Genomic DNA, 57,671 nt, shown 5'->3' with positions numbered 1-57,671 from the left:
TCGATTGCATCTTGGCCGAGTATTGCTTCCACAGCTCGTAAGATGCGCGGTTACAGGCCATCTGCATCATGTGCATCGAGGTCGCTTCCCACGCGTGGGTCTCACCCGATTTGCGCGCCTTGTAGAAACCACCGATGGGAAGCACGTCCAGACCGCTGTCCCAGCCCTTGGCATGGATTTCCTCGGCCTTGGTCTGAATACCGGTCACACCGATACCGGAAATCCGGCTGGTCATGCCGGGGAAATACTCCGCCACCATGGCACGGCTAAGGCCCACGGCCTCAAAGTTCAAACCGCCGCGATAGGAGGAGATCACCGAAATACCCATCTTGGCCATGATCTTCAGCAGGCCTTGGTCGATTGCCTCCCGATAACGCGCGACGTTTTCGGTCAGCGTGCCATCCAGCAAGCCGCGATCAATCCGGTCGGCCAGCGAATCCTCAGCCAGATAAGCGTTTACGACGGTCGCGCCGCAGCCAATCAGAACCGCAAAATAATGCGGATCAACGCATTCGGCCGAGCGCACGTTCAGCGAACAGAAGGTCCGCAACCCCTGACGGGTCAGATGCGAGTGCACCGCGCTGGTCGCGAGAATCATCGGCATCGCCACGCGACCTGCGCCCGAACCCATGTCGGACAGCACCAGATGCCCCGCGCCCGAGCGCACGGCCTCTTCTGCCTCGGCTCTAACACGGGCCAAAGCGGCGCTTAACGCGCCCCGACCGGGTTCAAAGCTACAATCTATTTCCGCTAGCGGCGAACCGAGATTTTCTACCAGCTTGTCCCATTGGGTGTTGCCGACAAAGGGGCTGTCCAGCGTGATGATCTCCGTCTGGCTGCTGTCTTCGTCCAGCACGTTTTTCAGGTTACCGAACCGGGTTTTCAGCGACATGACGCGGTATTCGCGCAGACTGTCGATCGGCGGGTTAGTCACCTGGCTAAAGTTCTGGCGGAAGAAATGGCTGAGCGGGCGGTATTGCTTGGACAAAACCGCCGATGGCGTGTCATCGCCCATCGAGGCCAGGGACTCTTTGCCGTCTTCAGCCATGGGGGCAAGGATTTGCTCCAGCTCTTCAACAGAATAACCGGCTGCGATCTGTCGCTTGCGCAGTTCCTCTCCGCTGAACTTCGCGGTTTCGGTCACGCCTGACAGGCTTTCATTCAGATCGTTGATCTTGCCAACCCATTCGCCAAAGGGCAGGGCACGGGCCAGTTTGTCCTTGATCTGCGTGTCGCGGTACAGCTTGCCACGCTTCATATCCACGGCCAGCATCTGACCCGGACCCAGCGCGCCTTTTTCCGTCACCGATGCCTCATCAATCGGCACCATCCCGGCCTCTGACCCGGCGATAACCAATCCATCACCCGTCACAACGTAGCGCATCGGGCGCAAACCATTCCGGTCGAGCCCGGCGCAGACCCAGCGACCATCGGTCATGGCCAGGGCGGCGGGGCCATCCCATGGCTCCATCACCGAGTTGCAGTAGGAATACATGTCGCGCCACGCCTGCGGCAGCTCGACCGCCTGTTTGGACCAGCTTTCCGGCACCAGCATGGTTTTCGCCATTGGAGCAGACCGGCCCGCACGCACCAGAACCTCGAAAACCGAGTCTAATGCGGCCGAATCCGACGATCCGCCTGCGATGATCGGCTTGATATCTTCGGCATAGTCCCCAAAGGTCGAGGACGCCATGCGGATTTCATGGCTTTTCATCCAGTTGACGTTGCCTTTCAGCGTGTTGATCTCGCCGTTATGGGCCAACATGCGGAAGGGCTGGGCCAGCCACCATTGCGGGAAGGTGTTGGTCGAATAGCGCTGGTGATAGATCGCAAAGGCGGATTCGAAACGCTCGTCCATCAAGTCGGGATAGAAAACCGCGACCTGCTCGGCCAGCATCATTCCTTTATAGATGATCGAGCGGCAGGACAGCGACGCCAGATACAGGCCGGAAATTCCTGCCGCCAACGCCGCCTTTTCGATCCGGCGACGGATCACGTAGAGCTCGCGCTCAAAGGTGTCTTCGTCCACACCTTTGGAGTTCGAGATCAGGATCTGCTCAATCTCGGGCCGGGTCGCATTGGCCTTTTCACCCAGGCAGGTCACATCGACCGGCACGTGACGCCAGCCATAGATGTAGTAACCCATGCGCAGCACTTCGGTTTCCACGATGGTTCGGCACTGTTCCTGCGCACCAAAGTCCGTACGGGGCAAGAAGACCTGACCGACCGCGATCAGCTCATCCAGATTGGGTTCGTGGCCGGTGCGGCGGATCTGATCATAGAAGAAAGGAACAGGGATCTGCACATGGATACCCGCGCCATCGCCGGTCTTGCCATCGGCATCCACAGCGCCCCGGTGCCAGATCGCCTTGAGCGCATCAATCCCCGCGTCGACCACCTTACGCGACGGCCTACCGTCGACAGACACGACAAGGCCGACACCGCAGGATGAATGTTCTTCCTCCTCGGAATAGAGACCGTTTTCAGCCATCCACTGACGTTTGGCTCCTTCGGCGCGCACCCAATCGGCATCATATTTGGTCATTGGCTGTCTCCTTCTTCCGAGGGGGCGTACATGGCCTCGACCTCGGCTTTGGTCATTTGCTTGCGTTCACCTGCGAACGCGTATCCTTCGGGCTTTTTGTCGAAGTAAAGTTCAAGTTTCAGCGTGTGGCCTGTATCCTGAAACAGGCCTGCCGCGATTTGCGTGTGTCCGTGCATTTCACCTGGAAGCGTGATCCGGTACCACAGCGCCGAGCCGCAGTCAGCGCAGAAGGCGCGCTCGGCCCAATCGGACGAGGTGAAGGTCTTGACCGGCCCAAGCGCGGCGTAGCCTTCTTCGGCCTGAAAAGTAACCAGCATCGAACTTGTCCAGCGTCGGCATTGGTCGCAATGGCACGCGCCCAGCGCATCGCGCGCGGGCGTAGCGGTCACCGTGACCGCGCCACACATGCATTGGCCTTGCAACTCGGGCATTTCGAGGCTCCTGATCGCTGGGTTTATTCGGCTGCAACCGCAGCCTTGGTGTTGAACCGGTCAATGATTGCATCGGCGCAATCGCGCCCGTCGCGGATCGCCCACACGACCAGAGAGGCCCCACGCACGATGTCACCGATGGCATAGACGCCGTCCATCTCGGTCTCGCCGGTCTGGAAGGCCGCCTTGACGGTACCCCAGCGTGTCACGGGCAGGTCGGGCTGGCCGAATAGGCTGGGCAGGTCTTCGGGCTCAAATCCCAGCGCCTTGATCACCAGATCGGCGTCTTCGACATAGTCCGCGCCTTCGATCACCTCGGGGGCCTGACGGCCGGTTGCGTCGGGCTGGCCCAAGCGCATCTTCTGCACCATCACACCTGTGACGTTGTCGTCGCCGGTAAAGCCCTTGGGCGCGCTGAGCCACTCAAACACCACGCCTTCTTCTTCGGCGTTCTGAGTCTCGCGCTGCGAACCAGGCATGTTCGCGCGGTCGCGGCGATACAGGCATTTGACCGATGTCGCCCCTTGACGGATCGAGGTTCGCACACAGTCCATCGCGGTGTCGCCGCCGCCGATTACGACAACCTTTTTGCCAGCCGCGTTCAGGCGACCATTGTCGAAGTCTTCAACCGCGTCGCCGAAGCTTTTGCGGTTCGAGGCCGTCAGGAAGTCAATCGCCTTCTCGATCCCGGCCAAACCGCTGCCCGGCATGGACAGGTCGCGCGACTTGTAAACGCCAGTGGCGATGATCACTGCGTCGTGCTTCCCACGAATTTCTTCGAATTTCGTGGCGTCGACGTCACAATTCAGTTCAAATGTCACGCCACCATCTGCCAGCAGATCGTTGCGACGCTGCACGATGTCCTTTTCCAGTTTGAAACCCGGAATACCGTACATCAACAAACCACCGGCGCGGTCATAGCGGTCATAGACCGTCACCTGAATACCGGCGCGGCGCAGCATGTCGGCAGCCGCCAGACCACCAGGACCCGCACCGATGATGCCGACGCTTTCGCTGCGCTCGGTGCCCGGAACAACGGGCTTAACCCAACCTTTGTCCCATGCGGTATCGGTGATGTATTTTTCGATCGTGCCAATGGTCACGGTGCCATGGCCGGACTGTTCAATCACGCAATTGCCTTCACACAAACGGTCCTGCGGGCAGATACGGCCACAGATCTCGGGGAAGGTGTTGGTAGCCTGACTGGTCTGATAGGCCTCTTCCAAGCGCCCGGTTGCAGTCAGGCGCAGCCAATCGGGGATGTTGTTGTGCAGCGGGCAGTGGGACTGACAATAAGGCACACCACATTGGCTGCAGCGGCTGGCCTGCTCTTCCGCCTTGGCCGAGGCGAATTCGGCGTAAATCTCGTCAAAGTCTTCCTTGCGCGTGTCTGCGGCACGCTTTTCGGGCATGGCGCGATCGACTTGCACAAATTTCAGCATCGGTTGCTTGGCCACGGGTCAGACTCCATGAATTGGCTTGGTCGAGCTTCCATAAAAGATGCAAGATCAGATGAAAAGTCATAAAAGCTGACCTATTTAGTAATTTCCAAAGCAAAATTTCCAATGATGTCCAAAAACTTTGAAAAAATAGATCCGATTCGGACCTATAAGTGTCCTTTCCTTTTCAACGCAGCACTTATACCCATGAATCGCATAAAACACGTGGCAATGGCACGGGCAGGTTCATGAGTCTTTTTCAGCTGATTCTTGTGGCAATCATTCAGGGCGTCACCGAATTCCTGCCGATCTCATCCTCGGGCCACCTGATTCTTCTGCCCAGCCTGACCGGCCTGCAAGATCAGGGTTTGGCCATAGACGTAGCGGTTCATGTGGGAACTTTGGGTGCCGTGGTCCTGTATTTCTGGCCCGACGTAAAGTCCGCGGCGGCGGGGCTGCCCCGCGCGCTGCGCGGTAAAACGGACACTGAACAAGCGCGACTGGCCTTGGGGCTGATCGTTTCGACCATCCCGACGGTAATCCTTGGGGCGGTCCTGTTTCAAAGCGGACTCAGCCAATCCCTGCGCTCGATGGCGATAATCGGATGGACCATGCTGGGCTTTGGGCTGTTGCTTTATTGGATGGATCAGAAAGGCCCGCAGACAAAAGAAGTCAAGGACTGGGGACTGAAAGATGCAGCCATCATGGGGCTGTGGCAGATGCTGGCGCTGATCCCCGGCACGTCGCGGTCCGGCATCACAATCACCGGCGCACGGCATCTTGGGTATACGCGAGAAGAGGGCGCACGGATCGCAATGCTGATGTCGATCCCAACGATCCTGGCATCGGGCATCCTGCTGTCGGTCGATGTGATCAAAGAGGCCGACCTGCGGCTGGCCATCGACGGCGCCATCGCCGCCCTTTTTGCCTTTGCCGCCGCCTTGCTGGCGCTATCCCTGATGATGCGCCTGCTGCGCAGTGTCAGCTTTACGCCTTACGTGATCTACCGCGTTTGTCTGGGCGTGATCCTGCTGATCATCGCCTACAGCTAATCAGGTGCGCAGATTGTTGGCCGATCTCTGGATCTCGTCATACTGACCCGAGGGGCGGAACTTCCACAGATAGTCCGGAAGAACCGATTCCAGCGTGGCGGGTTCAATCCCCAGATCGGCAAAACCTTTGACCCTATCCGAGACCACATTGTCGCGCCGAAGGTTCTTTAGCTGATCGCGGGTCAGGATGTTGTTGGGGAACAATTGGAAACTGACGAACTTCACAATATCCAGAACGCCGGCCATTATCCGGGCCACAAAGAATGGCATCCCGAGAATGATGCGGCGGCGATGGATCACATCAAGCATCTGCTGCATGAGCGCGCGGAAGGATTTCACCTCGGGCCCGCCCAGCTCATAGGTGCCAGACTTGGCTTGTCCCAGAACGCCCTGCACAGCGGCTTTGGCCACATCATCCACATACACCGGCTGGAATTTCGTCTCAGCGCCCACCAGCGGCAGGAATGGCCCCATGCGGGTCATCCCGGCAAAGCGGTTGAAGAACTGATCCTCGGTCCCGAAAATGACCGAGGGGCGCAAGATCACGGCACCGGGCATATGTTCCAGTACGCCGGCTTCACCCTGTGCCTTTGTCTGCGCATATTCGCTGTCCGAGTCCGCATCCGCGCCGATGGCCGAGATATGGACTATCGTCGCGATCCCCTGCTTGGCCGCAATCCGTGCGATCCGTTCGGCACCTTCGGCCTGAACGGCGTCAAACGCGTTCTTGCCCAGCTCGTTCAGCACACCTACGCAGTTCACCACCGCATCCGCGCCCTGCATAGCCGCTGCGACCGAGGCATCGTCGCGGATATTGCAAAGAATAGGTTCGACCTGCCCGACCACGCCATAGGGTTTGACAAACATCGCCTCGTTCGGACGGCGCACCGCTACCCGAACACGCCACCCTTCGCCTGCCATGCGCCGCGCGACATACCGGCCGACAAACCCAGATCCGCCATAAATCGTGACCAGTTTTGACATAGAAGGGCTCCTGTTTTTAGGTCCAGATCCGATCTACCGCCCAAAAGGTCGCGGAACAAGGCGCAATAACGCCGCGTGCAAGGGAAAAACCCCACCATTCTCAGGGGTGTTCCGTATGCGGTCAAAAAACTTTCAAAAAACTTCCCGAATCCGGTTGACGCCCCTCGCCAGTGGGCTTAAACGCCCCTCCACGACACCTGCCCAGGTGGCGGAATTGGTAGACGCGCTAGCTTCAGGTGCTAGTGTCCGTATGGACGTGGAGGTTCGAGTCCTCTCCTGGGCACCAATCCAACAAGCCTAAATTATTGAAATAAGTTGGCTTTTCCGGATTGCTGGCCTAGTGAGGTCCACAATCAGGTCCACAAAGCCAATGACAAGAACACTCGTGGTAAAACACCTCAGAATCGAAAAGAACGGTACGTATAAGTATCGCAGAAGGGTTCCAGACAGGCTTCAAGCAGTCCTCGGAAAAAGCGAAATTGTCAGGGTTTTGGGTAAGTCTGAAACTGAGGCAATGCGGAACTACCCTTCGATTCACGATCACGTCGATCTTCTATTCAAATCAACGAGTTCGACCTCTTCAACTGCCGAAACTTGGGCGATCAAATCAGCTATAGAGGCTCAATTTCTTGAAGCTGGTATCGACCCTTATTCGAGAGGGCGTTCAGACGACGAAGAGCTTTCTCGCTCAGAACGAGCTGAGTCAATTCTATCCAAGTACCCAACTAACCCAGAGACCGGACAACCCGACCAAGAAGACCTGTCGGTCAAAGACTCTGCGATGATCACCGCTCTACTGCACGGTGTTCAAAACATCGATGCAGAGCTTACCATAAAACAAGCATTCGCCTTCTACCTGGACGAGAGGCAAGAACCGGACGCGTTCAAGCGGAAGAAACAGGTTCAGAGAATCGCTCGTGCCGAACGCAATCTCCTCAGCGTTACCAAGCAGGATATTGCTCTAAAACACGTCACTCGTGCACATGCTAGAGCGCTCAGAGACAACCTTCTTAAGAAAATGTCACCAGCTTCCGTAAAACGGAACATCAACGACGTTAAGGCGGTTTTTTCATTGGCAATTGAAGAACATGACCTCAACACCAACAACCCCTTCAACAAGCTGAAGTATCCCAAACCAGATGATGCATCAGTGGATTTGAGGCACCCTTTACCAGCTATCGTGATCCAAGACATGTATCGGGAGTTGGAAAACAACCGGACATTGCAGGATATCTGGACCCTGATTCATCATTCAGGGGCACAAAACGCCGAGGTATTGGGTCTGACTAGTGATGACTTGTTCCTGGATGAGCCCATACCGTATTTCGAAATCAAGCCACATGGTTTGAGGTCCGTGAAAGATCGATCACGTATCAGGAAAGTCCCTCTGGTCGGCAGAGCGCTTCATGTAGCGCGTCGTTTGAAAGCAAACACACCTGACTCAGGCGCTCTTTTTCCGAGCTATGCTGATAGCAGCAGCCACGACAATTTCAGCCAAGCCACTCGAAAACGGCTTAGGAAGTTCACAGACAATCCGAAGCACGTTGTCTACAGCCTACGCCACAACATGAAAGACGCGCTGAGAGCAGCCAAGGTTGGTGTAAGGGTCGAGCTTGCTCTCCTTGGGCACTCCAGTGAGAAGTCTTCTTCTGCCCAGTATGGCAGTGGGGTTAGCCTTGACGAACTGAGAGATGCGCTTCTCAGGATCAACTTCGACGTTCCCGATGTAACCTGAGACCATTTGCCACTTCGATACTAACCTTCAGTAAAAAATGGAGCCGCCAAGCTAATGGGTGACTACGATCGTGACGCACTAAACAACGCTAGAATGGCGACCTTCGATCGCTCCCCTAGTTCGGACGCTGCGAAGGCATGGATAGGTGCAATTCAGGCTCTAACATTGGCTTATGAGGCAAAAAAGCACCCGAGGAAACGTGCTCGAAGGCGAGCTGATCATCTCTCTTTCAGTGAAGCCGTTGGTGCTTTTGCGGCAGACCTCCTTCGACACAGCGCAAATGAGGAGTCTCGTGGCTTCATGCACAGGTCAGCTGACCGAGAAGAACTGACTTCAACCCTTGTCAGCAGCGATAACTTCGAGAAGCTGGTGAAGTATTGGACCGAGCTCAGTTTGATGGAAATGACTGGCTACATCGATGCTCGTGATGATTTCGAAGGAGCAAGAGTTCCATTCTATAGAAGGGCGCGTCGCTTCAGAGCGACTCGTTTCTTTCTCGATTTAGCTACCGATCATGGCGTTGAGCCACAGACCGTCAAAAACCACTTCGAAGTCAGTCAGCGTCACGCCAATGTCGTACAGGTTCGGGCTGCCAAAGGTGCAGATCAATCAAATGCCGGTAGGGGCAAGCTCATAAAGCAGAATGTAGACCGATATAGAGGCGAATGTGATCGGGTGAGACACCTCAACCAATTGATAGCCAATCACGAGTACAATCTGTCTGATACCCCCATCGTCCGACGCGTATTCAATTGTGGCGATCGCCGAGGCTTTGACTTCAATCTTGGCGGCAGGTTCTACGGTGCCTCAGACGATAATTGGATGGACATGCCCAAGGCGCAGCGAGCACGTATCAGAATTGATGGAGAAGAAACGACTGAGATTGATGTACGCGCAAGCCATCTTTCAATCCTGTACTCGATATTGGGAAAATCTCCTGACCGGACGACTGACCCCTACTCCATTGAGGGCATCCATAGAGAAGTAGTCAAAAAGGTAATCGTAACGGCTATCGGTAGTGGCAAGTTACCATCCCGATGGCCTAAAGGCTTTAAGGAAGAGTTTGAAGTACAACACGGCTGGGCACCGCAAAAGCGACATAAAATGAAGGACATCACCGAGGCGATCTTAAAGAAGCACCCTGTCTTGTTGGAGTTAAAAAAGGGCGAGCTTGACTGGGCCAATCTTCAGTTCGAAGAGGCTGAATGCTTTTTCACTGCAATGATGAGCATGCACAATGAGGATCAAGTACCCTCTCTACCTATCCACGACAGCTTGATCGTTCGAGTGCGCGACGCTGGATACGCAGCCAATTGTCTCAGAGATGCCTACGAGAAGCGCCTTGGGTTTAGACCTCACGTTGACATCCCGGGCGTGGAGTTTGCCTATTTGGTAGCCTAAGTATCCTTGGATCTTACTTTAGGCGTACCCAGTAGCAGTAGTAATTATTCTACTTCTAAGAAGTTGGCCCAATAGTCCCCGAGACACACTATGAGATCGATACGAATTACCATGAGGCGTAAGAGATGATCACTTAAATTCACCGTTGATCTGGGTAGATCAATTTGCAACTCGGCCCACTGGTGATCGATTTAAAGTGAGGGAAACGCTGTTCTTACTGGCGAGTTTGTAATTGACCCACAAAGATGCAGCTCACTGTTGGTTTTGAGCCATAACTTAATGCGACGTGCGCAATTCTTGCAACGAGGGGTGGTCAAAGAAGTCTCTCTGTAAGACCTTAAGACCAACGAAAACCAAACTAATACGGGTTCCTACGTTGCCGCACTCTGGCTTGAATAAACTCTTTTGTCTGTTTTTAGCATTGTTTTTCTGGCTGGAAGCACCGAACAAAGCGTACTCTCAAGACTTCGAAGTTCTCTTTAGGGATTTTGACGCCAGCGACCTGACATACCAAGACAAGCGCTTTCTTCAAACCGCATTAGCCTTTGAGGGAAAGTATCAAGGCTTGTTAGACGGGGCATGGGGGCGGATTAGCGACCGGGCATTACGCAGATACTCTCAAAGCGAGTTTGGCACTGCACCTGAAGACTGGCACATGGCAATGCTTGCTTGGTCGCTCTTTGAGCGACTGTCTGACAATGGGTGGGAGTTCAACTATTTTTCAGGCATGGGTTTGTCGCTCTTGTGGCCCGAAAAGGCAATCGTTCGTGAGGCCGACACTGAATACTTTGTGAATTATCGCCATTCAAGAAGCAGCCTTGCGATTTCGATGGGTATTCACAGTAAGGACATTACGCAGAACTTACATGACTTCACTTTGAGAACTCACAAGAGTGCATCGCAACCCTATTCTGTTCGAAAGTCGAACCTAGCTGTTTCATCCGCCACAGAACGAGATGGCTCTATTCTCTACACACGTTCCGACTTTATTAACGGGTCTTGGTCGACTGTGATGCTCTCATCAAATGAACGAGACTCAGCCGTCTTGGGTACAGTTGCTTCTAGTATCTCGCCAAATCGGGTGCAGCCATTATCCTTCACGACAGGTGGTAAACTTGACTACGTCGTAAAAAGAACAATCGACGTGCTCGAACAAACAGAGGAAGACCAAACGCAGTCAGCCAACGCTCCACCCCCTAACGAGGAAAGCCTCTCAGGAAGTTCAGGGAGCGGATTCGTCGTTTCTGAAGCTGGACATGTTTTAACTAATGCGCACGTCATCGAGGGATGCAAAGCAATATCCGTGGACGGGCAAAACGCTCAAATGATCGCCGTTTCTGATGAATTTGATTTGGCGCTTCTACAGTCAGAAGCCGTTCAAAACAAAGCAGTCGCTGTATTCTCAGCAAGTTCGGCAAAACTCAATTCAGATGTTACCGCTGCTGGATACCCATATGCTGGAATGCTTGGTGGCCTAAACATAACAAGAGGATCGGTTTCGTCACTGAAGGGCTTAGGAGGAGACTCAGTTACGATGCAGATTACGAGTCCAATCCAAAGTGGTAACTCGGGCGGTCCTCTGCTTGCTTCTGACGGTGAGGTTGTGGGCGTTGTTGTGTCAAAACTTAATGAGCTCAAAGTAGCTGACGCATTGGGAGACGTTCCTCAAAACGTCAACTTTGCCATTCGGGGAGAGATAGCAAGACTGTTCCTCGCCCAAAATGGCGTTGAGCCCAGACTGAGTTTGGATGATCAGCGCTTAGAGCCAGAAGAAATTGCTGAAAAGGCTACAAGTTTCACGACTTTTGTTGAGTGCCAATGATAAAGTGCTCATCGGCTGGGCCTGAGGGTGAAAGCTCCAGGTGCTGCAACATCATCGGACACAACTGTTAACCCTAAGAGTCTTCCCTGAAGCTGCTAGAGTGTAGATCTAGTCTGGTGTGCTTGAATCAAACTCAAAAGACCTTTTTGGCTCTGCACGCAAGTGATTCTCAATTCAGTTTTACCTGTGCTGACGATGCTCTTTAGCGACAATAATACCTGCTTTCGCCAAGATCACAGTAAATAGACCACCCACCCAACCAACAACCGGGGCGTAAAGTGCAACTGCTGTACCCATCAGAGCTAACCCCATATTGCCAACCAAAACGGTCACAGCGATTGCACAAAGAATCGGGAAGATAAGAAGTATTTGGATGAACAAAGAGCGGCGACGAAACCAAGTCCATATCTCGTAACTAAAAGCTTTGATTCTTTTAAACATTTTTCCTCCGAAGCCTTCGGACTGACTTGGAAGCGAAAGTAATGAAAATATCAACCCAAGAAGATCAAAACTCGACGTGAAACCGGAAAACCATCGCACCCATGCATTAAGCAGATTCGAAAGTCGACCAAGCTGCCGAGCTCCAATCACACCGCGACGAGAATAAACGCGCTTTCCAGGTTCCTTTGAACTCATACGGCTTACGTTCCCTCAGGCTAGTATGTTCGAAATGCTTGGTAGACCCTTCCCCGGTCACTCAACGACAATAACTTGCCCGCCGGAGCCGTGACTTGGCCGCTGGTGTCTCCAGATGCCTGTAGCGTCCGCCCGAATACCTGGCACAGTCCAATGCGTGTCCAGCGGCGATTACAGCGGCTCCCACGTCCTCGCCATCTGCGAAACATACGCCTACCCATCGGTCATAAGTGCGTTCGCCACTCAAATCACAGGAAATAGATTTTCCTCGAAGATAATTAACCATCCATCGTTTGGCGTCCTGGCCCGATCGAGTACCGAGTTCGGGCGCATCCACGCCGTTCAGGCGAACCGGGGTACCGTTGACGACAATGGTATCTGCATCGCGAACATGGAGTCCCTCGGCTTGAGATATAGTGGGTAGACTTAGAACGAATAAAGCTAGAAGTTGTTTCATCCTGTTCTTTAGGAAGCTGTCGATTTTAGTTTTGGTCAACCACATAGGTAGAAAGCTCCATGTAAGTTCTTCGGTTATTCTGGGAGTCTTTGAGCGACTTCGGCCTCCAAGAATCCGCTTTGCCATTGACAGCTAAGTGTCAAAATGACACCAAATTCCTGACATGTTTTACTGAAATTACAGCGGGTGCGTGCCGTCAACAACAAGGTTTCACGTTGACCGTACATAAGGTGCACAAAACACAGGAAAGAAGGAAATAAATCTTTGAGAAAAATAGCTCTTTTCTTTGCCATGGTGGCGTCAATGACGTCTCATTCAGTCTTTGCTGCCGATAACACTCAATCAATTTTGTTGCCTACGGTTGACTACACCGAGCACAGCGGCGGTTGTCGTAAGAGTAGCCCTCCAGGACAATGCTGCCACGCAGGCAAACAGCCTTACCATTGCCACTAAGTCGACAGCTAAAAAGAAGAAGCCAAGTATCTCTACACTTAAGTACTAATACTTGGTCTCACAATCAGCGGTTTAAATGGAGAAAAAACTTCAGCATTGATTCACTGGGAACTACCGACTGCTTGAGCCAATCAACCCGCTTTTACCTATCCTGTAACAACTTCCACCTGTCCAACTTAAAGGTTGCTCGTTTATCCATTAGCTAACTTCGATGGCCAAACCTAGGTTCTGGAAGCCCGGTCGGAACCAGTGAAGTAGCCTTTAGAAATTCGGAACGAGCTTCAGTTAACAAAGGATTCAACCGCTTCTACGTGAAGATCCTTAAACACTGTAGATTTGATAGAGATGTAAATGCCTATAATTCATAAACTTATGTCCGTTCTAGCCCTGGTTTTGGTGCTTGCCTTGCCTGCAGGTGCCGGTGAAATTTCTCCTCGGGAAGCAATTCAACACTTAGGAGACAGTGCAACAGTTGTGGGAGTCGTCAGCCAAGTTTCAAACAGTGGGAAAGGAACGACCTTCATAAACTTCGGCGGCCGATACCCAAATCATGTGTTTTATGCTGTGATTTTCCGAAGCCATGGCCACAAGTTTCCTAGTGTCTACGCACTTGAGGGAAACACCGTCGCCATCAGTGGAACCATCGAACTCTACAAAGGCAAACCACAAATTATTTTGTCTTCACCGGACCAAGTTCAGGTACGTTAATCCTTCTCCCGTCATTTTATCTAATGTAGTCACGGTACTAAGTGTTGGGGGCATGTTAAAAAATTCGATCTACAGTCCTGCCCATTTGCGATGCTCAGCCAAAGCCAACTCTGAAGGCCACAAGTTTCGATTGTTGGGTAAGGCGATGGCTTTGCCGCTGAATGGCTTGTAGGTATCTGCTTCCTCGGCTTGCTTGCTCATGACTACTTGAAAATCATCTGTGATCGCGATGTGCCCAAGATCAAATAGCGTATGCAAATCTGCTCGTAGCAGCAGGCCGTTTTGTGGGTGATTGGAATGGTCTCCCCTGAACGGTCGAATATGGGCTGCCTCAAGCACCTCCGAGAGATCGCAACCTGATATCGCGCATTTACCTGAATAGGCAGACAGCATCTTAGCCCGGAATCTTGCCTGGCCTCGTCGCTTGGCAACTGTAGATACAATCTTTTCTCGGAGGTCCTGGTCGTTGGACGCGTCAAACTCGGGTGTTTCGGTCTCATCCGAGGTTGCATATTTCGCTCTAGTCAGGGCAGCATCATTCGCTTCGTTCCCGGTCCGAACCGAGCCGTCATCAGATAGGCCTTCGATCGTGAAGTAGCCGTCTTTCCAGTCTGAAACCATACCCAGACCAAGAACATCATAGGTCACACCTGGTTTAGGTTTTCGCTTTACTAAAAAGCCGATGGGAACACCATCAGACATGCACTTCAATAAACCTCGATTGGTTGCCTCTTTTTCTACAAGCTTTGGATCGGGGTTCTCCTGGTAGTATTGAACGACCCAACTACCATCTGAACGATGCTCGACTTCCTTATCAGGATAAGGGCCCTCTTGCAGTGTGCGAGCACTGAGCGAATAGTCGGTGTAGCGCGGCTTATAAATCCCCTTAGCCTGAGCAACTAAACGTGGCCCGTATTCTGCCTGTGCTTGGATCACCGACCATGGAATTGTTTGCCCTTTGTGGCGATCAAACCAAAGGAGGGCGTCCCGGTGATCATCAAGCAGGGCAGAAAGCATCTCTTCAAGATCAGTCAAATGTTTACTCCGCATTAGCCGTCACAAGTTGATCTTCGAACAGTTTTAGGGCGCCCTGGTGGAACATCACCGTAACGACACTACTGTCAACAAACTGAGTTATCATTAGAAGCAACGCTACATAACTGTTGCTAAGTAGCGTCGCCATCAAAAGACGTAATCTTCTATAAATTAATGACTTTTGCAGCGCTGTTGTTCCACAACAACACCTTCATTTGTCGCCGATAAAACTCGGTACACGGATCTCTCAGACAACCCGAGGCGCTGGGCGATTTTGCGCTTGCTGATCCCCGACTGCACGAGTTGCAGAATGTCATGTGCCTTCAACTGAGCCGTGGGTTTCCGGCCTTTGTACTTACCCTCAGCCTTTGCCTTAACGATACCCTCACGCTGTCTTTCCAGCATCAGCTCACGCTCAAACTGGGCTACCGAACCTAGAACGTTTAGCATCAGCTTCCCAGTTGCATTTGATGTATCCAGCCCAAGATCAAGTATTCTCAGCTCGACTCTTTTGACATCCAACTCCTCGATGATCTCACCCAGATGCTTTACTGAGCGAGCTAATCTATCCAACTTGGTGACAACCAACGTGTCTCCTTCTCGACAAAAGGTCAGAGCGTCCCTGAGCGCTCCTCTGAAAGCTGTAGAGCTTACTTGTTCCTCGAATAGACGCTCACAGCCATTGCCCTTAAGTGACTCTCTCTGAGCTTCTAAGCCAGCATTCTGCTCTAGGGTCGATGTTCTGGCGTATCCAATCAACATGGCGATGGTCTCCTTGTCTGCCATTAGGTTCTAAGGAGTCGAGGCAGAGTGTCTGCCAAAAGTGAAAACCGACTCCATAGACAGACAAATCCGCCACCCTAAGGAGCTGACACTAAGGCAAGGTCTATTGGCAAAAAAATCGTCAAGCATCTCCGCCCAAGTCAAACTCAAAAGAAGGGCGGGGGGATTCACGGTTTCAAGTTCAAAAAACTTGGGTCTTTATTGTTGTTATTATTCGGTTTTCGATCCGAAAGCGCGTTTAGAAACACCTTGGACAATATGACCTCCACTACTCGAATACGCTCTGATATTTGCAAATACGCCTCATTATTTCACCAAAATCTTCCGAATTTCTTCCAAAACTTGATGGATTGACTCTATGAAATTCATCAATTATGCGTGAAATACGAACGTGTTTAGGTACAACGGTATGACTGAAAAGCGTGAGAAATTTGTAAAATTGGCGGAGGGAAGAACCCGTTCGGCCTTGGATGCCATCCGGAAAATTGGGAATCTCTCAAACAAACGGGCCTACGATTATGATGATCAAGACGTAAAAAAGATCATCAAAGCTCTGCGGGAAGCCACAAGTGAGCTCGAACGAAAGTTCAACCCTACATCCGCTTCCGATTCAGACACATTCAAGCTCTAGGAACACTAGATGAGTGCCGAACCGCTAAAAATTGATGACGACCGCTTCTTGATTAATCGTCTGATCGAGCAAGCTCCTACTCATACGCTCGTGCGAGAGTTTTTTATGAACGCTCAAGAGAACGCTGCACTGGCTCCAGAGGGGCAAAGGACAGTGCGCATCTATCCAACCAAAATTGATGGGGTGCGTAAGTTAACATTCTGGAACACGGGCCCAGGTATGAGCGAGAAAGATCTTCGAGTCGCTACCAACCTGTCATCATCAATAAATAAACAGTTGGCGTTAGACGAGAATTTTGGGATTGGTGCGAAGGTTTCCGGTCTGACAATAAATCCCGAAGGCATTAGATATCGATCTTGTCGAGATGGCATCATTCATGAAGTAACGATTGGATATGATGAGGAGTTACAGACGTATGTCAGATTCCCATTTCAATTCGACGATGGAAGCGAAGATACTGTTTTCGATGTAACTTGGTTAGCGACATCAGAAGGAATGCCCAAGAACACTGATTGGACTGAGGTTGTGCTTCTTGGTGAAGATCACGATCACGACACGGTTGAAAAACCCATTGGAAAAAAGGTCTCAGTGGATCGTAGCTACATTGCCACGCAGATATTTCAACGTTTTGCAGAGTTCCGGCCAGGCGTTGAAGTATTTGTGAATACCGCAATGACAAAAGGCGGCGGCAAGTTTGAAGAAGACAGGTTCCGCTCACTTAAGCCGCTTTCTTTCATAGTGCCTGAGTTACCCAATGCGGAAAAGGTCACATGCCCTGAAACGGGAGTTACAGTGCATTATATTCATGACCCTAAGCACGACAGGTACAGCCACACACTGAGTTCGCTAAAAAACCCGGCGACGCAGTCCACAACCTTTTGCGCCTTAGTTCACAAAGCTGAGCGATACGACATCAAAAACAAAAAGAAGTGGTCTACCGTTGCTCCCAATTTTGGAATCCCTTTTGGTTCCACGGTGCTTACAATAGAAATAGTTCTTCCTGACGAAATGGCGCTGCCCAATCAGTATCGCGACGGCCTCACGTTGCCCAGTGACCGGTCCGCTCTGACCACAGAACACTTTGCGACTTTGGTTAGAGAGCTGATGCCGCAGTGGGTTAAGGATGTCATTAAAGATGCTCACCCACCCTCCGACGACAACTTGGATGACCTACAAAAAGATCTTCAGAAGGTATTAGACGAGTTCAAGGTTCCGACTGTTGCTTTCTCGCCGTCCAAATCACTACCGGATAAGGTAGATTTATTCGATCAAGGCACTGACGAGACAGAACCATCAGATTCAGAGGGTTTCAGCGAAGATGAAGAAGGTTTAGTGCGTCGTATCGATGCACAATCAAAAAGAGCTTCTGCTACACGAGTTCGCCGTGCTCCAGAAGGTGCAAAGCTGTCCAAAGAAACCAAGGCACTTGAAAGGGTGCCAGAAATAGAAATCCTGGTTAAGCCTGAAGACATTGAAGCCAAAGGAATTAAGGGGCGTGCCGGAAAGTACTATAAGGACGCACAAACGCTTTTTGTGAATGGGAAGTACTCGGCCGTGGACCGGATGGCACAAGAGCTCGAGTTGCCTTTTGCAGGTCAAGTGGAGGCGGAAGAACTTCGCAAACTTGTACTTCGTGCCGCCCAACGATTTACAGCATTTCGGGTCGGCAAAGCCACCTGCTATGCAATTAGTAAACGCCTGTCAGAGGATTGGTCTGTAGACGATCTCGACAGAGCAACTTCACCCGAGTCACTTTCATTGGCAGCCGATGATTATCGTCAAAGTATCAACGTCGCTCGGAAGTGGATTCGTACTGAATTGAAAGCAGAGGCGTTGGAAATTGAAGACACAGCGATGGACTAGTCTCAGTGCCATGTTTTCAACGGCCTTCGGGATAGGATTGAAAGCTCTTTCCGTCACGCAGGTCCACAATTGAGTCCACAAGTAATTTTTGACGCTGGTTAAATATTTGATATCATTTGTTTAAATAATATAGACAGGACCTCTCCTGGGCACCAAAAATCATGTACATTATCTAGTTAATTCATTGTTTCTATTAGGTTTACTAGGGAAACAAGTTGTTTTTCGTGCGGCATCTGTATCACGTTTTGTAGCACACTAAGGTCTTTTTGCGTGTTTCCTTGTCGCCACATTGCAAGCAGAAATTCCTACCTAAACAAAACCGAGAATCGATGACAAGGTGGGTGGAGTGCTTCAATCCCACCTCTGCACTTATTGATGAAAGGAACCCACTCACTTCTGAATACTGAGAGCTTCGATTAAGAAAAATGCCGTCAACGAGACGTCAGCGGCATTCAGGATATTGGTGAGTTAACGGGAAGCTTAGGCTGCAAGCTAACTCATGTTCGCGATAGCTCGTATTCTGGACATCGTATCTAGGTTTTGACGCCGGTAGTGGATTTCTCGCTCAAGCCTTTCAAAGATTGGTATGTAAAGTTCACCGTCTGCCCGACTTTGAATAGCCTTTGCTACATAAATCTTGTAATTTTCTAAGTCTTTTATCGAAACCTGCATGGGCTGTGCCTCTATTGTTGTCGTGCCCAGTTTTAAACTTTGTCAGGTTTATCAAATGTTAAGGTATTTGAGCCTTTAGCTTGGTCGATGGCTTGCGGCGTCATATCGGCAGCAGGCTACCATTCCGGCACCATCAAAAAGGTAAACGCTCCGGAATCCCACGCTGACCTTCAAATATTGGACTTCGATGCCCCCAGTAATCGACTAGACCCAATAAACCAAAGTGGGCTTACTTTATTGGGGCTGCCGTATCGCGTTTGGTTTTTGGCGTACCGGTTCAAGTTTCTTGGCGATAATATCGCCGATCAAGACGTTAGATCACATGCGCTTTGTGCGCAAATTCATAGCAAACATAACAGACATGAAAAACCACGCAGATTTCATGTGCGCGATGAAACTGAAGCTGAAAAAAATTGACCATGGTTGTTGTCTCCCAGAGATAAGCAGAGCGAAAGTAACGTAATATGTGTATAGTGTGTATAGTGTGTTTAATGTCCTGTCAAGTATTTGACGCACTGTGTGTATAATGTTATTTTGGCCATATGAAGAAACTCGGTAAAAGCCCCCCGCAAAGATTGCAGATACTGATGACGGACGAGGAGTTGTCAGACATCAAGGAGTACACCCACCAAAATGGGATTTATGGGCGTTCCGCAGCAATCCGAGAACTTGTGCGGGTCGGATTGGAAGCCGAGAGGATGGCCGGAAGATTCAAAAAGGAAGGCTAAACCGACTAAATAGCCTTTGTGGAAATTTCTTACCTGCTGGGGGAAATTGTTTTCTTTTGTACGAAGTAATGCAGAGAGCCCCCAGATTTTGGTTTTTGGCAACGCTCTAAACTCGTCCGTTCTGAAGCCCGAGTACAGAATGAGATCCTTTAAGTGATCTGAACGCAACTAATCCTTTTAAAAGTTTTAAACCGCCTTCGTGCCATTTGCTTTCTGGCGAGTACAGGCCGTGGCCACATCCCTGAGGTCGGAGTGACAACGCCCCGTTCGCGAGAAATTGTGATCAGAGGCACGGAGGCAATTTAGCTCGAAACAACAGCCGTCCTTTGGTCCGTGACCGAAGGAAAAAAGTTGTGAAAAAGAACAACGCGGGAAAATTCCGCGCACAAAGAAGATGTGCCCAACGAAGGCGCGATCACCAAAAACTCAAGCAGAATAGTGGGCAAGCTAAGCACATTTATGGGCATGAAGTGCTCCCACCAAAAACCCTGCGCCACGTGGGAAGAAAAGTTGAATATCACGGCGGTTTTCGCCTCGGTTCAGGCTCTGAAAAGTATAGGAAAATGTCTGCCGTTGTTGCCGAGATGGCGGCTGAAGTAGGTCACGACTTATACAGACCCGGCAAGAAGAAAGCGGCACAATTTCTGCTAGGTCTGCCAGACAACGAATACCTGGCGGTATGCTACCCAGCATTCAAACACGACAAGCGGCTGCCTTCAGTTGCCATGGTGGATACAACACAGACAGCGGCCAATCTCCTATACCATTATGAAACCAAAGTGCAGGGTCGGGCCCAGTTTGCGGCGCTGACATTTCCCGCCCTGGAAAGCCGTGTTTCGATTGACGGCTATAACGCTGGCGTCGCCCTGGCGTTCAAACGTATGAACAAGCTCAAAACTGCGCTCAAAAAATCCGACCTGGGCGACTTTTTGTATGTTCAACTGGAAGCGCCATTTCAGCCTGAAACGGAAACGTTCAACCTGCATTTTCATATTTTCCTGACCTTCGATCTTGGTGATGTCCATCGTCAAAGAGCATTGGCCTTCATCAAGGAGAATTCGCCTTGGCTGCAATGTAAGGCCGGCGTTCATCTAAAACGCATTGCACATCAGGATGTCGCCAGATTCATCCGATATGGAACCAAGCCGAGCAAAACCGCATATGAGATTGCGGCGTCTAAAAACAAAGAGGTGTTTGAAACTTATCTGGCTGTCTCCAAGGGGCGGCGTCTTATAAGGACGGAAGGTTCGCTGAAGGAGACAGTGCAGGAGTTAAAAGCGCAGGGGCGACGTACGAAGTTCTCCCAATGCGAAAATACCGGCCGTCTTTGTGTCTGCCTTGTGGAAAAACGTGGAGGCCGCGAACCAGAAGCCATTGAACAGGTAGATCGCAGGGGGGGCAGGGGGCAAGACACGCCGAAGCCAAAGACCGGGAGCAATGCAAAAAACATCTACTGTGGTTGCGGCCGCCCTGTCGCGTCGCCAGATGGTCGCCTGGTCGCTTTTGGGTACGTCCAGGACTTCTGCAACAAATCCTTCGAGCCAAGTTTGGGAAAGGGCGTTCAGGGCAGTTTGTTTGAGGTCAATCGGATCGCTCGACATGCGTGGGAGACGAACACGGGAAAACCCTTCGACTTGAAGGAATTCCTTTCTCCGCTTGCCGACGACATCATACGGTTGCTCCGCGATGCTGATGTTCAGAGTTACACGGTAATCGCCTCACCAATTGTTCTGAGGACACTTCGGCAGATTCAAAACGAGCGCGAGCAACGATCCCGATGCCAAAAGGCGGTTCAAAGTGGAAGTTATGGTCAGAAAGGTATTGCGAGAAAACCAAGACGTTGGGTTTCCAGAATGATCCCAGTCTTGAATTGGTTCACAGGCTTCATGAACGGAATTTTCGGCAAAACCAGCAGGCCATCCTCAAGCACTGTCGTCAATCAAAATTGGGATATCCATTGAACTTTCATATAAATTGCAATACGTTACACGAATGAGCAGAAACCGGGTCCACATCCAATTGATATGAGCAGCAACTTTGCTGTTCGAAAATCTATTGAATGCAGGCTTAGAGTTTCCAAACAAACCTCCTTGGATTTCATCACCTGCGACACTCGCGTGAAGGTGTTCACATGCCAAGAATTGTTCCGTTGCTTACCGATCTAAAGCTGTTCGAAACCGACGATGATGACATTGAAAGACGTTTGAGGAACCACTTGGAAGAACTCCGGTACTCAAGCTGCAAAGAAGGAAAAACCGAAGAACCTAAGCGAGTGACATGGCAAGACACTGACACGATCCGCCGCCGCGCAAAGAAAATTATCGAAGCCCGTGGCAAGTATTCTCAAGGTCGGCATCTGTCCCGAGCTGACAGAAAGATGTTGCGGCCTGTTATGAATGGCGTTGCGGTAGGTGGACCGTCAACTGAACATCAAGTCGATGAAATCGCAGCAATGCTGTATGACGAGTTGCCGTGGATGCAGCGGGTTATCCATGAAATTTGGTTGGACATGCGCCACAATGTCATTGAGCATGGGCCAGGTTTGAGACTGAGGCCGACGCTATTGATTGGCGGAGCTGGATTGGGGAAAACTCACCTTGTTCGTCGGGTTGCAGAACTTTCTAATTTGCCGGTTGTTCACATTGATGGAGGCGCAAGTTCAGAGGGGTTTCCTGTTGCTGGATTGAGCCGAGGCTGGGGTGGTGCCGAATGTGGACGGCCTCTTAAAACCATGCTGTCTACACAGTTGGCGAACCCAGTGGTCGTCATTGATGAAGTCGACAAAGCGGGAACTGCCTTCGGTACTAGTGGTCACAGCACATCCATGCATTCTGCTTTGCTGGGCCTGTTGGAACCAGTGTCGGCTGTTGATTGGCACTGTCCATATTTCCAGGCTGGTGTTGATATGAGCTGGATCAACTGGTTGATGACTGCGAACGATGCTACTGTTCTTCCCGGATTGCTTCGGTCTCGTGTGCGTGCAATCCACATCGATCCGCCGAACAGAGCCCAATTGGCAACATTCATTGAAAATGAAGTCAAAAGGCGAATGTTGCCGGAGGAATGCATGGATCAGATTATTCATGCTATCCAAAAGCCTATCGGGAGCAAAGCAGTCAGCGTTCGTTTTGTCGTGAAGCTCCTCGAAGAAGTGCAAAGGTTCGAGACATTGCCGTTGAAACACTAGCAACTCAGCGCGAAGTTATGGCAATCGGCGTCCAGAATTCGCACTGTGATGCTCGGACTTTAATAGTTCAGTGGAGCATGAGCAAAAGATGATTACATATGATAAGGCGTCTCTAATGAACAACGCCAAAATCTACTCTGGGGTACAAGCTGCAAATTAGTTTTCACCAACCTTTAAGGCCGCGAGTATCGAGATTTTCGATCATCACTTGTCGAAACTGACTCGCGTTTAGGCCAAACCCGCCCCACGGGTTCGTTCCAATTTCCGATGCCATACGGCGCCACACATAGTTTTCCAAATAGTTATATTCGCTTTGGTCAAGAACCTTGGGGCCACCATACAAAGTATCTAACCCTTCGTTTAGAAATTCATCTATGTGTTCCACCCCTTTTGCGAAATCCTCCGCCGCCTCCGCAAATTCATTCGAAACAACCAAAGCGTCGGCCGCAGGTCCAATTTGCAATCGGCTGTTGGATAAACTCAAGAACCAAGAAGTAAGTGTTGCTAGGTTACTGTCTAGGGCAGAGAAAAAGAGCTCGGAAAGACTATGTGTGGGAAACTGCGGCTCGGCCAACTCATCCGAAGAATGAGGTGTTTCTGTCGGGGAAATACCTGAATTGGCAAAGGCCTTTGCGTATTGCCTTAGAGCGTCGTCAACAGACAAGCTGTCGTCACGATGAAGGCTTGCCGCGCGTCTTCTGAATCGGCCATCTGCACTAAATTCATTAATGTGGATGAAGCGCGAAGGAAATACCACCTTACCTTCAACTCTTCCCCAAAAACGATCCTCGAAGAGCCAATAGCCGACAAAGTGATCTGCCGTGCCACTTGATACGCGCATTACCACTGTACCAGGTTCAAAGACTCTCCATGTAGTCGAGTTTGCACGGGGGTGTCTGAATGCTTGAACTCCACGAAGTGCTTCCAAATTGATCAGCTTTGAACCAGTGAAGAAGTACTTGTCATCGCCTTCTTTCCACAATCCAACTAGCTCTGGGATACTGGCTGAATCCACTACTTCCGCTGCACTTCTTTGCCTTTCTCTTTCGACATCTTCTTCGGTTGTGACGGGGCGAATCTCGTATGCAGGTCCGCCAGTAGCCTCGCTGCTCCTGATGCCGTTTCTTTCGCTTGACCGGTACTCTTGCAGGCCAGTGTGAGGTTCAATCGCAATAGTGCCATTACCCTCTGGGTCCAGTAACCCGGAATGAGCGGCAGCGGAGCAAGGGTTCGATCCTTGTTTATAGATGCGGTCGCCGTACAACTGTCCGTCGGTGTTACCAGAGCATTCGCAAACGGTAACTCTCCAAGGATATCTATATTGCCAACAATCGCCATACATGCCGGAATGAAGCGCATTTGATTGGTGGTCGGCGCCTACAACACTTGAAAGGCCAATAAGAAGCCCCGACAACTTAAGTGTCTTTTTAAAAGTTTTCATCTTGCTAACAAAATCTAGTTCATAGCCCAGTTGATCCAAAGGGATATGAGCTCGGAAGGTCACTTGGTATTTTCTCGCTCGCACCTGACATACTCAAGGCGGCTTTCTGGAATTGACGGGTTCTCAGAAGTTAGACGATCATGCTTCCATTCGAAACTAAGCGTATAAGATCTTTCGTCTTTGGTGCCATGGCCGTCTATTTTACAATGTACATTTGTCACATGTTTACTGGCCCCTTGAGGAATCGGACTAGTAAACACACATTCCGCTGTGTTTCCCGCCGGACCAATACCGGAGCTTCCTTCAGGTCGTATTTCGGTCAGGTAAGCCCAATCCAAGCATTTTCGCCCGTCTGCAAAAACTCCAAGTTCTCCAACCGAGTCTTCAACCTGAAAATAGCCTAGTAATGGGTCTGAGGTTGAGTTGGCGTTGCCGTTTGGCAGGTTACTTTGACTCAGTGTTGCAGGATCAAAAGTTTTGCAGCGCGAGATACTGCGTTGTAAGATTTCTACCAGTTCACCTACGTCGGCGTCGTTGCCCGGCGTCAAAATCACTTCGCGCATTTCCGCATTGTTCTTTTGAATAAATGTGGATCCATCCTTCGTGTAAACCTGTTGATCCAGCCAAATTGGATTGGACCTCTCCGTGACGATCAAAACGGTATCATTGAAGCGAAGCAAAGAGTGCAGTTTTGCGGAATAGAGCTGTGACAAGTCCACGGTATATCTATCGTCAAACCTCTTAGCCTCAAAAACGTTCACACTCTGGCTGTCGATAGCCAATTGGCAGATGTTTACGGGGCTCGCTCGGAGCGTTCTGTATTGATGAGAAGTTTCTAAGATTTCTGATAGCGATTGGATGTCTGCCCAAGCCTGCTCAACGTTTTCTTGGTCGCTCGGACCTTCTTGCGCAGGCCTGTTCTTGAATGCGGCTTCAAAACACTCTTGTCTAATCTCTTTGTCTGCTATCGCGGCGCAGTCTTCTACAGTCTGAGCGTTGGCCTGCTTGGAACCCAAACCTAGTGCAATAGTAAAAAATGCAATCAGAAGCCAATTAAAATACACTTGTTCCTCCAAACAAAAACGTAACCCAAAATGCGCTTCACAAGTAGCTTCAACAACAGAAAACAAACACCAGAAAGCAAGCGGTGGTCGTGTTGTGCGTCGAATAGGATTAGGGCCGAAGAGTATCTATCAAGTCAAGTTTCACCCAATCAGGCGTCTACTAGCCTGTGCAGTGAGGGCATAGCCAGGCGGTGGTAGGTAGAAAGCAGAAGACCGTATGAACACCGTCAGGGTGAGGCTGCTCAGAAGCATATTTACAAAACCGAGAAGAACTGGATTTTGCCGATAGGTGATCTCAAAGCCTCGATGACCACGAAAAAAATTTCGGACTACTCTTGAAGCTCACTACCTAGACGTTATTACTGCGCCTTAACTTCAGCCAGAAATTATTGAGAGAATTGGTGACGGCGCTAACATACTCGGCAACTTACCACGGGACATCTGATGAGATTGCCCAAGAAATTGTTCAGGGAAACGTAGACATATCCGTGGGCGGCGGAGAGCTCGGCCAAGGTTTTTACCTCGGGGATCGGCTTCACGTAGCAAAGGCATGGGCAATGCAGAAGTTCGGCACAGAAACGGTCGTCGAATTCAGTATGGCCGATAAGAACTTTCTGGAGTTTGAGATCGAGGCGCTTAACCGTCTCCAAGCAATTGAACGACGAGGATTTATTAAGAGCCTCTCAGCACAGCGCTCGTTTACCTTCGGTAAAGATATTGTTTGGTCCCCTATTGTTGGGGGGCCAGATGTTTATTGCGATCAGCACAAGTGGGAAAACCGTAAGGGTCAAGATTATCTGAACGGGGACATCGTTCTGAGGCGAGTTCGATGAACAAAGAAATATTATACCTAAGCTACTTCCCACAGGAAGACGGGTTTTTGTTTCCTGATGAATTACCGGACCACTACTTTTCACCCGGTCTGTTTATTGCTGAGGAGGATGGGAGTGAAACTCTGCCGTACGCCTATAGATTTGATGCTATGGACGCCGGGCGTAGAGTGCAGCTGAATCTCGTTCGTTTTCCGGAAGCGGATGAAAATTCTAATCTTTATGTTGTACATACTGATTTTTATGGGGACTTTTGGTTCTCACTAGACAAAATGAATCCAGCTCTTCGTTATCGCGGCAGGCGACCCATGCTGCGTGGTCATCAAAAATTTAGAATCGCAGTTACGCGCGATAGCCAAAAGTTGGAGCGTGTTTGCAAAGAATTCGACTTTTACTTTATTGGTTCTACCATGACTGAAGAGGAGCAATACTGATTGCCTAGATATTTAAGGCAGTCCAGCCTAAGTGGATAAGAATGGCCTTGATCTTAGGGGCTTTAAAGCCATTCTTCCGCGCGCCAAGACCCAACCAACAAACTCCGGCAGCGCCTCAATCATTTCCTCCAGACGTTTCTTCAACATCCATCGTCTGCTTGGCTTCATCCTTAAGTTCTTCCTGAGTTTACTCGAAAAAACGCATGAAGTTCGTAAACTTTAGGTCATTACTGATGACTTATTTACGATAACGCGGATTACGCGAGATGGAGAAGGTCTGTCTGGAGGGCTATGTACAAGGGAAGGTCTTTTCAAATGCTGCAAGCAAAATTAGTGAGGCTGGTCGGTCTTCTGCAAATGGGTACTCTGTCACGTAATCTTCCAGAATTGAGACGATCTACTCAACATGAAGAACGAGGCCACTTGGTTGGCAGTAAAACTGTGTATCGCCTTTCTTTTAAGGTCGCATTCGCAAATATGAGCGCCTCTTCAGCGCCCCTGAGATACTCAACTATGGTATCGTGAACTTGGCTACTAGAAGAGTAATAGTGTTTGATTACTTGCCCAGCCTCAAGGGCTCGTGCGCGTTCAGACAGGGCAACTCCAGCCAACAAAAAAGCCACGATTGCCGCTAAAAATCTCATCCGCCTACCCATAATTCTTCAAAGTTTAGTTCGGTCTTCGATCATCGAATATCGACGTCTTCCAACTCCACATACCACTCAGCCGCGTTGAGCAACCCCTTCTGCTGCCCATTGCTGAACCGCTTGGAGGTTTCCGGAGACCAGACTTCGCCGTGATATGGGTTATCAGGCACTCCAGGTTCGTCCTTGATGGGATCGTAGCCTACGATGAGGTCAAGCTCCCTGATCTGATGGGCTGAGAAGGACACTGAGCCGGTAAATCTGGGTGTTGTCACCCAACCAGCCGGATCGTCACCACCGGCAACAATCAGTGCCTCAATATCCACTGACATACCGCCGTTTTCTCCTGAGGACTTGGAATAGGCCTTTTTGGAGATGCGATTACGCCCACGATTGTCGTCCCACACAACGTGTTGCTCAGGACTGATGCGCCGAATGATCGTGTCATCCGACCCTATTTCTTCTTCGTCATAGGGAGCGACCGCCAAAGGATTTAGTTCTCTGCCACCTGGGCCATTGCCCTATTTTCACCAAGGGCAAGCATCCAATCCGCTAGTTCCGTGAAGTCTGATTGGATCTCTATCTCATCTTCGACATTGGAAATGTGGTCGTATCGAGTGGCTACAACATCAAACGGGGCAAGGACATCGATTTCGATATCATACCCATTCAGATGCCACTCAAGCTGCATTGTGCCGTCCGAACCCGGAACAAGTTGCGGAGCAGGAACACCGTCAATGCACAACGTCTCGATCAGATTGGCAGCGAACTGAGCGACATTGAACGAAACCGGCTGGCCTGCATAACCATCCCATCCCTTCTTTAAAGAAGTGAGATCATTCAGTCTGCGTTTCAACTCTCGGGCCCAGTGCGAGTTGTTTTGAGGAACGCGTACGCGTGAATTTCTGTTGGTTAGCGTTGAAACGTTCTCGTTGGGCGGCAGAAAGTTAGGGATTTCATCTTGAAATGCCGCGGTCATGAATTGTGAAAATACGGTCATGCCTGTTTCCCCCAAATTTTGTGGGCTGTTTCTGTAGTAATCTCGTCAAATCGTTCAACGATTGCCTCTCGGCCACCTGAAATAAACTCCAAAGCAGACGCCAAATTGCTGCCTGCCGGCTTGCCCTTGTACGTTATAGATAGGCGAAATGCTTTCGATTTTCCATCCGGCGAGAAAACTGACTGGAGATCATGTCGTAATCTTGCAATTGGCTTACCCCCTTGATCCGTGATCACCTCGTTGAAGCTTGCATTCAGCGCTTCTGTATTCAGGTGCGCGCCATTCCACATGCGAAACCAGTCGCTTGCTTCAGAAAAATCATCGACTGGGATTATGTTTATGTAGCCAATTTCAGCCTGGTTAATGTCGATTTTGTAGGCAAATCTTTCAGCAAAGTGCGCCTCCAGCTTCTTTAGACTCTCCAAGAACGAAGCTGCAATGCCTTCATACCGAGGGTAGGGCTGCGGATTAGGTTGTCTTCTCCAGTTAGTGAGAAAGCGGTCTGGTTGAAACTGAAGCAAATGATTTTCATCGCTAGAGAGAAACCACAACCGGCTACCAACTGGAGCACTCCCAAATTGGATCTTGGGGCCAGTTTGAACGTTCAGGCCACCAAATGTCTCGAATTGCGGTTCCAGGATCGGTTGCTCTAGGACCTTGGGGAACTCATCTTTGAAAAGTTTCCAAATTTCCATTGCATAAACAGATGCATACGAGGGAACTGGGGCAAACTGTACACCCAATACGACTTCGTCCAGCGGTGGATCCGTGAAATCCGGAAGATGTTCAGGTCGCTGCATCAATTTTCCCTCATGACACACGTCTAGCGGAGCAAGAATCACGTTGCCAGAAAATTCTGTTCAATCTCAGCGAGAATGATTGACGCACCACTAACACCAAGGATGCTCACACCACTACTTATTTACATAGGTCGGGTTGCAAACTGCGGCATTATTCATTTGCCGAGCCTCGGATCCGAGAGTATGTATTACTTAAGACGTCACGAGAATTCTCTACGATAGTCTACCAAAAGAGGGCCCCGACGCGGCAACGTCGAGGCCCTTGTTTTTTGGGAAGCGGGCGGGGTGAAACTGGGCGTCCAGCCGCCCCGCCCTCACTCAGGTCTTACCGACCATTCGTGATAATCGCGATCCAGATGGCGACCAGTATTTGGACGACCATCAGGATCACTGTCACGAGATCCGTCATACGCATCTCCACGGATCGGAGCGTTGGATTTACTCTCACTCGGCAAAGCAAGAGCAGACTCACATCCTTGAGTCAGGTGCGCCAGGATCGCCCTGAAACACCGTGCGGCTCGCGGATGCTGACCCGCTGAACAGTCTCTACCAGTACTGTTCATGACACCTACTATATCTCGTCCGCACACAGACGGGAACCGCGATATGTGCGCTTAATTGCATATCTTTTCTCTTCCCGTAGCATGACTGACGCTGTATGTTTGCGCGCCACAAAGCATACGGCGATTCATCTGCGGATTTTGATTGTGATCAGTCGATCCCAGGTCATTCTTGGAAACTATTCGGGCCGGACAGTCCTAGTCATGGAAGGTGACCGGCTCCAGTACCGACCGATTAGCGCGATCCCTACACATGCAGCGACTTCAGGCATATGGCACAGGCCCTCGTTGCCTTCGGTCCTGTCCGGGCGGGTTATTGGCTCCTGACCGTCGATAAATTTTGGACCACAAACCTTGTGACATCACAGATCGCAAACACGGGTCCGAGTTGATCCGGGATTATCTGAACGAGATCACTGCAACGAAAGATCTGTTTGAAACCGGCCTTAAAGGGATCGAAGATTGGGATTTCTGGTCATTCAAGGATCTGCAAGATCCTCTGAATTCGGATAAACCATATTTGCAACAATTCCCTGCCCCTTATTGCATTACTTCAGCCTGACCAATCACCCCATGCGACCGGTTGGCCTTTGAGGTTCTCTGTCGTACTTGTCGCGTGATCAAGGCAATAGGAACTCGCTGTGAAAACTGAGCGCAGAAATATTACTCAACGTTTGGCCTCCCAAAAGAAGCAGAGCCCAAAGAAATCTAGAAAACCCGTCCAGTTGGATGACGGTCATACCCTGCACAACGTATTCGAGGATCAGGCTGAAGCATTTGGTGAGCGCCTGAAGATGTTTCTGAAGGTGAACCCAGACGTTCGATATGTGGATGCGGTCATCTCTGTGGCTCCTAATCAGGAGGCCCGACGCCTGTTCCACTCGCAGGATGGTAAGAGCTGGAAGATGGTTGATCTGCGTAACTATGGCACCGAACGATTTAGCTCTCGTTTGGTTGCCCGTGGCGCGTTGGAACTGGACGGAATGGATGACTTCCCAACCGAAATCGGAATGCTTGGGTTGAAATTTCGCCAGGCAGCCGGCCACACGCTGGTAGAATTGGATGACGAAATTCGCCGGACGGGCAGAAGCTATATGTCAATCGAAGATCTGCTTGGTCGTCGTGAATCTGAGCCCAAGGGAACATTCGATAAATGGGTTGAACAGCGCGCCCGTGCCGTTCGGGATATCGTAGCCGAAGAATATGTCGAAGGCCCTGAAAGCGAAGAGGCCAGACTCGGTCGGGAGAAATCCCTGGTAACCATCGAGCGAACCATTGATGCCGTGCGAGCCAACTACAGCCCGACACGCTTTGAAAGCGATGTGACCCACAAAAGCACAAAGGAACAAGTCCGGGCCGCGCTCCAGGAACACTTCATCAAGCAGAAATATCCATTCCTGATAGATGTGAAGGTCGTTCAATACTCGATTTCAGGTCTGCCAAAGGCGAGGGCGCGGAAGCAGGCCCGAAAACTCTGGGCCGATGTTGTAGGCCGTCCGCATGATGCACGGTTCGATAGTATCTACGGCGATATTCTGAGGTTTTCGAAGGGACATAAGCTCTTCGGGGATAGAGACTACCAGAAACTCGAAGAGATGCTCTCTGAGGCGCTCTCGGCCGGTATCTCGCTGGTTTCGCTGCGGGGCCTTCTGTTTGTGCGCAGCGAAAACAACTGGCGCCCGGTTCGGGTGCACCCAGATGTCAAATCGGAAGCTGTCTGGGAGCAGGGTAGAGTAGTTTCAAACAACTACGGGCGCCTGATCATACCGCCCCATATTCGGGATGGGGAGCTCGTGGATGGATACACTCGCAATGGCCCCGGAGAAGGATGCTCGGCACTTCGGGATGAACCTCTCATCATGAAGTGCAAAGAGCTTCAGGTGGAGGATACAAACTTAGCTTGGGTGCATAGCTTCCATGAATGGGTATTCGAAAACAACTTGCCCCCTGAAAACATCAGTGCAACAGATGCATAGATCTATCGGGATCCTTCAGACCCAGATCAGGCTATAACGGCTTGCCAAAAAGTAAACGAAGCTTCTTGGGGTAGTCAGCAATTTTAGATATCTGTCTATTTGGTGATGGTTAACGGCTGCTAAACAGCGGGCGAATTGTTACAATTAGGAAATGGTCAGGTTAATTGTGGCCGCATCCGACTAAAGTGGCCTTTTTCCGAAGCCCAAAAAACCAGCGGGAACAAAGTCCGTCAACCAAACGCCGTTATCCGCTCGAAAAAACTGGTGACCTTCCTTCTGCATGCCTTGTGCATCCACCGAAAGGACCACCGGTTTTCCATGACGAGAACCGACTCTTAAAGCTGTCTCTTCATCCGCAGAAAGGTGAACTTGGTTTCGACCCTTGGCTTCTAGCCCATTGGAAAAAATACTGTCTAGATTTGATCGTGCCGTACCATGAAAGAGAAGCTGCGGGGGCGTCGATGGGGCAAGACCCAGATCAATATCAAAGGAATGTCCTTGGGCAGCTCTGATACGGGACTTGTCTGGGCTCAGAGTAAATCGTTTTTTGTCGTTTCCGACCACAATCTCTTCTAGTTCTTCGCGTGCGAGGGGACGATTTGCTTTCTTGAGCCTCAGTAGCAAGTCGTTCACATCAGCCCAACCATTTCGATCAAGTGTCAAGCCAATCGTTTCAGGCTTATGACGCAAAAGCATGCTGAGAAATTTGCTTTTTCTACTCATTATGTCCCACCTGTACTACCGGTTCCTTTTGCTCTGCTGATTGCGTAGAGAATTATCCCAAAACCCTTCAATGTCGGTTTTCCAAATCAGTTTTCCTTTAAGCAAGTTGTAAGTGAAATCAGGATGCAGCACGATGTAGTATGGGCAGCTTCTAAGATGCGTGCCCAAACTTTGGCTCCAGCGCCCAAGTTCATTGATCTCACTTGCATGGATTTTCGTCCAACAGAAATCGGCTAAAACTAGGCATCCTTCAAATTGACCAAAGCAAGCGGCCTATTTTCGTTGTCCATCTGTTGTCAAGCATACGCAAAGACTTGTCGTTGAGCCGGACACTCTTTCTGCAATCCTCTTCGTGGACGCAATAAACCCAGTGTCGCGGACAACGCGGTATGGTTGAGTCCTGAAGTCTAAAAATTCAGTTTTGGATTGATCAAAATGTCAATGAGTAAAATCACGAGCGGTCGGGATGAAATTTTTGCAGCGTAACCATTGAAAAAGAATATTTTTTTGAAATATGTCGATTGCGTTTTTATTTGGCTGAAACTCCACTTCTACCTGCTGCCGCAACCTACGATAGTGTAGTGTGCAACTTCGCCAAGGGAAAACATGCCGGCAATAAAACAGGAGATTATCGGTGGATTTCTTTCAGGACGTCTGGGCTAGCTTCTCCAATTGGGTTGCGAGAGTTTTCGACTGGCTGCCGGCCATCGATGGCAGTGTCGGCTTGGGTTTCGATATTGCCACGATGCTCACTATTATTGGCGCGACTGGCCTTTTCTTGCGCGAGCAAGCACGCACAGCGCTGAGCAAGAACAGGTTTCAAATCCGGCAGGAAGCATCCAGCACAGCTGCTGGCATCCTTGTGTCGTTCATCGAACGCATTTCACGTCTTCAGTCGGACCAGATTGCTGGCCATCTAGACGTTTTGCACAACGCTTGGCGAGCAGCCGACATGATTGAGAGCACAGCGCCATACTTTAAAAAGGAGGTTACTGAATCGATTTCGAAAATTGAACAGAACGCCTACGAAGTCTTCGAAGACACGCTGGAAACGCGCTATACGTTGAAGCCGGTGATGTCGGCGTTGGGACATGATAAGTATTTTGATGAGTTCTGGGAAAACGCGCTGAAAGTTCGCGGACTGATTCACCAATTGAGGAGCGGCTCTAAGCTGCTTTCGCTGACGGGTGAATTTGAGCAACTGTGCGAGGAGTTCAGTTCACGCAACACGCCGCCGTCGGAGGAAGAAGCCAGTGCCATTATTGGACAGTATGTCGGAAGCATCATGGGGCAAGATAGCGATTTCCTCAGCCGCACAATTTTCAAGGAAGTGTCCTGGGTCTACGAGACACTGCGACCTGAGGATGGTAACCGGGTTGGCATTTATCTCCGGGGCGTTAAGGACGCCATTGAAGACCACAACGAAACTGAAGATTACAAAACGCTGGTGAAGGAACTAGGGAATTTCTACATGAATGCGCTTACGAATAATGGGCGCGTGTATGTTGATGGGAAACTGTCGGAACCTTTGCCTCGGGTAGTATTTCGCGGGATTGAAGAAAGCCTAATGAAATTCACGACCCAGATTCAATTCATGCTCAGCGATACTAGCTGCGCACTTGGCTTGGTACTATCGCACAAGGAATTTACTGATGAAAGCTTCGAGGTAGAAAAGACCAAGTACCGTGAAGAATTGAAAGCGGGTATTCTGACGAGATAGGTACGTTCATAGTACTCAACCTTACTGGAACCCAGAAACAAGTGCTTAGCGACCATGAAACACCCCAACTTTGCGGAGTTGCGGAAGAAGCTGCGCGCACGTTCACGATGAAGTGAAGGCTCGGTCGTATCTAAGAACCCCACCTGGATCAATTTTTGCTAAGGTCACACATACGTTTCTAACGAGAGAAGCCTTTTGAGATCAGAATACTTTCGATTTCCTTCTGCAACTCTTCTTTAGGTCTAGGAGACCACGCCTTTGTTGGGAATGCCACCATCTCTGCGTAAAGTACTCTCAATTCCAAACTTAACTCGTCACCATAAACTTCCCGGCCTCTAATTCTCCTTAATGAATGACCCATAAGAAACCCTCGGGTCTCATTATCGATCCCCGCATTCATCAACCGGCTTTCATAGCTGTGACGCAAGCTGCTCAGCTTATGTCTCTTGCTTGGAAGAAGATCATTTTCGCGGAGGTACTTTCCGGCCGACCCACTGAAGTTTCCGTTGCCGCGATATCTAGGGAACCCATTCGGGTGCCTCTTGGCCGCTTCCAATGCTGCGCCGACAAGCGGAACCTGTCTGTAAGATGCACGATTTTTGATTTCACGGCGCTCTTCGCCTTCGTTCTCCACTTGGATGAGAATGTGCGGGATCTTTGCATCAAGCCTAAAGGCAGATCCAGGCGCATCGTAAATCTCCGTCTGTCGGCACCCGGTTTCAGCGACGATTGCCAGGATGTCTCTTTCCTCTTCATTCATTCCAGCGAGTTGCGCTCCGTCGATGATTGTCTGCTGAATCCACTCAGGTGAGAACTCAGCCTTGCGCACCTTGACCTCATTTCTTTCCCAAGTTGAGTTAGGGGAGATTTTGAGCCCTTTGAAGGGGTTGGAGTATTGAACGCTTTCGATTTCTCGATAGTAAGCGTCGACCATAGTCCGAATATGTCCGATATGCTTGTTTGCATGTGCAGTAGTGCATTCACGCTTTAGGACCCTATTGTCCCAGTGAAGCATGTACTTGCCCGCATCACCTGTGGTCACTTGATTGATCGGCATGTCACCCACTGTGTCGACAAACACTTTCGCTGCTCGCTTATATCGATTGTGCCATGTCCGGATCTGGCGATGGTTCTTATCATGGATCTGATCCCTACGTAACTCAGGCATATTTTTGGCGACTTCGCTGACCAACGTGCCAGGATTTTCGAAGCCGCCCATTTGTGCTGCGAACTTGGCAGTTTCAGCATTTGGATCTGTCAGTCGAAGATTGGCTAAACGGCGAACCAACTCGGTGATATCCCCCTCTGCTAACTCAATCGACGTTTTTGGTGCTACTCCGCTGGTTCTTGCCAAGCCGATCAAAGATCGGTGTGTAGAAATATCCCTTGGTGACGCTTTGCCGAGCATTCTGGCTTGCAGCTCCTCAAGAACTTCGATCTTGAGTAATGCCGCTTTTGCCTCCGCGTGGCTCTTGCTGTCAGTTTCCAAAGAACGGCAAATATATTCTTTGCCAAGAACATCAAAATACTTCTTCGGGCACCTCATTCTGAACCAGTAGACGTTGCCCCGCTTCCAAATATACCTCATGCTTAAGCCTCAATATCTGTATCACAATTTGTATCACATCGAGGCACCGGCCCTATACGGTGAGCGCTCTCGACCCTGTAAATTTGTGATTAGCATCAGCGACTTGTGAGGTTGTTAAAGACTAGTTAACGAATCGAACAAAGCCTCTCCTGGACACCATCTCTTCCGAAAACTCGCTGTTTTGTCCGGACGCAAATGTCCGTTCTTGCAACATGCTGTACCATCAGTCTGTTTCGACGAGCGCTTTCATTTCGCTGTTCCGCTTTTTTGCTTGCTTCTGAACGCGTTGAATAAACGTTGGTAACAGGTTCGGACCTTGTTGCGATCTGTATGACTCACTTGCTTCGTCGCCAATTAGTTCAGCGTATTTTACCCATGTGCGAAAACTGAAAACATCCCTCAGACTGAGAAACGTTTTCGAGTTCGTCTTCCGCAAGGATGTCGGGAGCTTCAAGTTTTTGAAATAGCGCGTCTCTTTCGTAACCCAATCATCTGGTACCTTGAACTCACTGAATGCTTCAGCTTCGTTGAATTTAAAATCCGGGTATTCCTGCACGAACTCGGAGCATCCGTGCGAAATTTTTGTACGAATCCCCTTTATCCCGTTCCGAATTTTGAGGCTTTCGAAAGCTACCATGCAGTCCTTGGCTTCTTCGATGCTCTGGCAATAAATATACCCTTTATAGGGGTATTTGATGCCATCTCTCAGCTCAATCATGCACTTCCTTGCATTGTCGTTCGGCAGATTGAGCAAAAGCAAAAGGAAATAGGTCTGGAACATCTCGTCTAGATTTGAAGGCAAGATTTGCACTTTGTAGCAATCGTGACAAAGCCGCGATATCACCTTGGTTTCTTTGAAGAACTTGATCCTCGTATCGCAGTGCGTTTGTTGGCCTTTGATTGTCATGACCCGGCCCGAAAACGCCTGAGCAATCGGGACGGCAGTAGCCATGCCTGCAGAAGACAAGACAGACATCCAATGATGATAACTTTCGCAAATTTGCGAGCGATCCAGCATGTCCTGACGCCAATCTGGACCTAGGTCTTCATTTATCCGGGCCTGCGTCGCGCCAAAGGTACCGCTTGCATTCTCGGAATTTTCCCAAAGGTCCAAAAGAGTAACGAGACGCCTGATGGCAGGACCGTCTTTGGGATTAATCAAAACCCTGTCTTCAAGCTTCCTGACCTGAGCGCCAATCGACATCCCACACCTCCTGCCTGCGGAAATCTCCTACAGGCATGGTGATCGCTTTGATCCGCATTGCGGTCAACTCATTTGCTCACGGACGCAAACAATAGATCCCCCCAAGCTTAAAAGGTCAGGACACCTCCTGTTCCGCCACGACCTCGGCAAATCCGGTGAAGAACTTGCCCCACAGTTTTTTGGCTATCCCTGCAATCAAACGGCTGCCCAATCTGGCGACTCATTTTCTTTTGACTTGATGCAGCGCAGCACTCCTGCAACCTATACGGTATGGTGCCACTGATTTGTTGCGAGTTGTTATGAAATCTTTGATCTATTCTTTAGCCTTGTTGCCGACACTTCTACATGCTGATCTACGACACTTCTACATGCTGATCTACATGCTGAAACTTTTACCATTGAAACCAATGTTAGCGCCGTGACTGTGTACCCGGAAGGGGCTCAGATCACCCGAACAGGCGCATTCGATGTGCCAGCGGGCCGTCATCGACTGGTTCTGTTGGGCACACCGAAAAGCGACGATGTAGGCTACCAAATCGCGACAATGCAGTTTCGCGCAGATGGATTAAGTCAGACGGCTCTGATCTCACGCTACGCAGACGTGCCCTGGCGCGACTATGTCGGCGAGGCAGTCAAAAAGGTAGAAGAACGTATCGAAGACATAGAATCTCGAATCCAATCGGTCGAGGATCAGGCTGACACCGCCCGATTGAAGGCCCAAGCTGCCGGTCACACGATTGCGTTCCTCACAAATCTGGGGCGTAACGTAGGTTCGGCCGAGTCGGATCCCGAAAACCTGCGCAGCATTGCCCGCATGGTTGGCGACGAAACCCTTGATGCTGAAAACACCGCGCAGGCAGCAGAACTTGAGGCGCGAGAAACTGAAACCCAACTGGCAGAGCTTGAGGCCGAGCTGGAAACGGCGCACGCTGATCTGGCCGCGCTTGTGCCGGAAGCGGATGAACGTATCTTTATCGCCGTAGATGTTATTGCCGAAGAAGATACAAACGGAACACTATCGCTGTCATATCTCACTTATGAAACTGCATCATGGCAACCGGCTTATGTCTTTGATCTGAAGTCCGGAAATACCCTGAGGGTGCAGATCAAACGCAGCGTCTTTGCGGCTCAAACGACTGGTGAAGACTGGGACGACATCGCCCTGAGCGTTTCCACACTGCAACCCGACGATCAAAGCACTGCGTCTAGGATTCGAACCAAACGCCGCTCTATCCGTGAAAAACCCAAAACGCTGGAAGAACCGGTCGTAGAGGCGCCGGTTGTAGTCGAAGAAACCGCGAGAAGTTGGAACCCGAGCGCCGCGTCAGTTCAAGGAACGGGCACGACCTATACGCTGCCAGTACCGATCTCGATTTCCAGTGGATACGGGGCCGCCGAACTGGAACTGGATAGCATGTCTCAACCGGCAGAGCTTTTTGCCTTGGCCAATCCCAGCCGAGACGACACGGCTTATCGCACTGCGCGTTTCACGAATCCGTATGCACAAAACCTAATCTCTTCGGAATATGCCAGATGGCATGTCGATGGCGTTCTGGTCGCAATCGATGCCAGCCCCGAAATCGGACCTCGTGAAGAGGTGGAATTGGGATTTGGTCCTCTTTATGCTCTGACTTTGAAGCACCAAATCCTGGGACGGCGCAGCGGTGACGTCGGGTTGATATCACGCTCGAACGAAAGAGTTGAACGCGCTCAAATTCACATCGAGAATCTCTCGGACCAAACTTGGCCCCTACGGCTGCTCGAGAGCGTCCCCTTTTCCGAACAGGATGATCTGAATATCACCTGGAGCGCAAATCCCAGCCCTGCCGAAGAAAATGTCGATAACCGGCAGGGAGTTCTGGCGTGGGAAATGGAGTTGGCCCCCGGACAGGCAGAAACTATTCAAATCGAGACAGAACTAAACTGGCCCGAGGGTATGATCCTACGGTGATTCAATTGCACAAAAAAGAGAAGGGCCTGACCGGCCCTTCACATCGCATTGCGCCTATCGAAAATCAAACAACCACGAACTTCTTTTCATGCGGGTCATAGCATTGCAGCCCGCCCTCTCCGATATCGGTCCACAGACCGTGCAGGCTCAGTGATCCGTCCTCGACTGCTGACGCAATGAACGGAAAAGTCAGCAGGTTTTCCAGCGAGGCAACAACCGCATGCCGCTCGAATTGGCGTGCCTGGTCCGTGCTGTCCTCGATATCGGCCACCAGATCGTATTTCGGCTTGAGGATATCCATCCAGCGCCCGACAAAACTGTCCTTGGCTTCAAGCTGAGGGGCCTGACCCTTGCACATGTCGATACAGCCCTGAACGCCGCCACATTGCGAATGGCCCAACACGATCAGATGCGCCACTTTCAGCGCGGTCACGGCGTATTCGATGGCGGCGCTGGTGCCGTGGTGATCTCCGTCCGGGGCGTATGGGGGGACGAGGTTGGCGATGTTACGGTGAATGAAGAAATCGCCCTGATCCGCGCCGAACATCGACGTCACGTGCACCCGGCTGTCGCAACACGAAATAACCATCGCGCGCGGGCGCTGACCCTCGGTTGCGAGGCGCCGGTACCAGACCTGATTTTCGGAATAGGTGGTAGCTTTCCAGCCGTGATACCGTTTGACCAGATAGCTCGGCAGAGGTTTGGCGCGTTCCATTCTTACGTCCTTAGTCTTGTGTCTGACGAGTGCTGTAACCCGAATTCACCGAAAATTCGAGCCATTATCCCGCAGCACTGCAAGGTTTTGCAAAGGAATTTCACGCCACAGTAGGGCCACACCGTGGGGGTGCAAGGAATTGGGGTGAATGTGGTGGAAAAGATAATCACGCTTGAACACAAGGAATCCGTCCGCTTAGACCCGGAGCGTCTGAACGGATTGTGCGGACAGTTGGGGGATCAGAATGCATTGGACGTGTTGTGTCGCACGGTCGAGGAACTGGCCGTGCGCCTGTCAAATTGCGAACGCTACTGGCGGCGGCGCGACTGGGTGAGCTTGCGCAAATGCGCGCGTTCTCTGGTTGCGATTTCCGAACAGGTTGGGATGACCGCTTTGGCGCGCGTAGCAGGGGACGTGGCGCATAATGTTGATGTCGGCGATGCCGTGGCCACGGGGTCAACGCTGTCGCGCCTGATCCGCGTGGGTGAAAAATCGCTGACCGTCATCTGGGACCAGCAGGACCTTTCGGTCTGACGGGGCTTGCGAACGGATCGTGGGTGACTAGGCTGGGCGCAATTCGAACCAGTTGAGATCGCCATGACCCTGTCTTTTGCCCCTGCCTCTGACCCGTCCCTGCCATTGCACGTGATCGCGCAGCCCGATCTGGAAAGCTGGCTTTCGGATCAGCCTGGTTTTGTGGCGGCTTGGGTGGAACACAGCGGGTTCACGGCCGGTTTGGGTCAAACGCTGTTGATACCCGATGCAGACGGTGCGCCGTCCATGGCGCTGGCGGGCTTTGGCAAACCAGCAGGCCGGGCGCGCAAACGGTTCCCACTGGCCGCAGCGGCCGAAGCGTTGCCCAAAGGCACGTATCGCATAGCCTCGGGGGTATCGGATGATGTGCTTGAGACTGAATGCCTGGGATGGTTGCTGACCGGATACAGTTTCGACCGCTATGCCAATCAATCCGCCGCCAAAGCGCGCCTCGTCGCACCGGCTGGTGTGAATCCCACCCGATTGGAGGTTCTTGCCAAGGCCGAGGCGTTGATCCGCGATTTGGTCAACACCCCCGCCTCGGATATGGGGCCGGATCAGTTGCAGGCCGCATCTGAAGCGCTGGCGCAGGAATTCGGTGCATCCTGTTCGGTGATTGCAGGCGATGATCTGTTGGAACAGAATTTTCCCATGATCCACACGGTGGGCCGTGCCGCCGCGCAGGCTCCTCGCCTGATCGAGATGAACTGGGGCAACGCCGGGCCAAAACTGACTCTGGTCGGTAAGGGTGTCTGTTTCGATACTGGCGGGTTGAACCTGAAGCCCGGTGCCTCGATGGGGTTGATGAAAAAGGATATGGGCGGGGCAGCCAACGTGCTAGGGCTGGCGCGGATGATCATGGCGCTGAACCTGCCGCTGCAACTGCGTGTTCTGATCCCAGCGGTTGAGAATTCGGTGGCTGGGAACGCTTTTCGACCCGGCGATATCCTGACCTCGCGCAAGGGTCTGACGGTCGAGATCAATAATACCGATGCCGAAGGGCGTCTTGTTCTGGCGGACGCGCTGGCGCTGGCGGATGAGGGGAAACCAGACCTTGTTATTTCGATGGCGACGCTGACCGGGGCGGCGCGTGTGGCGGTTGGCGCCGATCTGGCGCCCTTCTACACCGACAGCGACAAGGCTGCCGACGCCTTGACCCACGCGGCGCGCGCAGCAGCCGACCCGGTCTGGCGGATGCCTTTCCACGAGCCTTACGAAGGCATGATCGAACCCGGCATCGCCGATCTGGACAACGCCCCTGCGGGTGGATTTGCCGGGTCGATCACCGCCGCCCTGTTCCTGCGCCGTTTTGCGGGCGACAGCCCCTATATGCACTTCGACATCTATTCGTGGCAGCGCAGCAAGGAACCCGGACGCAGCAAGGGCGGGCTGGGCCAAGGCCCACGTGCCCTTTTGACCGCCCTGCCCGAGATGCTGGGCCTATGACCCACCACCGCATAATACAGCCAGTTGTTGATCTGATGCGCAGCCCAGATGGCCCTCGGGATCGGCAACTTTTGTACGGGGACACCGTCGCGGTCACTGACACATCAGATGGTTGGAGCCAGATCACATCGGACAAGGACGGTTATCCGGGCTGGGTTCGGTCGGACCAGCTTGGCCCGGACACCCCCGCAACCCATTGGATCACCGCCCCAGCCACTCATGCTTATACCCAAGCGGATATGAAAAGCCCCGACACCGCGTCACTGAGTTTCGGCAGCCGGATTGCCTCTAATTCCGAGGAGAACGGGTTTCTGGAAACCGAACTCGGGTTTATTCCCGCCGTTCACGCCAAACCCATCGGCGTCACCCTGACCGACCCAGTCGCCGTGGCCGAGCTGTTTCTGGGCACACCGTATCTGTGGGGCGGCAACAGCCGAAGCGGGCTGGATTGCTCGGGCCTTGTGCAGGCCGGATTGCTGGCCTGCGGGATGCCTTGCCCGGGTGATAGCGGAGATCAAGAGCGCGCGGTCGGGCAAACTCTGCCAGATGGCACCCCGCCTCAACGTGGTGATCTATTGTTCTGGAAGGGCCATGTTGCATGGGTCTATGCCGAGGACATGCTTCTGCACGCCAATGCCTTCCACATGGATGTGACGTTCGAGCCGATGGCGCAGGCCATTGCGCGGATCAAGGATCAGGGTGACGGGCCAGTGACCAGCCACAAAAGGCTCTAATCAAGGTCAACCGAGCGGATCAGCTTGCGTTCCAGAACCCGCAGCACGGTACGCAAATCCTGACCGCGCTTCAGGATGCGGCCATCCATGCCGACCACCGAATACATCCCCTGTTTCTGCCGCAAGCGCGGGTGTTTCTCGACCCGGTAGATCGGGTGTTCGGCCGTGCGGCGAAAAATCGAAAACACCGCCATATCGCGGAGGTTGGAAATGCCGTAGTCCCGCCATTCTCCGGCGGCGACCATCCGGCCATAGACGGACAGGATATGGGACATCTCGTGGCGGTTGAAGGCGACGGGCATCTGGGCCGAGTTACCAGAGAACCGACTGGGAGGCTGCATGTTCATACCCCAAGCCTTGCCGGAAAACGCATCTGAATCAAGCCCACCCAGCGCAAGGTGTGGTAATTTTGAAGCGACCTAGCGTCTGCGCCCCACTTGCCGGCAGATCAGAATAACCGGCAGCAGCCCCACAGCCAGAATGACCAGCGACGGCACCGCAGCCCCTTCGAGCCGTTCGTCCGAGGCCAGCCGATAGGCCTGCACCGCCAGTGTGTCGAAGTTGAACGGGCGCATGATCAGGGTCGCGGGCAGCTCTTTCATCACGTCCACAAACACGATCAGCAGCGCGGTCAGCAGCGATGGTGTCAGAATCGGCAAGTGCACGCGGCGCAACGTGCCCAGCGGGCTTTGCCCCAAGGACCGAGAGGCCGCGTCCATATTGGCGTGGACCGTGCTTTGACCGCCCTCATAGGCACTTAGCGCAGCGGCCAGGAACCGGACCATATAGGCCGCAACCAGCAGCCAGATCGAGCCGGTGACAAGCAACCCGGTCGAGATATCGAAAGTCTGCCGCATCCACGCATCCAGAGCATTGTCGAAACTGGCAAAGGGCACGATCAGTCCGACGGCGATAACTCCGCCGGGCACCGCATAGCCCAGCCGCGCCATATACCCTGTGCTAGAGGATACCCGACCAGGCCGAAGCCGTTGAAAGAACCCAACGCAGATCGCAGCAAAAACCGTCACGACCGCAGCCGTCCCTGCCAAAATCAGCGAGTTTTGAATGAACCCGATATAGCGCCGTGACAGCAGGTTTTGTTCCGATTCCGTCCCCATCTGCACCAGAATGAACACAGGCAGCAGGAACCCCAGCAACACCGGGATGATGCACAGCGTGAACGCCGCTGCCGCCTGCCATCCCTTTAATTGGGCCGAGGGCAGCGCGGCGTGGTTTTTGCCCGCCTGATAGTATTTCGCTTTGCCGCGTTGCATCCGTTCAGCCACGGCCATGACCAGCGCAAAACCCAGCAGGCACAACGCCAGTTGCGCGGCGGCAGCGCGGTCTCCGATAGAAAACCAGCTGGTATAGATGCCGGTGGCAAAGGTCTGCACGCCAAAATAGGCGACGGTGCCGAAATCTGCGATGGTCTCCATGATCGCCAGCAACACGCCCCCTGCAATCGCCGGGCGCGCCATTGGCAAGGACACCCGCCAGAATGCGCCCCAAGGGCTGTTACCCAGCGCGCGGGCCGCCAGAAAGGCAGTGGCGCTTTGCTGCAAAAAAGCCGCGCGAGCCAGCAGATAGACATACGGGTACAGCACGAGGATCAGCATAACCGCCGCGCCCTCGGTCGAGCGGATCTCGGGGAACCAATAGTCGCGCGGACCCCAGCCGGTCATGTCGCGCAGGGTGGTCTGAACGATACCGGGGTGGTCCAGAATGAACGTATAGGCATAGGCCAGCACATAGGCCGGAAAGGCCAATGGCAGCACCAGCGCGATTTCCAGAAACCGAACTCCGGGAAAGCGCGTCATCGTTACCAGCCACGCCGCACCGACACCGATGGCAAACGTCCCCATCGCCACCAAAACAACCAACACCGCAGTGGTCAGCGCATAGCCCGGCAAGACCGTGTCCATCAGGTGCGAGATCGTGTCCGTCCCGCCCGTCGCCGCCGCCAGAACAACTGCGAGCATAGGCAGCAGACAGGCCGCCGCCACCAGACAGGCTACGGTCGCCACCAACCGGGTGCCCAACGCGCCGCGATTGCGCGTTCCATGTTCTGAGAATTCGACGTCGGCCATGATCCCGGCTTGTTACTGGCTAAGGCGCAGGTTTCGTCATTAATCGACCAAAACGGTCAGAAACACCAGTGGGCAGGGATACAAATCTGCGGCACATACTGCCGCAGACCTGCTTGGCGTCATTCGTAAACGCGCTGATCCTCGATCACCAACCCGTCCTTGGGCAGCGATCCCGGCGCGACGACCTCGATCGCGCCCTTCAGTTTCAGCAGCTCGACAACCGATTTGGCATAGGCCATGTCATCGCCACCGGGGCTTTCGATCTGAACGGTCATCATGTCCATCTCACCCTGGCGGGCGGCAATGACGCGAGCTTTGACGATCTCGGCATGTTTATCGACCAGCGCGGCCACCTGTTCGGGACGCACAAACATACCCTTGATCTTGGTGGTCTGATCGGCGCGGCCCATCCAGCCCTTGATCCGTGCATTGGTGCGCCCGCAAGATGACTGGCCGGGCATGATCGCCGATAGATCGCCCGTCGCGAAACGGATCAGCGGATAGTCGGGGTTCAAAGAGGTCACGACGACCTCACCCACTTCACCCTCTGCCACTGGGGTTCCAGTGCCGGGGGTCACGATCTCGACAATGACATGTTCGTCGATGATCATCCCTTCCATGGCGGGGCTTTCGTAGGCGATGTTACCCAGATCGGCGGTCGCATAGCATTGCAGGCACGAGATTCCACGATCCGCGTATTCCTGCCGCAGTGACGGGAACAAGGCCCCGCCCCCTACAACGGCGGTCGTGAAATGAAGCTGGACACCCATCTCATCCGCCTTGTCCAGTATCACCTTCAGATAGTCCGGCGTCCCGGCATAGGCGGTGCAGCCTACATCACGCGCTGCTGTCACCTGCAACTCGGTCTGGCCGGTGCCTGCGGGCAGAACAGCCGCCCCGACCGCGCGTGCGCCGCTTTCAAAGATCATACCCGCGGGCGTCAGGTGATAGCCAAAGCAATTCTGAACGATATCGCCCGGCCCTACACCAGCAGCGTGCAGGAACCTGCCCATACGCCACCAGTCGGGATCGGTGCTACCCGGTTCATAGATCGGACCCGGAGACTGAAACACATGGTGAAAATGCCGCGCAGGTTTGACCGTGAACCCCCCGAACGGTGGACGCGCAGCCTGCGCCTGCGCCAGATGGGATTTGCGCAGTACCGGTAGTTTGGGCAAGTCCTCGACAGACGCAACACCACCCGTCTCCACATCCGTCAGATGCGTTTGAAAACCGGGGGCGGAAAGGGCCCGAGCAAGTTGTTTTTGCAGCGCCTCGGCCTGATCGGCGGCGCGTTTGTCGGCTGATCGGGTTTCGAGTGCGTCGAAATAGGTCATCGCCAGATCCTCCATCCGCTTACAGCCACCTCTTGCGGCGGCGATAGGACCGCACATCGCGGAAGCTTTTGCGGCCCTCATCCGACATACCGAGGTAGAATTCCTTCACATCCGGGTTTTCGCGCAGTTCCGCCGCCGGGCCATCCATCACCACACGACCCGATTCCAAGATGTAGCCGTAATGTGCAAACCGCAGCGCCACGTTGGTGTTCTGTTCGGCCAACAGGAAGGACACACCCTCTTTTTCATTGAGGTCCTTCACGATTCCGAAAATCTCTTCGACAAGCTGCGGGGCCAGACCCATCGAGGGTTCGTCCAGCAGGATCGTCTCGGGCCGCGACATCAATGCGCGCCCCATGGCGACCATCTGTTGCTCACCACCCGAAGTATATCCGGCTTGGGATTTGCGGCGTTCGGCCAGCCGTGGGAAATAGGAATAGACAAGCTCAAGGTCTTTCTGGATCGCCGCCGCACCGTCCTTGCGGGTATAGGCACCAGTCAGCAGGTTTTCCTCAACCGTCAGGTGTTCGAAGCAATGGCGGCCTTCCATCACCTGGATGACACCCTTTTCAACCAAATCCGCCGGATCGCTTTCATGCACGCTGGTGCCGCGATACTTGATCGTGCCTTTCGTCACCTCGCCGCGTTCGGAATGCAGCAGGTTCGACACCGCCTTGAGCGTCGTCGTCTTGCCAGCCCCGTTTCCACCCAGCAGCGCGGTAATACCGCCCTTGGGCACGGTCAGGCTGACGCCTTTGAGGACGAGGATCACGTGATTGTAGATCACCTCGATATTGTTGACCTCAAGCAGGGTTTCGGTCTGCACTTCGGTGTTTTGAGCCGCATCCAGCATCAGCGCGTGTCCTCAAGCCTTGTGTTTAGGTCGGGACGGCGAGAGCCCGCCGCCCCGTGTTTCAGATCACCGGATCAGCAGCGCGAACCGATGTTGTTTTCCGACGCATATGCACCCGAATCCTCGTTGATCAGCGGACCGATCACGTCGCCATCGGTGGCTTTGAACTCGGAAATCAGGCTCCAGGTCTTGTTGGTCGCATCCCACTGGGTCACACCGACCAGAGCGTCGCCGCCGTGGTTTTCACACGAAACCGAGAAGGTCGGGCCAAAGTTTGGCAGGCCCAGTTCGGTCATTTTGGCTTCGGTGATTTCCAGCGCTTCCATGCCGTCGCGCATCATCGCAGGGGTGATGTCAGCGGTGCCGTGGATTTCCTGCGCTTTCTTGGCAGCTTCGGCAGCCAGCATTGCGGCATAAAGACCACGGTTGTACAGAACCGTACCCACCTGATCGCCCGCGCCAGCGGCTTTACCGGCATCGACGACATATTTCTGCAGGTCATCAAAGACCGGGAAATCGGTGCCCACGTTGTGGAAGGTCAGCGCCTTGTAGCCATTCGCAGCTTCACCCGCTGGCAGCACGTCGTTTTCCGAGCCCGACCACCAGATACCGATGAAGTTTTCCATCGGGTAACGGATGTTGGCAGCTTCCTGCACCGCCACCTGGTTCATCACGCCCCAGCCCCACATCAGGACGAAATCGGGACGGTCACGGCGGATTTGCAGCCACTGCGACTTCTGCTCCTGACCCGGATGATCCACCGGCAGGGCAACCAGCTCGAACCCGTGCTTGGCAGACAGCTCTTCCAGTGTGCGGATCGGTTCCTTGCCATAGGCCGAGTTGTGGTAGACCAGCGCGATTTTCTTGCCGCTCAGGTCGCCGTTGTTGGTATCCAGCAGGTAGTTGATCGCGCCCGAGGCCCCATCCCAGTAGTTCGCAGGATAGTTGAACGTATGGCTGAACACATCGCCGTTTTTGGCCGAGGTGCGCCCATACCCCATCGTGTGCATCGGAATGCCATCTGCGGTGGTTTTGGGGATCAGCTGATAGGTGATACCAGTCGACAGCGGTTGATACACCAGCGAGCCTTCGCCCTTGGTGGATTCATAGCATTCCACACCTTTTTCGGTGTTATAGCCGGTTTCGCATTCGATCACCTTGGTCGCCACGCCACCAATACCGCCATCGCGTTCATTCAGCAGGGTAAAGTAATCAGCATAGCCATCCGCGAACGGGATACCGCCCGCCGCATAAGGCCCGGTCCGATAGCTGAGCGACGGGAATACGAGGTCGGCCATAACCGGACCTGCCGCCATTGCGGCGCCGAGCGCCATGGTTGCCAGTTTCAATTTCATCGGGTGTCTCCTCCCTTGGTTGGTCCGATGGTGAGTTCGGGCTTTGCACCCGTTATCTGATTGGGCCGGACCACTTAGTGCGGGAACGGCCAGAGTCTGAGTTTCTCTTTGGCCACGCGCCACAGCTGCGCCAGCCCGTGCGGTTCAAGGATCAGGAACATGATGATCAGCGCGCCAACGATGACGAGATTCAAATGAGCCACGATATCGGTGGGCCAGCCTAGCATGTCCGCGCCGACAACCTTCAGGACAACGGGCAACAGCACAAGGAACGCAGCCCCGGCAAAAGATCCAAAGATGGATCCCAGTCCACCGATAATGATCATGAACAGCACCAGGAACGATTTCTGAATACCGAAGACTTCGCCGACCTCGACCGCGCCCAGATAAACCGCAAAGAACAACGCACCCGAAATACCCACAAAGAACGAGCTGACAGCAAAAGCCGTCAGCTTAGCCCGAAGTGGATTCACACCAATGATCTCGGCCGCGATGTCCATGTCCCGGATCGCCATCCATTTACGTCCTGTGGTACCACGCGTCAGGTTGCGAGCGACGACGGCGCAGACTGCTAGGAAGATCAGGCAAAACAGATAGGTTGCCCATGCAGGCGCATTCGGGCCGGTAATGATGATACCAAACACATCGCGTTCCGGCGCATTAATCTGCCCCGAGGCCGAATAGTTGTAGAACCACGGCACCCTGTTGAACAGCCAGACAAGGAAGAACTGCGCTGCCAAAGTCGCCACGGCCAGATAGAACCCTTTGATCCTAAGGCTTGGAAGGCCAAACAGCACACCGACCAACGCGGTGATACCTCCAGCAAGGATGACATGGATGAACATGCTGACATCCGGGAAGGCCGTCATCAGCTTATAGCAAGCATAGGCCCCTACAGCCATGAACCCGCCGGTGCCCAGCGAAACCTGCCCGCAATAGCCCACCAGAATGTTCAGTCCGATCGCCGCAATCGCATAGATCAGAAACGGCAGCAGCAGCGCATTTGCCCAATAGTCGTTGATGATGAACGGGATGATCCCAAACGCCACGGCAAGCACCACATAGTACCGATACCGGTCGAACTTGATCGGGAAGGTCTGGCTGTCATCCACGTAAGAGACTTTGAAATCTCCGGCCTCACGATAGAACATGTCTTACTTTCCCCATTCTTCCTGCGCCCGGTTGCGGGCTGCGGCATCCAGTTGGTTCGATCCTTTGGCATATCCCGTCGCCTCGGACGCACGGACCAGCTTGAGGTAGGCCAGGATGCCCATGACCAGTCCGGCAAAAGCCAGGATCGCTGCGATTGTCACCTGCCCGTCCGTCAGATCATCCGACGTCAGAGCGATATATCCAAAGGCCCAGAACCCGGCCCATGCGATCACGTTGGTGATGGCGAGGAACTTTTGCATCGCTACACCCTCTCGATGATCTTCTCACCGAACAGACCCTGCGGCCGGAACACGAGGAAGATCAGCGCCAGCACATAGGCAAACCAGTTCTCGGTCGCACCGCCCACAAGCGGGCCGATGGCAAATTCGAACAGTTTCTCGCCCACACCGATGATCAACCCTCCGACAATCGCTCCGGGGATCGAGGTGAACCCGCCCAGCATCAGCACCGGCAGCGCCTTGAGCGCGATCAGCGATAGCGAGAACTGCACACCCGATTTCGTACCCCACATGATGCCTGCGACAAGGGCCACGAACCCGGCGACCGACCAAACCATCACCCAGATGAAATTCAGCGAAATCCCCACGGACAGCGCCGCCTGGTGGTCATCGGCCACCGCACGCATCGCCCGGCCCTGCTTGGTGTACTGGCTGAACGCCACCAGCGCCGCCACCAGCAATGCCGCGATAACTGTTGCAACAATGTCCAGATTGTCGATGAAGAAGCCGTAGCCGAAGATGTTGAATGTGCTCTCATCAATCCACAGGTTGATGCCCTGCGGCAGGCCCACATCCAGCGTCTTGATTTCAGAGCCCCACATCAGATCGGCCACACCTTCCAGCAGATAAGCCAGGCCGATCGTCGCCATGAACAGGATGATCGGCTCCTGACCCACCAGATGGCGCATCACAAAGCGCTGAACCGCCCAGGCCAGCAACACCATCACCGCCATGGTCAGAATAATCGCCAGCAGCGCAGGCACGTTCCAGCCAAAATAGTGGATATGCGTGCCGAACATGGCATTGATCAGATGCGCAAACGGCACCTGACCTTTCATGATCCCCACCAGAGTCATTGCCGCAAACAGTGCCATAACCCCTTGGGCATAGTTAAAAATCCCCGATGCCTTGTAAATCAGCACAAAGCCCAGCGCGACCAGCGCATAAAGGACCCCGGCCATCAGGCCATTCAGAATGACCTCCATCGCAAATACCAACTGATCAGGCATGTCCGCCCCCTCTCATGTCTGTCAGATGTCTAGTCATGGCTCACCCCCAGATAGGCGTCGATGACCTCTTGATTGTTGCGCACCTCATCGGGTGTGCCGTCACCGATCTTGCGGCCATAATCCATCACCACCACGCGGTCGCTCAGGTCCATCACAACGCCCATGTCGTGTTCGATCAGCGCGATGGTGGTGCCAAACTCGTCATTCACGTCCAGGATAAAGCGGCTCATGTCCTCTTTTTCCTCGACATTCATGCCCGCCATCGGCTCATCCAGCAGCAGCAGCTTTGGCTCCGCCGCCAAGGCTCGCGCCAGTTCGACCCGTTTCTTCAGCCCGTAGGGCAGGCGAGACACAGGTGTTTTGCGGATGTGCTGGATTTCCAAGAAATCGATGATCTTCTCGACCGCCTCGCGATTTTCCGTCTCTTCCGCCTCGGCTTTGCCCTTCCACAAGGCCTGTTGGACAATATTCGTCTTCATGAAGCCCAAACGCCCTGTCATGACGTTATCCAAAACGCTCATCCCCTCGAAAAGAGCGATATTCTGGAACGTCCGTGCAATCCCCTGCTGCGCCACCTCAAAGGGTCGCATCTGCGGGCGTTTTGATCCGTGAAACCAAACCTCACCCTCCTGCGGCACATAGAACCCCGAGATCACGTTCAGCATCGAGGATTTACCCGCACCGTTCGGTCCGATGATGGCCCGGATCTCACCCTCGCGAATGTCGAACGAGATATCCTTGATTGCCACCACGCCGCCAAAGCGCAGGGTGATGTTTTTCATCTCCATCACCACACCGCCGATCTTACGACCGTCTTCGGTGACATATCCTTCGGAACTATCCAGCATCAGATCCTCCCTGAGCTGCGAAAAATCGGGACGGCGGGCGGGGCGATGACCGCAAGGTCGAGCGGCGCTCGAACGGCCTTCATTCCGCCGCCACCTTGTGCGAGGTCGCAGCAACAACCGGCGCGTCCACAATTTCCAGCGTGGCCGAGATCGACCCCTTACGCCCGTCCTCATAGGTTACTTCAGTCGTAGTCGAAACGCTGGATGATCCGTCATAAAGCGCATCAATGATGTCGTGGAACTTCTCCTCGACAAACCCGCGGCGCACCTTGCGGGTCCGGGTCATCTCACCATCATCCGCATCCAACTCTTTGTGCAGGACCACAAAGCGATGCACCTGACAGCCCGACAGCATCTCATCTGCCGCAACCGACTTGTTGACCTCTTCCACATGCGACTTGATCGTCTCTAACACACGCGGATGACTAGTCAGTTCCTGATAGGACCCATAAGCCACATTGTTCCGCTCGGCCCAGTTACCCACCGCCGTCAGGTCGATATTGATGAAGGCCACGCAACGATCCTTGCCATTACCAAACAGAACAACCTCAAGAATATCGGGATAGAACTTCAGTTTGTTCTCGACATATTTCGGCGCAAACATCGACCCGTCGGCCATTTTGCCCACGTCCTTGGCACGGTCGATGATCCGCAGATGGCCGGACCCTTCCTCGATGAATCCTGCATCGCCCGTGGCCACCCAACCCTCGGCATCCTTGGTCGAGGCGGTCGAGTCCGGGTTATTGTAATACTCGACAAACACGCCGGGCGAGCGATAGTGAATCTCGCCCTTGTCGTCGATCTTCAACTCGACATCCGGCGCAGGAACACCGACCGTATCCGCGCGCACCTCGCCGTCTGGCTGTACAGTAATGAAAACGGTGGCTTCGGTCTGACCATATAGCTGCTTTAGATTGATACCCAGTGAACGGTAGAAATCAAAAATCTCAGGCCCAATCGCCTCACCCGCCGTATAGCCGACGCGGAACCGGCCATAACCCAACGTATCCTTGAGCGGACCGTAAACCAGCATATTGCCCAGCGCGTATTTTACCTTGTCGCCAAACCCGACCGGCTTGCCATCCAGCAACAGACCGCCCACCTTTTTGGCGTGATCCATAAAGTGTCGGAACATGCGTTGCTTCAGCTTGCCCGCATCCTCCATCCGGATCATCACATTGGTCAGCTGCGTCTCAAACACGCGTGGAGGGGCAAAGAAATAGGTCGGCCCTATCTCGCGCAGGTCGGTCATCATCGTGTCGGCGCTTTCGGGGCAGTTCACGCAGAAGCCGCACCAATAGGCCTGACCGATCGAGAAGATGAAATCGCCCACCCACGCCATCGGCAGGTAGGACAGAATATCTTCGTTCCGGGTCAGATGATCGAACTCGGCCGAGTTCTTGGCGCTTTCGATCACATTACGGTTCGACAGCACCACGCCCTTGGGCTTGCCCGTAGTGCCCGAGGTATAGAGCATCACGCAGGTATCGTCATAGGTGATCGCCGCGATGCGTTTGTCCAGTTCTGCGTCAAACCGCGCGTGACCCGCCCCGCCTTCGGCCATGATGTCATCCAGCGCGTTCATCTGGGAGTGGTCGTATTTCCGCATCCCGCGCTTGTCAGTGTAGAGGATATGCTTGACCTGATGCAGCCCCTGCTGAATCTCGATGACCTTATCGACCTGCTCCTGATCGCCACAGACAACGAACTTCGCACCGCAGTGTTCCAGAACATAGGCCATCTCTTCCGCGACCGAGTCCTGATACAGCGGCACCGGCACCGCCCCCACCATCTGCGCGGCGACCATCGACCAGTAATGCGCCGGGCGGTTGCGGCCGATGACGGCGATATGGTCGCCCTTCTCAACGCCGATCTCCAGAAATCCCAACGCCAGTTTGCGCACCTCGGCGGCGGTCTCAGCCCAGGACCAGCATTGCCAGATCCCGAATTCCTTTTCCCGGTAGGCCGGGGCATCCCCGAACTGCGTCGCATTGCGATGTAACAGCGCCGGAAGGGAAACCAACCCTTCAGCGCCCGATTGCGTCTGAGCCAATCTTTCTCTCCTCCCCACCCGACCCCTCCCTTGGGTCGGAAATGGCGGGTTCGGGATGGTGCCCGAACGCCAATGCCCCACGAAGGGACAGGCGGAGGATCAGCGGCAAGTTTTGCCTGATGTTTTCTCAATTCTTACGAATTGTAACAGGGGTGGAAGGGTGATGGATTGGATGGATCGCCGGAGCACATCAGTCAAAATGTCGTCACCAAGCCACGATATTTCCGCGCATTTTGATAATGAGCTATTTCAGCGTACCCTGTTTCTTACTGCTTCAGTTGATGGCCAACACGGTTGGCCACAGTTTCGTAGGGGGGGAAACACATGTCTATCCGAAAAGCCGCAAGAGAATTCTTTGAGGCCTGCGATACAGGCAAAGGGTGGGACGCCTGCAAAAACTTTTGCCATGAGGGCGCGACGTTTTCAGCACAAGCCGACGCATTGGCCGACGTCACTTCCCTGGAAGGTTACGCAGACTGGATGAAAAACCTGCTGACTCCGATCCCGGATGGTCATTATGAGCTCAAATCATTTTCTGTTGATGAAGAGCGTGGAATTGCAAGCATATTTGCCGTGTTCCATGGAACTCATTCCGTGGATGGCCCAGTGCCTGCTACGGGAAAAACTCTGGCCGCGGAGTACGTCTATGCCATTGAGTTTGACGGTGACAAAATCAAACACATGACCAAGATATGGAATGATGCGCATTCCTTGAAACAGCTCGGCTGGGCCTAATACTTTAGGATCAGGGGTACAGGTCACAAATCACGCAATTCCGACCACCGCGTGCTCTCTTTTGGCCACAGGGGGCATGCGCCCTGCCGCGACACTACAACCAATCCCGCAGAATCGGGATCAACGGCACATCAGCTGCGGGCATAGGATAGTTCCGCAGATCATTAGCGCGGACCCATTTCAGCGCCTGACCTTCTTTTGATTGTGGTATCCCCTCCCATTTCCGGCAAGCGAACAGCGGCATCAACAGGTGGAAATCGTCATAGCTGTGGCTGGCAAAGGTCAGCGGTGCTAGGCAGGAGGCCCAGGTGTTGATGCCCAGTTCTTCCTCCAGCTCGCGGATCAGGGCGACCTCGGGGGTTTCGCCGGGTTCGACCTTGCCGCCGGGGAATTCCCACAGACCGGCCATGGACTTCCCCTCGGGGCGCTGCGCCAGCAGCACCCGGCCTTCGACGTCGATCAGGGCGACGGCCGACACCAAAACGGTCTTCATGAACGATAATCCGCGTTGATCTCGATATAGCCGTGCGTCAGGTCGCAGGTCCAAACGGTGGATGCGCCTTCATCCAGCCCCAGATCGACCGCGATCACCAGATCCTGACCTTTCATATAGGCGGCAGCGTCTTCCTCGCGGTAGTCGGGGCTGACCCAGCCTTTCTCAGCCACCAGAATATCGCCGAAAGAGATGCTCAGAAGGTCGCGATCCGCAGCCGCTCCGGATTTGCCGATGGCCATGACCACGCGGCCCCAGTTCGGGTCTTCGCCCGCAATCGCCGTTTTCACCAGCGGCGAGTTGGCAATCGCCAACCCATGCACCTTGGCATCCGCGTCCGTGGCTGCTCCGGTCACACGAATTTCTACGAATTTCGTGGCACCTTCACCGTCGCGCACCACCTGCTGCGCAAGGTCCAGCATCACCGTCTCAAGCGCCTGCGCAAACGCGGCGTTTCCGGTGGCATCCACGCCAGAAGCCCCGGTCGCGCACAAAAGCAAGCTGTCCGAGGTCGAAGTATCGCTGTCCACCGTGATGCAGTTGAAGGTGCGGTCGGTCTGCGCGCCCAGCATCGCTTGTAGCGCCGATTGTTCGACTTGCGCATCGGTGAAGATGTAAACCAGCATCGTCGCCATATCCGGCGCGATCATGCCTGAACCCTTGGCGATCCCAGCAATAGAGACTGTTTTGTCGTCAATCTCGACCTGTGCGCTTGCCCCCTTGGGGAAGGTGTCGGTCGTCATGATCGCCCGCGCGGCGTCTTCAATGGCGTGGCGGCTGAGACCCATTTTAAGCGTCTCAAGCTGCGATACGATGCGACCATGGGGCAGCGGCTCGCCGATCACGCCGGTGGACGATGTAAATACCCGCTCGACCCCGACGCCGGTGGCTTTGGACACGGCCTGCGTCACTTCGGCCACAGAGGTCTGGCCGTAGTGCCCGGTGAATGCATTGGCATTGCCCGAGTTCACCAAAATAGCCGCCGGACCATCGCTGGCCCCACCGATCTTGTCCTGACAATCCAGCACCGGGGCCGCGCGGGTGGCGGAACGCGTGAACACCCCCGCCACCGAGGTACCGGGATCCAGCACCGCCAGCATCACATCGGTGCGGCCCTGGTAGCGCACACCCGCCTCAACAGTGGCAAAGCGCACGCCGTCAATTGCGGGCAGGTCGGGGAATGCCGCCGGAGCCAGAGGCGAAACTTTGGTAATCGTTGCCACGGACGCTTACTCCTGAAGCAGTTCGATCTGACGCAGTGCCTCGGGTCCGACACCCTCGGTCGTGGGGCGCTCGATTTCGGCCTGCTGGGTCAGCTCGTCGATGCGCGCCTGAATGATCTCCTGCTGAAGACCTTGGGACAGTTCGGCGCGGACAGCCTCAATATCCGGGGCTTCGGTTTTGCGCTTGTCGTTCAGGGTGACAACGTGCCAGCCGAACTGAGTTTTCACAGGGTCCGAAACCTGGCCCTTTTCCAGACTGACAACGGCAGCCTCGAAGGCAGGCACCATGCGACCCGGGCCGAACCAACCCAACTCACCCCCATTCGGGCCGGACGGGCCGGTGGATTTCTCGCGCGCCAGTTGCGCGAAATCAGCACCGTCATCAAGCTGAGCCTTGATTTCATTCGCTTCTTCTTCGGTTTCGACCAGAATGTGGCTGGCGTTATATTCATCCGCGCCCTGGAAATCAGCATATTGCGCATCATAGGCGGCCTGGATCGCCTCATCCGTCAGATTTTCCTCGATCAACGCATTCACAGTCTGCACCGCACGCAGAGATCGGGTTTCATTCTCGATGCCCAATGCGTTCAGCCGGGTCAGCGCGTCCTGCTGTTGGCCCAGCAATTGCTGCTGGATCAACTGATCGACAATCAGATCATAGAGAACATCGTCTTCGATCTGCTGATATTGCTCGGGCAAGGCTGCGGCAGTAGCGATGATGTGACCCAATGTGATCTCTTCCCCGTTCACACGGGCCACGACCGCGCTGGGATCGGGCTGGGTTTCGGCGGCCAGTGGCAGGGCCAGCACGGCAGTCAGGGCCAGCGATGGCAGAAAAGTGAGGCCTTTGGGCATGGATTCATCCTATTTTCTAGCCGCGACGGGGCGCAGCGTTGACACTGTGGAACCTGCCGCTTACATCGCTTTGAAGCCTTGGACAGGGCCGCCTTTCACCCCCCGTATCTATGGGTTGCGCGCAAGGTGGGCAAGCCTGTCGCAACCAAGACAAGAACAGATCCGCTGGAGTGAACATGCTGGGACTCGGAACGCTCGCCAAAAAGGTGTTCGGAACACCGAACGACCGCAAGATCAAGGCGACCCGCCCCCTGATCGACCAGATCAACGCGCTGGAACCCGAGTTCGAGAAATTGTCGGATGACGGTCTGAAGGAAAAGACCGAGGAATTGCGTAAACGGGCGTTGGACGGCGAGAGCCTGGATGACCTGCTGCCCGAAGCCTTTGCCAACGTACGCGAAGGCGCCAAGCGCGCGCTGGGTCTGCGCGCCTTTGACGTTCAGTTGATGGGCGGCGCGTTCCTGCATCAGGGCAACATTTCGGAAATGAAAACAGGTGAGGGCAAAACGCTGGTCGCCACGTTCCCGGCCTATCTGAACGCTCTGACCGGCAAGGGCGTGCATGTGGTCACCGTGAACGAATACCTGGCCAAGCGCGACTCGGACTGGATGGGCAAGGTTTTTGGCGCTTTGGGCATGACCACGGGTGTGATCTGGTCTGGTCAGCCAGATGCGGAAAAGAAAGCCGCCTATGCCTGTGACATCACCTATGCCACCAATAACGAGTTGGGATTCGACTATCTGCGCGACAACATGAAGTCCGATCTGGCCGAGATTTATCAAAAATACCACAATTTCGCGATTGTGGACGAGGTCGACTCGATCCTGATTGACGAGGCGCGCACGCCGCTGATCATCTCGGGCCCGTCGCAGGACCGGTCTGACATGTATACTACGATCGACGGGCTGATCCCTTCGTTGCAGGACGACCACTATTCGCTGGACGAGAAATCACGGAACGTGACCTTCACCGATGAAGGCAACGAGTTTCTTGAAGAACAACTGATCGCAGCCGGACTGATCCCCGAGGGCCATTCGCTGTATGATCCCGAAAGCACCACGGTCGTTCACCACGTGAACCAAGGTCTGCGGGCGCACAAACTGTTCCAGCGCGACAAGGACTATATCGTGCGCGACGGCAATGTCGTTCTGATCGACGAATTCACCGGGCGCATGATGCCGGGTCGCCGTCTGTCGGAAGGTCTGCACCAGGCCATCGAGGCCAAGGAAGGTGTACAGATCCAGCCTGAGAACGTGACGCTGGCCAGCGTGACCTTCCAGAACTATTTCCGCCTTTATGACAAGTTGGGCGGCATGACCGGCACTGCCCTGACCGAGGCCGAAGAATTCCAAGAAATCTATGGCCTGGGCGTGGTCGAGGTTCCGACCAACAAGCCGATTGCACGTGTAGACGAAGATGATCAGGTCTATCGCACTGGTGCCGAAAAATACGGCGCGATGATCGAAGAAACCAAAGAAGCGCAGGAAAAGGGCCAACCAGTTCTG

At 53.2% G+C, this 57,671-nt stretch carries 49 protein-coding genes and 1 tRNA gene (2 of these 50 running past the window's edge); 20 read left to right on the top strand and 30 right to left on the bottom strand.

Annotated features, from left to right (window positions below):
- The 3 genes in view from gltB to GOV79_RS14285 are tightly spaced (at most 23 nt apart) and all read right to left on the bottom strand, a layout consistent with a single transcriptional unit that may run on beyond the window.
- Window positions 1-2,545, bottom strand: the 5' portion of a protein-coding gene (gene gltB, locus GOV79_RS14295; protein WP_170790273.1) for a glutamate synthase large subunit. The gene continues 1,988 nt to the left of window position 1, outside the view; 2,545 of the gene's 4,533 nt are visible here — the first part of the coding sequence; it begins with the start codon at window positions 2,543-2,545; its stop codon lies off the left edge, out of view.
- Window positions 2,542-2,976 (bottom strand): GFA family protein, encoded by a 435-nt coding sequence (locus tag GOV79_RS14290; RefSeq protein ID WP_170771505.1) that lies wholly within the window; start codon window positions 2,974-2,976, stop codon window positions 2,542-2,544. The genes gltB and GOV79_RS14290 overlap by 4 nt, the downstream gene beginning before the upstream one ends.
- 23 nt (window positions 2,977-2,999) lie before the next feature.
- A complete protein-coding gene (locus GOV79_RS14285) occupies window positions 3,000-4,433 on the bottom strand; it encodes an NAD(P)-dependent oxidoreductase (protein ID WP_170771502.1) in 1,434 nt (477 codons plus the stop codon).
- 230 nt (window positions 4,434-4,663) lie between these two features.
- On the opposite strand from GOV79_RS14285, the gene GOV79_RS14280 reads away from it, so the two are divergent.
- On the top strand, window positions 4,664-5,467 hold the full coding sequence (locus GOV79_RS14280; RefSeq protein WP_170790272.1) for an undecaprenyl-diphosphate phosphatase: 804 nt from the start codon (window positions 4,664-4,666) through the stop codon (window positions 5,465-5,467).
- Here the strand turns inward: GOV79_RS14280 and GOV79_RS14275 are convergent, their stop codons facing one another.
- Window positions 5,468-6,451, bottom strand: a complete 984-nt coding sequence (locus GOV79_RS14275) for a complex I NDUFA9 subunit family protein (protein WP_170790271.1) — start codon at window positions 6,449-6,451, stop codon at window positions 5,468-5,470. It lies immediately after the preceding gene.
- 199 nt (window positions 6,452-6,650) lie between these two features.
- Here GOV79_RS14275 and GOV79_RS14270 point away from each other — a divergent pair.
- From GOV79_RS14270 to GOV79_RS14255, 4 genes are all read left to right on the top strand, one after another.
- A tRNA-Leu gene (locus GOV79_RS14270) sits at window positions 6,651-6,737 on the top strand.
- 84 nt (window positions 6,738-6,821) lie between these two features.
- On the top strand, window positions 6,822-8,186 hold the full coding sequence (locus tag GOV79_RS14265; RefSeq protein WP_170790270.1) for a site-specific integrase: 1,365 nt from the start codon (window positions 6,822-6,824) through the stop codon (window positions 8,184-8,186).
- A 54-nt stretch (window positions 8,187-8,240) separates the two neighbouring features.
- Entirely contained in the window at window positions 8,241-9,587 is a 1,347-nt protein-coding gene (locus tag GOV79_RS14260; protein ID WP_170790269.1) for a hypothetical protein, read from the top strand.
- Window positions 9,588-9,978: 391 nt separating this feature from the next.
- Window positions 9,979-11,409, top strand: a complete 1,431-nt coding sequence (locus tag GOV79_RS14255; protein WP_170790268.1) for a S1C family serine protease — start codon at window positions 9,979-9,981, stop codon at window positions 11,407-11,409.
- 180 nt (window positions 11,410-11,589) lie between these two features.
- On the opposite strand, the gene GOV79_RS14250 is transcribed toward GOV79_RS14255, so the two are convergent.
- On the bottom strand, window positions 11,590-12,045 hold the full coding sequence (locus GOV79_RS14250) for a hypothetical protein (protein WP_170790267.1): 456 nt from the start codon (window positions 12,043-12,045) through the stop codon (window positions 11,590-11,592).
- A gap of 61 nt (window positions 12,046-12,106) precedes the next feature.
- Entirely contained in the window at window positions 12,107-12,502 is a 396-nt protein-coding gene (locus GOV79_RS14245) for a thermonuclease family protein (protein WP_170790300.1), read from the bottom strand.
- An 804-nt stretch (window positions 12,503-13,306) separates the two neighbouring features.
- Here GOV79_RS14245 and GOV79_RS14240 point away from each other — a divergent pair.
- Window positions 13,307-13,663, top strand: coding sequence for a single stranded DNA-binding domain-containing protein (locus tag GOV79_RS14240; RefSeq protein ID WP_170790266.1), 357 nt, complete (start codon window positions 13,307-13,309; stop codon window positions 13,661-13,663).
- A gap of 69 nt (window positions 13,664-13,732) precedes the next feature.
- Here GOV79_RS14240 and GOV79_RS14235 read toward each other — a convergent pair whose 3' ends face one another.
- Entirely contained in the window at window positions 13,733-14,698 is a 966-nt protein-coding gene (locus GOV79_RS14235; protein WP_214648132.1) for an HNH endonuclease, read from the bottom strand.
- A 171-nt stretch (window positions 14,699-14,869) separates the two neighbouring features.
- The gene (locus tag GOV79_RS14230; RefSeq protein ID WP_170790265.1) at window positions 14,870-15,460 is read right to left on the bottom strand and encodes a recombinase family protein; all 591 of its coding nucleotides are present in this window, start codon (window positions 15,458-15,460) and stop codon (window positions 14,870-14,872) included.
- A 430-nt stretch (window positions 15,461-15,890) separates the two neighbouring features.
- Between GOV79_RS14230 and GOV79_RS14225 the strand changes: the two genes are divergently transcribed.
- The 4 genes from GOV79_RS14225 to GOV79_RS14210 all read left to right on the top strand — a co-directional run bounded on the left by GOV79_RS14225 (window position 15,891) and on the right by GOV79_RS14210 (window position 22,562).
- Window positions 15,891-16,112, top strand: a complete 222-nt coding sequence (locus tag GOV79_RS14225) for a hypothetical protein (RefSeq protein WP_170790264.1) — start codon at window positions 15,891-15,893, stop codon at window positions 16,110-16,112.
- 9 nt (window positions 16,113-16,121) lie between these two features.
- Window positions 16,122-17,975, top strand: coding sequence for an ATP-binding protein (locus GOV79_RS14220; RefSeq protein ID WP_170790263.1), 1,854 nt, complete (start codon window positions 16,122-16,124; stop codon window positions 17,973-17,975).
- A gap of 1,753 nt (window positions 17,976-19,728) precedes the next feature.
- Entirely contained in the window at window positions 19,729-21,336 is a 1,608-nt protein-coding gene (locus GOV79_RS14215) for a hypothetical protein (RefSeq protein WP_170790262.1), read from the top strand.
- A 170-nt stretch (window positions 21,337-21,506) separates the two neighbouring features.
- Window positions 21,507-22,562, top strand: coding sequence for an AAA family ATPase (locus GOV79_RS14210; protein ID WP_170790261.1), 1,056 nt, complete (start codon window positions 21,507-21,509; stop codon window positions 22,560-22,562).
- Window positions 22,563-22,725: 163 nt separating this feature from the next.
- Here GOV79_RS14210 and GOV79_RS14205 read toward each other — a convergent pair whose 3' ends face one another.
- Entirely contained in the window at window positions 22,726-24,066 is a 1,341-nt protein-coding gene (locus tag GOV79_RS14205; protein ID WP_170790260.1) for an LCCL domain-containing protein, read from the bottom strand.
- A complete protein-coding gene (locus GOV79_RS14200) occupies window positions 24,063-25,067 on the bottom strand; it encodes a hypothetical protein (RefSeq protein WP_170790259.1) in 1,005 nt (334 codons plus the stop codon). The genes GOV79_RS14205 and GOV79_RS14200 overlap by 4 nt, the downstream gene beginning before the upstream one ends.
- Before the next feature lie 401 nt (window positions 25,068-25,468).
- On the opposite strand from GOV79_RS14200, the gene GOV79_RS14195 reads away from it, so the two are divergent.
- Entirely contained in the window at window positions 25,469-25,900 is a 432-nt protein-coding gene (locus tag GOV79_RS14195) for a hypothetical protein (RefSeq protein ID WP_170790258.1), read from the top strand.
- Window positions 25,897-26,331 (top strand): hypothetical protein, encoded by a 435-nt coding sequence (locus tag GOV79_RS14190; RefSeq protein ID WP_170790257.1) that lies wholly within the window; start codon window positions 25,897-25,899, stop codon window positions 26,329-26,331. The genes GOV79_RS14195 and GOV79_RS14190 overlap by 4 nt, the downstream gene beginning before the upstream one ends.
- Window positions 26,332-27,016: 685 nt before the next feature.
- Here the strand turns inward: GOV79_RS14190 and GOV79_RS14185 are convergent.
- The 3 genes from GOV79_RS14185 to GOV79_RS14175 are packed head-to-tail and all read right to left on the bottom strand — an operon-like array spanning window position 27,017 to window position 28,775.
- Entirely contained in the window at window positions 27,017-27,463 is a 447-nt protein-coding gene (locus GOV79_RS14185; protein WP_170790256.1) for a hypothetical protein, read from the bottom strand.
- Window positions 27,464-27,468: 5 nt separating this feature from the next.
- Window positions 27,469-27,975, bottom strand: coding sequence for a hypothetical protein (locus GOV79_RS14180; RefSeq protein ID WP_170790255.1), 507 nt, complete (start codon window positions 27,973-27,975; stop codon window positions 27,469-27,471).
- Complete coding sequence (locus GOV79_RS14175) at window positions 27,972-28,775, bottom strand: TIGR04255 family protein (RefSeq protein ID WP_170790254.1); 804 nt, start codon at window positions 28,773-28,775, stop codon at window positions 27,972-27,974. Before GOV79_RS14175 ends, GOV79_RS14180 begins: the two co-directional genes overlap by 4 nt.
- A 1,201-nt stretch (window positions 28,776-29,976) precedes the next feature.
- On the opposite strand from GOV79_RS14175, the gene GOV79_RS14170 reads away from it, so the two are divergent.
- The gene (locus GOV79_RS14170) at window positions 29,977-31,311 is read left to right on the top strand and encodes a hypothetical protein (RefSeq protein WP_170790253.1); all 1,335 of its coding nucleotides are present in this window, start codon (window positions 29,977-29,979) and stop codon (window positions 31,309-31,311) included.
- A gap of 180 nt (window positions 31,312-31,491) precedes the next feature.
- Here GOV79_RS14170 and GOV79_RS14165 read toward each other — a convergent pair whose 3' ends face one another.
- Window positions 31,492-32,034, bottom strand: coding sequence for an RNA 2'-phosphotransferase (locus GOV79_RS14165; RefSeq protein ID WP_170790252.1), 543 nt, complete (start codon window positions 32,032-32,034; stop codon window positions 31,492-31,494).
- Window positions 32,035-32,668: 634 nt separating this feature from the next.
- Between GOV79_RS14165 and GOV79_RS14160 the strand changes: the two genes are divergently transcribed.
- Window positions 32,669-33,754: a hypothetical protein gene (locus tag GOV79_RS14160; RefSeq protein WP_170790251.1), complete on the top strand. Its 1,086-nt coding sequence runs from the start codon at window positions 32,669-32,671 to the stop codon at window positions 33,752-33,754.
- 178 nt (window positions 33,755-33,932) lie between these two features.
- Here the strand turns inward: GOV79_RS14160 and GOV79_RS14155 are convergent, their stop codons facing one another.
- On the bottom strand, window positions 33,933-35,342 hold the full coding sequence (locus tag GOV79_RS14155; protein WP_170790250.1) for a DUF6538 domain-containing protein: 1,410 nt from the start codon (window positions 35,340-35,342) through the stop codon (window positions 33,933-33,935).
- A gap of 223 nt (window positions 35,343-35,565) precedes the next feature.
- Window positions 35,566-36,546: a hypothetical protein gene (locus GOV79_RS14150; protein ID WP_170790249.1), complete on the bottom strand. Its 981-nt coding sequence runs from the start codon at window positions 36,544-36,546 to the stop codon at window positions 35,566-35,568.
- 418 nt (window positions 36,547-36,964) lie between these two features.
- Here GOV79_RS14150 and GOV79_RS14145 point away from each other — a divergent pair, with 418 nt between their 5' ends.
- Window positions 36,965-38,497 carry a DUF4139 domain-containing protein gene (locus GOV79_RS14145; RefSeq protein WP_170790248.1) on the top strand — a complete coding sequence of 511 codons (1,533 nt, stop codon included), beginning with the start codon at window positions 36,965-36,967 and terminating at the stop codon, window positions 38,495-38,497.
- Between the two features lie 64 nt (window positions 38,498-38,561).
- Here GOV79_RS14145 and GOV79_RS14140 read toward each other — a convergent pair whose 3' ends face one another.
- Window positions 38,562-39,212: a carbonic anhydrase gene (locus tag GOV79_RS14140; RefSeq protein WP_170771492.1), complete on the bottom strand. Its 651-nt coding sequence runs from the start codon at window positions 39,210-39,212 to the stop codon at window positions 38,562-38,564.
- Window positions 39,213-39,356: 144 nt separating this feature from the next.
- On the opposite strand from GOV79_RS14140, the gene GOV79_RS14135 reads away from it, so the two are divergent.
- The 3 genes from GOV79_RS14135 (at window position 39,357) to GOV79_RS14125 (ending at window position 41,926) form a co-directional block, all read left to right on the top strand.
- A complete protein-coding gene (locus tag GOV79_RS14135) occupies window positions 39,357-39,746 on the top strand; it encodes a hypothetical protein (protein WP_170771590.1) in 390 nt (129 codons plus the stop codon).
- A 63-nt stretch (window positions 39,747-39,809) separates the two neighbouring features.
- Entirely contained in the window at window positions 39,810-41,192 is a 1,383-nt protein-coding gene (locus GOV79_RS14130; RefSeq protein ID WP_170790247.1) for a leucyl aminopeptidase family protein, read from the top strand.
- Window positions 41,189-41,926 (top strand): C40 family peptidase, encoded by a 738-nt coding sequence (locus GOV79_RS14125; protein ID WP_170790246.1) that lies wholly within the window; start codon window positions 41,189-41,191, stop codon window positions 41,924-41,926. The genes GOV79_RS14130 and GOV79_RS14125 overlap by 4 nt, the downstream gene beginning before the upstream one ends.
- Here GOV79_RS14125 and GOV79_RS14120 read toward each other — a convergent pair.
- From GOV79_RS14120 to GOV79_RS14075, 10 genes are all read right to left on the bottom strand, one after another.
- Complete coding sequence (locus GOV79_RS14120; protein WP_170771486.1) at window positions 41,923-42,273, bottom strand: DUF2794 domain-containing protein; 351 nt, start codon at window positions 42,271-42,273, stop codon at window positions 41,923-41,925. The genes GOV79_RS14125 and GOV79_RS14120 overlap by 4 nt on opposite strands.
- Before the next feature lie 72 nt (window positions 42,274-42,345).
- On the bottom strand, window positions 42,346-44,013 hold the full coding sequence (locus GOV79_RS14115; protein WP_170790245.1) for an ABC transporter permease: 1,668 nt from the start codon (window positions 44,011-44,013) through the stop codon (window positions 42,346-42,348).
- 119 nt (window positions 44,014-44,132) lie between these two features.
- The gene (locus tag GOV79_RS14110) at window positions 44,133-45,350 is read right to left on the bottom strand and encodes a phenylacetate--CoA ligase family protein (protein ID WP_170790244.1); all 1,218 of its coding nucleotides are present in this window, start codon (window positions 45,348-45,350) and stop codon (window positions 44,133-44,135) included.
- A 19-nt stretch (window positions 45,351-45,369) separates the two neighbouring features.
- Window positions 45,370-46,203 carry an ABC transporter ATP-binding protein gene (locus GOV79_RS14105; RefSeq protein WP_170771463.1) on the bottom strand — a complete coding sequence of 278 codons (834 nt, stop codon included), beginning with the start codon at window positions 46,201-46,203 and terminating at the stop codon, window positions 45,370-45,372.
- Between the two features lie 74 nt (window positions 46,204-46,277).
- Window positions 46,278-47,558 (bottom strand): ABC transporter substrate-binding protein, encoded by a 1,281-nt coding sequence (locus GOV79_RS14100; protein WP_170771461.1) that lies wholly within the window; start codon window positions 47,556-47,558, stop codon window positions 46,278-46,280.
- Between the two features lie 74 nt (window positions 47,559-47,632).
- Entirely contained in the window at window positions 47,633-48,709 is a 1,077-nt protein-coding gene (locus GOV79_RS14095) for a branched-chain amino acid ABC transporter permease (protein ID WP_170771459.1), read from the bottom strand.
- Between the two features lie 3 nt (window positions 48,710-48,712).
- Window positions 48,713-48,970: a hypothetical protein gene (locus GOV79_RS14090; RefSeq protein ID WP_170771457.1), complete on the bottom strand. Its 258-nt coding sequence runs from the start codon at window positions 48,968-48,970 to the stop codon at window positions 48,713-48,715.
- Window positions 48,971-48,972: 2 nt separating this feature from the next.
- Window positions 48,973-49,959: a branched-chain amino acid ABC transporter permease gene (locus GOV79_RS14085; RefSeq protein WP_170771455.1), complete on the bottom strand. Its 987-nt coding sequence runs from the start codon at window positions 49,957-49,959 to the stop codon at window positions 48,973-48,975.
- Between the two features lie 29 nt (window positions 49,960-49,988).
- A complete protein-coding gene (locus tag GOV79_RS14080) occupies window positions 49,989-50,807 on the bottom strand; it encodes an ABC transporter ATP-binding protein (protein ID WP_170790243.1) in 819 nt (272 codons plus the stop codon).
- Window positions 50,808-50,886: 79 nt separating this feature from the next.
- Entirely contained in the window at window positions 50,887-52,860 is a 1,974-nt protein-coding gene (locus GOV79_RS14075; protein WP_170790242.1) for an AMP-binding protein, read from the bottom strand.
- A 324-nt stretch (window positions 52,861-53,184) separates the two neighbouring features.
- Here GOV79_RS14075 and GOV79_RS14070 point away from each other — a divergent pair, with 324 nt between their 5' ends.
- Window positions 53,185-53,595, top strand: coding sequence for an ester cyclase (locus tag GOV79_RS14070; RefSeq protein WP_170790241.1), 411 nt, complete (start codon window positions 53,185-53,187; stop codon window positions 53,593-53,595).
- A 94-nt stretch (window positions 53,596-53,689) separates the two neighbouring features.
- Here the strand turns inward: GOV79_RS14070 and mutT are convergent, their stop codons facing one another.
- The 3 genes from mutT to GOV79_RS14055 are packed head-to-tail and all read right to left on the bottom strand — an operon-like array spanning window position 53,690 to window position 56,166.
- A complete protein-coding gene (mutT, locus tag GOV79_RS14065; protein WP_170755464.1) occupies window positions 53,690-54,088 on the bottom strand; it encodes an 8-oxo-dGTP diphosphatase MutT in 399 nt (132 codons plus the stop codon).
- Complete coding sequence (gene argJ / locus GOV79_RS14060) at window positions 54,085-55,311, bottom strand: bifunctional glutamate N-acetyltransferase/amino-acid acetyltransferase ArgJ (RefSeq protein ID WP_170790240.1); 1,227 nt, start codon at window positions 55,309-55,311, stop codon at window positions 54,085-54,087. Before argJ ends, mutT begins: the two co-directional genes overlap by 4 nt.
- A 6-nt stretch (window positions 55,312-55,317) precedes the next feature.
- Window positions 55,318-56,166 carry a peptidylprolyl isomerase gene (locus GOV79_RS14055; protein ID WP_170771443.1) on the bottom strand — a complete coding sequence of 283 codons (849 nt, stop codon included), beginning with the start codon at window positions 56,164-56,166 and terminating at the stop codon, window positions 55,318-55,320.
- Window positions 56,167-56,342: 176 nt separating this feature from the next.
- On the opposite strand from GOV79_RS14055, the gene secA reads away from it, so the two are divergent.
- On the top strand, window positions 56,343-57,671 hold the 5' portion of the coding sequence (secA, locus tag GOV79_RS14050) for a preprotein translocase subunit SecA (protein WP_170786096.1). Its footprint extends 1,389 nt past the window's final position; the window shows 1,329 of its 2,718 coding nt (coding positions 1-1,329); the start codon lies at window positions 56,343-56,345; its stop codon lies off the right edge, out of view.

It is taken from the genome of Ruegeria lacuscaerulensis (assembly GCF_013034745.1).
In the GTDB taxonomy this organism is placed as follows: Bacteria; Pseudomonadota; Alphaproteobacteria; order Rhodobacterales; family Rhodobacteraceae; genus Ruegeria; species Ruegeria lacuscaerulensis_B.
This window is presented reverse-complemented; position numbering and strand designations above follow the sequence as displayed.

Coding starts and splice junctions, on each gene's coding strand:
- GOV79_RS14290 (WP_170771505.1), bottom strand. CDS start 2,976: ATGCCCGAGTTGCAAGGCCAATGCATGTGTGGCGCGGTCACGGTGACC.
- GOV79_RS14280 (WP_170790272.1), top strand. CDS start 4,664: ATGAGTCTTTTTCAGCTGATTCTTGTGGCAATCATTCAGGGCGTCACC.
- GOV79_RS14275 (WP_170790271.1), bottom strand. CDS start 6,451: ATGTCAAAACTGGTCACGATTTATGGCGGATCTGGGTTTGTCGGCCGG.
- GOV79_RS14265 (WP_170790270.1), top strand. CDS start 6,822: ATGACAAGAACACTCGTGGTAAAACACCTCAGAATCGAAAAGAACGGT.
- GOV79_RS14260 (WP_170790269.1), top strand. CDS start 8,241: ATGGGTGACTACGATCGTGACGCACTAAACAACGCTAGAATGGCGACC.
- GOV79_RS14250 (WP_170790267.1), bottom strand. CDS start 12,045: ATGAGTTCAAAGGAACCTGGAAAGCGCGTTTATTCTCGTCGCGGTGTG.
- GOV79_RS14245 (WP_170790300.1), bottom strand. CDS start 12,502: ATGAAACAACTTCTAGCTTTATTCGTTCTAAGTCTACCCACTATATCT.
- GOV79_RS14240 (WP_170790266.1), top strand. CDS start 13,307: ATGCCTATAATTCATAAACTTATGTCCGTTCTAGCCCTGGTTTTGGTG.
- GOV79_RS14230 (WP_170790265.1), bottom strand. CDS start 15,460: ATGTTGATTGGATACGCCAGAACATCGACCCTAGAGCAGAATGCTGGC.
- GOV79_RS14225 (WP_170790264.1), top strand. CDS start 15,891: ATGACTGAAAAGCGTGAGAAATTTGTAAAATTGGCGGAGGGAAGAACC.
- GOV79_RS14220 (WP_170790263.1), top strand. CDS start 16,122: ATGAGTGCCGAACCGCTAAAAATTGATGACGACCGCTTCTTGATTAAT.
- GOV79_RS14210 (WP_170790261.1), top strand. CDS start 21,507: ATGCCAAGAATTGTTCCGTTGCTTACCGATCTAAAGCTGTTCGAAACC.
- GOV79_RS14190 (WP_170790257.1), top strand. CDS start 25,897: ATGAACAAAGAAATATTATACCTAAGCTACTTCCCACAGGAAGACGGG.
- GOV79_RS14180 (WP_170790255.1), bottom strand. CDS start 27,975: ATGACCGTATTTTCACAATTCATGACCGCGGCATTTCAAGATGAAATC.
- GOV79_RS14175 (WP_170790254.1), bottom strand. CDS start 28,775: ATGCAGCGACCTGAACATCTTCCGGATTTCACGGATCCACCGCTGGAC.
- GOV79_RS14165 (WP_170790252.1), bottom strand. CDS start 32,034: ATGAGTAGAAAAAGCAAATTTCTCAGCATGCTTTTGCGTCATAAGCCT.
- GOV79_RS14155 (WP_170790250.1), bottom strand. CDS start 35,342: ATGAGGTATATTTGGAAGCGGGGCAACGTCTACTGGTTCAGAATGAGG.
- GOV79_RS14150 (WP_170790249.1), bottom strand. CDS start 36,546: ATGTCGATTGGCGCTCAGGTCAGGAAGCTTGAAGACAGGGTTTTGATT.
- GOV79_RS14140 (WP_170771492.1), bottom strand. CDS start 39,212: ATGGAACGCGCCAAACCTCTGCCGAGCTATCTGGTCAAACGGTATCAC.
- GOV79_RS14130 (WP_170790247.1), top strand. CDS start 39,810: ATGACCCTGTCTTTTGCCCCTGCCTCTGACCCGTCCCTGCCATTGCAC.
- GOV79_RS14125 (WP_170790246.1), top strand. CDS start 41,189: ATGACCCACCACCGCATAATACAGCCAGTTGTTGATCTGATGCGCAGC.
- GOV79_RS14120 (WP_170771486.1), bottom strand. CDS start 42,273: ATGAACATGCAGCCTCCCAGTCGGTTCTCTGGTAACTCGGCCCAGATG.
- GOV79_RS14115 (WP_170790245.1), bottom strand. CDS start 44,013: ATGGCCGACGTCGAATTCTCAGAACATGGAACGCGCAATCGCGGCGCG.
- GOV79_RS14110 (WP_170790244.1), bottom strand. CDS start 45,350: ATGACCTATTTCGACGCACTCGAAACCCGATCAGCCGACAAACGCGCC.
- GOV79_RS14105 (WP_170771463.1), bottom strand. CDS start 46,203: ATGCTGGATGCGGCTCAAAACACCGAAGTGCAGACCGAAACCCTGCTT.
- GOV79_RS14100 (WP_170771461.1), bottom strand. CDS start 47,558: ATGAAATTGAAACTGGCAACCATGGCGCTCGGCGCCGCAATGGCGGCA.
- GOV79_RS14095 (WP_170771459.1), bottom strand. CDS start 48,709: ATGTTCTATCGTGAGGCCGGAGATTTCAAAGTCTCTTACGTGGATGAC.
- GOV79_RS14090 (WP_170771457.1), bottom strand. CDS start 48,970: ATGCAAAAGTTCCTCGCCATCACCAACGTGATCGCATGGGCCGGGTTC.
- GOV79_RS14085 (WP_170771455.1), bottom strand. CDS start 49,959: ATGCCTGATCAGTTGGTATTTGCGATGGAGGTCATTCTGAATGGCCTG.
- GOV79_RS14080 (WP_170790243.1), bottom strand. CDS start 50,807: ATGCTGGATAGTTCCGAAGGATATGTCACCGAAGACGGTCGTAAGATC.
- GOV79_RS14070 (WP_170790241.1), top strand. CDS start 53,185: ATGTCTATCCGAAAAGCCGCAAGAGAATTCTTTGAGGCCTGCGATACA.
- mutT (WP_170755464.1), bottom strand. CDS start 54,088: ATGAAGACCGTTTTGGTGTCGGCCGTCGCCCTGATCGACGTCGAAGGC.
- GOV79_RS14055 (WP_170771443.1), bottom strand. CDS start 56,166: ATGCCCAAAGGCCTCACTTTTCTGCCATCGCTGGCCCTGACTGCCGTG.